Consider the following 57671-nt stretch of genomic DNA (forward strand, 5'->3'; position numbering starts at 1 on the left):
ACGCTCGACGCCTCCCAATCCGCATGACGAGGGCAGTAACGATCGGCACTATAGGAGACGGGTCGAGGCCTAGCCTGCCAGCCCCAAGCGCACACGGAACGGCCCGAGCACACAAGCGGATCCCTCGTGACGCATCAGCGCCGTGCTGATGCGTCACCATGGGATCGGTTTGCGGGCAGGAATCGACGGCTGGATCAGCGACCTGAGCACGCGCGGCCCGAAGCAGGTTCGGTCACGAGGACCCTTCAGCGGTCGGTGGGCCATCCGTCGACGACGAGATGTCGGACCTTGGCCAGGTTGCCGCTGACGATTAGATCGCGAACTGCCGTTGGCCGAAGTGCCTTTGACGGCAGATCGGCGACCGGAAGCCACGCCTGCACCAGGTGGGCTTCTCGAGACTCAACATCCTCTCGATTGATCGTCGCGCTCACGTAGTGCTCGAGTCCATGGATGCGCTTGTCGCCGACTACGAATCGGTTCTCCACGACGAAGAGGTACTCCCACGCGGTCAGGAGCGCATTAGTCTCCTCTTCGACCTCTGCACGCAGCCTGGTCTCGAATGTGTCTCCGATCTCATACTCACCGCCGATGAATGCGTAGTTGCTGCCTTGTGAGTCGGTCGGTCGCTGGACCAGCACGCGCGCCCGGTCGTCCGAAAAGATGATCGCGCGAACGGAAGTCCGCACGACCTCACGGGCAGCGACCGCATCAAAGAACTTCTGCTCTATTGAAGACACGTCGGTAAGTCAATAGCATCGTCCGGCGTCCGGACAGCGCCATGTTCTCGACCGATGACCGCTCCTCCAGTGAGACGGTCAACGCCGGCGTTCACGCCCGGATCCATTAGCGCATCGAAGCGGGTGGCGTCAGCCGATGGAGATTCGGTCGCGCTGCTGGTGGGCGATGTGTTACTGGGTATTGATCAATGTGTCTTCTGGTCGCGTTGTGCGGGACGCGTTTCGTCGCGCTCGGATAACGACGGCAGCTCCGGCTGTCGCGTAGCCGAGTACGAGGACGACTAGGTAGATAGGGTCGCGTCCGAACCAGCCGTGAACGGCCGACAGCGTGGCGAACGGAATGCTGACCAGCACGATGACTGCTGCAACCTCCGCGCGCCGGATGAGTGTGAGCACTGCTGCGACAAGCTGGGCGGTCAGGCATCCGAAGTACGCCAAAGCTGGCTGTATGACCGTGTCGAAGAAGGTCGACGTGCCGTAGGGGTAGCCGGAGACCACATGAGCGAGAGGCAAGGGGCCGAACACTGCCGGTGAGATGAAGAAGGCCAGCAGCCAGCCTCCAGCGCTGATCAACACCACACGTCGTCGGGGGCGCGCGGAGAGTGACGCCATTAACGCGATCACGCAGGCGAAGATCGCGGGCATCGCGCGCAAGAACCCGAAATGGCCAACCCCCCAGTGCGCCAGTGCGATCACCGCAACGGAAGCCATGACCGTCGCGCCAAGAAGGCAGCGATACAGCCAGTCGGGCGCGGTGACAGATGCGAGCATCGCGGTGACGGCCAGCCCGGCAACGATGACGAATGGGGTGAGGAAGGGACCGAATGTCTGGGTGAACTGTTCGATGACAACGCGATTCGCGCCACCCCAGGGTGCCCATTCGAAGACGACTCCCGCGAACAACGCAAACGCGCCGAGCAAGCCGACCAGGATTGACGACTCAAGACGCTGTACCTTGCGCGGAACGACGGCCTCGCCCCTGGCGACGAGCCCTCCCGTGACGATCCCCACCTTCTCGAGGCCGGTCAGCCGATCCCGGCCCTCCGCCTCTGCGAGATCCAGGAATGTACCCAGCATCGCCGCACCGTTCTCCTCGCACCAACGCTTCGGATACCAGACGGACCAGCGGTGGAAGTCCCGACTCAACCGCACACTCATGCCACACCGCCGGCAAACCTCGCCGCGCTGCGAGCGTCCAGACGCTCGTTCGCCAAACGCGATTGCCTCGCCATCCGATCCGCTTCGGCACGTAACATCTGCGCGCCGGCATCACTCAACGCGAAGTAACGACGCAGCCGACCATCCACAGCCTCGTCGCCTGCACGAGCAATCAGCCCGTCCGAGGCCAACCGATCCAAGGCCGCGTAAAGCGAACTGACTTTCAACCGCACCCGACCCCCGCTGAGTTCTTCGGCTTCCCGGATGATTGCGTACCCGTGACGCCGCCCGCCAGCTAGGACCGTCAAGATCGACAGCGCTGGATCCTGTAGAGATTTCAGCTCCATGCCGTCAACTATGCTCCATCAGCCGGAATATGCCAAGGGAAGAGGTATCGGCTGGCGAGTCATGGCTGAATCCGACCCCTCAGCCACGCTGGAGAATGAAGTATGGAGAGGTCCGTTACTGACGTATCCCGCGCCTCGCGCGGACGATCTTCACCTGCCAGGCGCGGATACGGATCCCGCTGCGGGCACAGCTCGACGAGTTCCTGTGCGACTGCGCGGTGGCGCATCGCTGATTGATGCGCCCGGCGTACTCGGGAGTGCGTCGGGGTGCTGCCGTGTTTAGAGGTCGACGACTTCGCCCGCATGATGTCGATGCCCTTAATGGTGCCCGCCGCCGCGATGCGGCCGGCGTGGGCGCTGAATGCTTGGTGGTAGACGGCTTCCGCGTTGGCGCGCGCGTCCTCGAGCTCGCGGCCGAGACGAGTGATCTCCGTCCGCATCCGCTCCATCTCGCCGCTCAGGTCGGCGATCACCTCGAGGTAGCCGGAGGCGAACACATCGAGCTCGTGCGCGTTCATCTGCCCGTAGTTGGTGCTCATCATGGCCCCCCTCCCCCGCTCCCCTATCTCGTACCTACTGGCAGCTGTCGCACTGCAGCAGGTCTATCGGATCCACCGGCACCGCGTATTGCGCATCCGACGTCCGATAGTGGCGGTCCCCCGGCTCGGCATTGCGCGCGTGGGCTGCCATCCACATGTCGGCGGCCGCCAGCTCCCCCATCGCGTACAGCAGCCCGTACAGTGCATCAATCTCCTCGCAGCTCATCGCCGACGCGATGTAGTCCGCCATTTCCTGCCTGGCCCACTGCCCGGTGAAGGTGAGGACTGCGTTGGTGTCGGTGATCAAAGTGCTCATGATGATTTCCCTCTTGTTGTGTGTCCTGGTGAATGTCAGTAGTTCGGCGCTTGCGTCGAGCTGCGTGCATTCACTGGACCCCTGCCGAATGCTCTGGTGTGGACGGGGCTGGCGGGGGTTCCCGTGGGTTTAGTCGGTGCGTTCCGGGCGTGGCGCGAAGCGACGCGGCAGTGGTTGCACCGACCGTGGGAATCGCTTGTCGATTCCCAGCCCTCGGGGTTCATCGGCTGCCACGGCCACACCAGGGCACTCCCCCGCCCGCAGGGTTGATCGTTCGTGGGCGACGGCGTCGCCAGACCAATTGCCCGTCGTTCCGGGTGCGGCAGGCGCCGGCCTGCCCCACCCCGGCGGGTCACACCGCGTCGGCCATCTCGCCAGTGTTGGACACTGCACCGGATGCGAGTTGTTCGACACCGGAGAGGGCGTAGCCCATGCTTCGAGTTGGCTGAGGTAGGCGCGGGATTCATCGTTGGGCCGGCGCCACCAGTCACGGTCTGCCGCCGCCTCGTATGCAGAGAACGCCACCGCGAGCGTCACCCGGTGGGCTTTGGTGGGGTTATCCAACGCCCAGGCGGCCAAGCGGGCACGAGATTCGAATTCCGCTTTGATGTGCAGCGCAGCCCGTGCGAACTCTTTGCCGTGATCCGCTGCGATCGTCATGTGGAACTCGGTCAGGGTGCGGCCGATAAACCCGCTGACGTCGGCGGGCAGCTTCGCACGCCCGAGGAACTCGGTGAGCCAGGCACGGCGGACCGGTTCGGCGGCGTCCTATGCCTTGTTCCGCTCGATCAGTACCTTGCGGCGGCCTTCTGCTCGGCCGTCTATTCCCCGGTCGTCGGCACCGCGTATTCGTCAGTGCCGTGACCGTATGAGGACAGTGGCTGGTGTGCGTTTTGGGTGGTGCACACGGGCGTGATGGTCGCTTCGTCCGCCCACGGAAACACCTTCACGTAGACCGCGTGCCCCGGGCATGCCGCGGCGTGCGCTTCCGGGTCGAGTTCGGGTCGCACCCCAGCGGCAGCGGCCGCGTCGATGAGCCGGTGCAGGCTGACGAAGTCACCGTCGGAAGCCACGACGCGGATGCCATCCGCCTCGAGCTGCGCAGTGACTTCAGCACACTTTGCAGCATTGGCACGGTCCATACGCAGCCGGGGCACGCGGTGGATCAGTTGGTCATGCGGGTACTCCGCGGTCCACCTCATCTCGGACAGGGCACCGTCATCACCTTCGAACTCGGCGAACAGGATCGCCTGGTCGAAGCTGAGAGGCTGGCCGACCGCTGCCGTCGTCGCAGCCTCAGATCCCGCCACTGCCAAGGTCATCTTCACGCGTGCCCTACCGGTCCCGGTCAGCTTGGCGATCGCCTCACAGACCGGCAAGCTCCAGCTGGCGGAACTCGGCCAGCCGCTGCCGATCGGTGAGCGAATCTCTGCGCCCGTTCACGACCTCTTGTTCCGCAATCCGGTTTGCTTCGGTGACTGATATGGGCAATGAGCAACACAGCAACACCACCGACCAGATCCTCGCCGCGACGCCCACAGAGATCGGAAGCACTTTGCCGTCCGGCCTCGTCGAGCGTTCCACCGGAAGATCTACGACGTCGAGGACGTTATGCTCCAGCCACGACTTCGCCATCGATTTGCCGCTTCAAGATCAGCGCTGCGGGCAGCGCCAGTCCCGATCAGGAGGACGGGATAGAGCAAGGCATAAGTCTTACCACCTGCCACAGCCGTAACTGCCTGCTTTGCCGCCGAACTCAAAACGTCCAGTAAGACGTCGAACTGATGGACGGACTCACACTTCAATATGGCCGAAGGCTCCTGGAGAATAAACAACACGGGGCGGAAATCCGAACGCCAGCTGGAATCCCTGAGCACTTCATCAAGGGCGTCCCAATTTCTTCCAAAATAGCTCGGAAATCCAAACGCTTGAGATATCTCTTCCATCAGCTGGACCTTGGTCTGCATTTTGCGTCCATCAGCCCAGATAACCTGATACTCGTCCTGACGATCCTCAATGATCTCCGCTAATTCAGTAGCTTCGACTTCCATTGCAACTGGATCACTACTCATCATGAAAAGGTCCACCTCCTCCACCACCACCGACGACCCAAGATTCCCCAGGTAGAGACTGAATTTCTCCTTGGCCAGCCGATTCTGACTCGATAATTGACCACACACCATCCGGAGAAACATTGTATGCCGATACCCCCGCTCCTGCGCGGATGTTTATAAACGATCGGTAGTGCTTAATGGTGACCCAAGCTGATCCATCAGAACCGGTGACGAGCCGAATGTTCCCGCGGAAGTCATTAAATTGGACGTCCCATTCCTGATAACTAAGAGGATCACCATTTGCATCAACCTTCGGCAATAGGCCTTCTCTATTTTCAAAAGGATCACCACCTGGTATTTCATCCCCGTCCCCTCCAGCCTTCCCAGCGTCGATGGCGGCTAGGCGAGATTTTGCGGCCTGCAAGACTGGATCACCACTGGGCATTGTGGCAACACTCACCGAGCGAACCACCTCAGGAAGTCCGATGGCTCCTTCGATATATGGCCGAACACCCATCTCTCCCGTGAAGTCATTGGTATTGATGGGATCACTTGGATAGCTGTACGGATTGGCATTACCACCCTCGACGGGATCTATCTGAAGGAAGCGCCCAAGGTCGGGCACGTATTGCCGTGCGCCCAATCGAGATTCACTGATATCACCGATGACGTCAGTAAACTTCCCAGCGCCGCCGCCGAAACCCTGGATGCTGCTGGGCATTGATGTAGTCGACGTAAGGCCGGTGTTCGCTGCGATAGTTTCCAGCTGATCGCTGCCTGTGAGCGGATCTCCGTAGGGGTCGTATAGCTGGGTGGCTCCTTGTTGCTGGCCGGCCCCGTCGGTTACGAGCATCGTGTTGCCCTGGACGTTTGAGAACGACCACAGTGAACCCGACGATTCGATGCTTTCGGAAACGCCACCAGGATACGTGAGCGTGACATCGGTCGTCTTTCCGTTCACCAGAATGCCGCCATCGGCGTAATCGTATGTATTGGTGCCGCCACCCGCGGTGATGGTTTCTTGTACGACTCGGCCGGTTGCATCGCGTATGTACTTGATGGATGCGGCGTTCGCGGATACCCCCGCACCGGTCGACGTGACAGCGAGCAGCTGGTTATCGCCGTTGTAAGAGAGGGTTTGGTCGGCGAGGGTGGTCGTGTTTCCGTCGATGTCGTATGCGAGCGTGGGTGAGGCACCGGTTTCGGTGAGGTCGTCGGCGATGACAGGGCCCGCCCCTAAAGGGGCTCCAGCGATGGTAGTTCCGGTCAGTTGGTCCGCGTTGTCGTAGCAGTACGCGGTCGATGTGGTCGTGTCCGTGCCTCCCCCCGTGTGGAGGTCGGTGAAGCTCGTCCGATTCGAGTCTGCACCGGCATTGATATTGGCACCGCACGCGGCGGCGCCGAATCCGTATGTGAGTGTGTTGCCCGGTATCGCAGCTTGGGTCAGTCGACCGGCCGTGTCGTAGGTGTAGGTCGAGTACGACGAGGTTGAGGACGAGTCGCCCTGGATTATTGCTACGCCGTCCACTAGAACGCGACCTGACTGCGACGGCAGCTGAGCAGAGACGATCGTTGTTTGCCCGTTTGGCAGAATCCACCCGACGAGGTCGAGTCGCCCTGTGGGTGCGTACTGGAATTCTCCTGACACCGGAGAGCTTGTACCATCCGCGGGGTAGGAGACGCTTGTCATGACGCCATCTGTGTAGGTTGCTTGCGCCGAGTCTGTGCCGTTGACGGTTTCGTCGGTAACCTGCCCGTCGACGTTGTATGTGTAGGCGACGGTGGTTGCGGTGTTGTCGGGCTCCGTAGTGGTTTCAGTGGTCACTTGGCCGAGTTGGTTGTATGCGTGTGTGGTGACCGCGCCCCAGACGTCGGTGCTACTCGTCGTCTGCCCGTCTAGGTTCACCACGGTGGTAATGGTTCCGGAATTCGGGGAGCCCGATACTGGCGATTCCAGTGTGGTGACCAGCGGACTTGGGGTGCTGCCGTCTGAGTAATGGCCGCTGCTCACTGCGTATGCGGGGTTACCATCCAATACAGGGTAGGACTGGGTGGTGACCTGTCCGCGCGCATCGTAGGTGGTGCATGACCATCCGCCCGCGCTGTTGCGGGATCCAGCGAGGCGCCCCCAGGTGTCGTAAACGTATTGGGTGATGGTTGCTGACCCAGCCGCAGGTGCTGGGCCGGCAGAGGCCTCGAGCATTCCGTATTGCGGTGTCGCTAACGGCACTCCGCATACTGGATTGGTCATGTTGAGCACGGTGCCGTATCCAGTGGTCGCCGGATAATACGTGTTCGTCGTGGTCGTCCCTGAACCGGCAGGTCTTGTAGAGGTGAGTTGCCGGTTGTATCCGGTGGTGCCGGTTTCGTAGGTGGCCGTGCTGGTCAGGTTCAACCCACCGGGATCAACGGTTGAGCTGGTGACCTGCCCCATCCACGGAGTCGACCCGTACGAAGTGGACGTACTCGTGGACGGCACCTGACTGCTCGAGACTTCCGAATAGCTCGATGGTGCTGAATCGTCCGAGGTCGTATTTGTCACGAGTGAGTAGTCGGGCGATAGGTCGACGGCCGGAATCGGCACGTTGTTCGCGGGCGTGGTCGGTACCGCGTGTCCGGGAGTGGCCCAGTCGAGTTGTAGTTGTGCACCGCCGGGGTCTTGCACGTAGACGAGGCGGATGCGCATCGTCTGTCCCGCGGTTACCGTCACGGGGTAGGCGGGTGAGTAGTGCGGTGCCCCACCAGGCAGGTTGTTGATGACGAGCATGTCGTTCAGCCACAACTCGGTGCCGTCGTCTTCATACGTGTAGATGTTGAATGTGCCGGCGGTGGGAAACGTGATCAGGCCGGTGAACATCGCCGACCAGTTCGTGCCGGCACTGCCACCAACTACAGTTCCGGTGGGTCCGGTGATAGGGGACACCGCAGCCGTGCCGCCTGAGGTAGTCCAGGTGTAGTTGATAGCACCATCGGTGCTCCCACCGATGGCGCCGGGCGCAGCGGGGATGGATACGGACTCGGCTGCCGGAACCCCGGACAGAGTGGTGTTGTTGTACCACTTAGCGTTCAATCCTCCCGCCATGCCCTTGAGGGCGCCGGCGCCATCGTAGGTGGTGGCGGTGTGCGCGACGGGCATGCTCAGCTCGGAACATGCGCCGGTCACTCCGGCCGCTGGAGTCTGGTTGTCGGTAATCTGACCGAGCGCTGCTGAGCTCATCGAGGGAAAGCAGGAATCCGGTGCCGGTCCGAACGTGTCCGTTGGACGATGTTGCGAGTCGTAGCTGGTGGTGGACTCGTGGCCTTGCGGGTCGATCTGTGCCATCAGATCGTCCGAGGTGTTCCAGTACGACTGCGTCGTCAAACCTGACGCACCAGTCGTGGTGACCTGCTGCAGGGACTGGTTGAAGGTCACGGTTTCCGCGTGACCGTCGGCACCATCTGAGGTTGGCATGGTGGGCTCGCCCGCGGCGTCCACGTACGTGGTTCCGAGGCTCGCGGTGGCGGGCTGGGAATCGTACGTGTAAATCTTCTGCGGCTGCGCTGACGTTGTCGTACCGTCAGGGGATGGCAGTGTCACCGTGGTGACGTACCCGGCCGTTGCGTCGTTGGTCTCGTCGTACCCGATGACCGTATCGACGGTGGCCGGCGGTGTGCCGGTCAGCCCCTGGGAAGCAAGCCAGTCTGTCGCGGTCGCCGATTGAATGCGAGACAACAGATACTCGCCAGCCATGGGGCCGGTGCCTTGTTGGGTGTATCCGAAGTCGGTGATCGCGTTGCCCGGGTTCACCACCTGCGCCAGTTGTCCGTTGCTGTCGTAATACAACTGGGTGGTCGACCCGTCCGGGTATGCGATCTGGCACAACATACCCGCATCCATCCCGGTCGTGAAGCTCGACCCGGACGATGGCGCACAGGCACCCACTCCTGTCCCAGTCGCTGCGGCACTAGTCGCGTTCAGATACGTGAACTGCACCTGACGGCCGTAAACGGCAGGACTTGCCCCGTTGGACGACAACCGGTCGGACAGACTCGTCAACTGACCGGAGGAGTTGTACACCGGCACCGGAGCTGCAGGATGGCTAAGGTCTTCCGGCGTTGTGGCGCTGACCACATTGCCTGCCGCATTGAACTGATACACAGTACCGGAGGCGTCGGTGAAGGACAGGTTCCCGTTCTGATCCGTCGTGAGGACACCGCTGTCTCCCGGTGGCGGGGTGTAACCGCCACTCGAGGTCTTCGTGTACGTGTACGTCTGCCCGTCCGTGCCCTGCAGCGTGACGTAACCCTCGTGGATCTGCGCACCCGAATACGCGTCAGCATCACCGGCGATTGCCCCCGATCCAGACCATCCTGAAGGCAGGATCTGCGCCGATTTCGTGAACCACGACGCCGGGACGACCTGTGCCGTCGACGTCTGCCCGACCACCTGCGCCTCGAGGGAAATGAAGGACCACACGTTGATCTGCGAGTACTGCACGGTGATAGGAATCGGCAGGCTAATTGTCTGCCCATTCAAACTCGCCGTGAGACCGTTCGCGGCCACGATCAGTTGTTGCGATGCGGAGGTTCCCCACTGCGGGGTGTACCCGGTCAACGGGGTGTTCCAGTAGTTGAGGACGGTCTGCTGTGAGCTGCCAGTTCCGAGCATGAGCTTGGCGCCATCGTCGTGCACAAGACCGAACTCGTACGTCCCTGGGGGTGGGGTGATGTACCCGGTCCATTGGGCGAGAAAGTAGTTCGCCGGGACACCGGGGCCGGGCGAGGCACCATTCGACCAGTCGAAAGAGATATCCGGATCTGTACGCACCAACGCTGGGGCTGGCAGCGACGAATCGAACTGCAGATCCGCAGACGAACCGCTGGCCGGCGTCCGATCGAAGTAGGACCCGACCAAGCCCGCATTGCCCTGCAATTCCGAGTTGTAATTGAACGACATCCCCATCGGACCACCAACCGTCTGCACGGTTGGCGAGGTGAACGATGCCGAAGCGTTTCCATTCGCGAGGTTCACCGTGACGGGCCCGGCGGTGTCAGTCGGTGACGGGCCCGGCGTGGAAACCCTCAGATTCACTGTCAGACGCTGCACAGTCGGTGTCCAGTCGTCATACGAGTCGTTGATGACCTCGTCCCACGTATAAGAGCTCGAGTCGTTCAACAATCCAGCCGGAACTGTCCAAGTCACGGTCCCTGCCGCAGCGTCGATCACGCATGCGGATCCGGTAGCGGCACAGACTGGCGACAGGGCGACCTGTCCAGAGACACCATCAGCGCCGGTGGTGATCCGGATCGCGTAGGACAGAGCCTGCCCGTTCGTCGATGTCGCTGTCGGTGCAATCAGCGTTGGGGTGAGATCGGCGACGATCGAGTGGTCGGATGGGGCCGGTGGTGTCGCTGACACGATGGGATTTGAGGACGTGGTCCACCCATACACCGGCGACGCACCGACGACGCCGTACGTGTCCTCCGCTTGCACCTGCCAGTAGTACTTCGTGCCAGCAGCCAGAGTTCCGGCAGGCACCCTCACCTGTGTCGACGACGTCCATCCGGTCGACCACAAAGGGTTCGACATGTTCGAGTTCGGTGACACCGTGAAGTCATAACCGGCATAACTGCCGTTGCCACCGCCACCAGCCGCAGACAAGGTCGGGGTCGCGGACCCGGTCCCGCTCGTCGGTGAAGACGTACCAGCGGCGAACCCGTCCCCATCAGGTACCGAGACATGCGTGGCCGACGCTGACACGTTCGGCTCGTAGGAGATGTACATCTCCAGGCCGAGGTCCTTATAGGTGTACGAACCCGAGGCTTCCTGACCGGTCAGCATCAAGTAGTTCCCGCTCGAGCCGGCATTCACCCACGAACTAATCTGGTTCGTCAACCCGGCATCCGTCGCGTACCCGTAGCCAGACCCTCCAGCCGAGATAGTGATCCCCGAAAGCCAATTCCCCACGCCCCCGTAGTTGAAGGCGCTCGCCCAGTAGACGTTTCCCGTCGTTTGGTTCGTGGTTCCATTGTTCAAGTACCACTCTTCGATCTCAGCCCCAAGAACGTGATAGCCGAAGAGTTGCTCGTAGTTGAACGTTGTGACGGTCCGCCAATATGTGTCGCCGCTTGCCCGGGAGTTGCCCACATACGCGACCCCGCCCAACACCGTCCCGTTCGACTCAAAGGACTGCGCATTCTGCGCACTCGAGGACGCCGTCGAAGGATCGACGTAGACGGGATAGATGCGCGACGAATCGTGCAGCCAGGATGCGTCGGCTGTCAGGGTCAGACGCCAGTCGCTGCCAGCTAGCTTCGTGAGAGTGGTCGGCACATCCGTAACGACCGGGCCACGCTTGCCGTCCACGCCCGACGAGTCCTGCATTGCCGGAGTCGGCGTGACAAAGACCTGCGCCCCCTCCGCATCCGTGTAGATGATGTCGCCAATCTGATCCTTCGACAACGTCAAACCCGGAGCGTGGATGGTCCATGACCAGCTCGGGTTAGCTGAAGTTGGTGGTGCCTCGAGCACCACGGTTTCCTTCACCGCGCCCGGCTTCACCTGATACGACAAGTCGGTGTTCGGCAGAACGCTCTGATAGTCGACTGACGACTCGGCGCCGCCACCACTGGCAACGCGATCCACCAACGGGGCCTGACCCGCGGCCACCTTCCGAGCACCCGACAAGGAGAACGACACAGTGTGCTTCCCCGAGGACACCGAGTACTCCGCCCCGGTCGCCGAATGAGAGAACTTCGGGCTCAACGGGTTGTTATCAACCTTCAACCCACCCGTCGCCGAATCAGCGACGACCTTCGTCGACACCGGCACCCAAGACCCCGACGAGTTCTTCACGTTAAGCGGCTGGACCGATTCCTCCAGAGTCCGCGTCCCGTTCGGGTTCTCGTACAACTGCGTGAACTCGCCCCGCTTCACCACCTTCGACTTCGCCCGGTCGAACCCTCCCTTCTTCGTCGCATCCGTCGACGACTTCGCCTTCGGCAATGACACCTCGCCCACACCGGCCGAAGGCCGGAAACCCGAGTTCGCCTTCAACGAAGCCCCATGGTGCAGGGTCCCTTTCTTCACCGGAAGCGCTCCCACATCCGACGCCGAATGCCGCTGACTCGCTGAAGCAGGGGAAGCCGGAATGACGGCCCCCGCGAGACCGATGAGCACGATCGAAGCAATCGCCAATACCGCCACAGGAGTCGACCACTTCCTCCTCGGAAGCGAGCGCAGAAGACCACGGCGAACGGGCATAGTGACTCCCTCGAACTGGAGCCGGAAACCGGCTGTCAGCCCGACCGTAGAGCCCAAGTGAGAGGACCTCATATAGCACCCCGGTGCCATTTTTCCGAGCGCCTGGGCGCCTCTAGTCGCTCAGCGAAAGCTCAAGGTTCCCGATTTGAAGTCGACGGCCGACCGTGCTGTACACTCTCCTCACTTTCCATCCAAGAGAACCCTGGTTGCAGTGTGGCAATAGCAGCTCCCCGTCCGCATGGCGCAACGACGCGACGCGACGTTGTTGAAGCAATCGTTGGCAGCTACCTGATCGCCCTCCACGATTCAGCGCGGCCAATCGTTCAAACCCCGGCCAACGTTGCAGCAAGACGCAAACACGCTCGCGAAGTCGTCATCGACGTGCTCATGGTTCTTGAAGGTCAGCAAAGCGTGCGAACCGAGGCGCACACAAGTCCGCGGCTCATCGGAGGAGACTTCCTCGCCTCCGGCCTTGACGCACGCGAGGCCATGCGGGCAGCGCACACGCTCTTCGGCATCGCCCTGACCGAGCTCAACAAGCACGCTAAATGGGCCCCTACCGAGATCGCCATGGCACTGAACGCACACATTCTCAACGACGTCAGCGAGATCATCCTCGAGACCATCTCTGAGGCGAGGACTTCAAGGCAGGAAGTGGTCGACGCCGCGCGCATAGCGGGCCTTCTGAGCCATCGAGAAGTCGAAGTGTTCGAGTACATCACACGACAGGCCTCCACGAAGGAAATCGCCCAACAGATGGGCATCGCCGAGCACACCGTCAAGCACCACATCACAAACATCGGCCGCAAATTGCAGGCCAGCGGACGCCGTGGACTGCTCACACGCGCGCGCGAACTCGGTCTTCTTATTGCCACGCCAGTAGCGGTCACTGGGACGATAACAGCGATCAGTACGCTCACCTGAATCAGCCAACAAGAACTACGACTAGTGTCCTGGCTTCCGATGCCCGTGATTAGCAGGGATGACCGGGCCGAGCAGAACAACGAGGTGAGGAAGCGGCGCCCGGCTTGCAGGTGTCCGCGCCAGGAACACAGCCCTGGCCATGACCCGCCGATAGCCGTCTCTTCGTGCTACTCTCAAGGCACTACATCCCCCACGCCTCTCGACGATGCGCACTTGGGGGATTTTCTCTGCCCAGCGAGAAGGGACCGCTGGATGCCTCGACCGCCGCGACCACGCGGATCGCTGCCGTACGAGAAACCACCGCTGAGCGTCGACCAACTCGTCGACCGTCTCGCCGGCCGCGGCCTGCAGATCCCAGACAGGGATCGCGCGATCAGATACCTGCGCCACATTGGCTACTACCGGCTTTCGCCATACACGATCCCGTTTCGGCAGAACGGATCCGACCATCTCGTCCGCGAAGGTACATCCTTCGATGATGTCTTGGACCTCTATGTGTTCGACCGCGCGCTACGGCTCATAGTCATGGACGCGCTCGAACGCGTCGAGGTAGCAGTACGAGCTGCGCTCACCGATCACATGTCGACGACATACGACAACTCGCACTGGTACACGGACCCAACGCATTTCCGCGACCAGCACAGGCACGCCGGCCTGCTCAGGATCGTGCGCGAGACATGCGAAGACCGCCTCAACGGGACACCGGACTCCGGCGAAGACGCGCTCGTACACCGCTCCGCACTCGAGCACTACCTCACAACGTACGGTTCCCCGGAACTCCCGCCCTCATGGCTCATGGTCGAGACACTGACCATCGGCCAACTCACCAGCGCATACCGCAACCTACGGAACCGGTCCGACCGAACAGCAATCGCCGCGAGCATCGGACTGGCCGCGCCCGTCCTCGAGTCTTGGTTGCAAACCTATGTCCGCGTGCGGAATGTCTGCGCACACCACGGACGACTATGGAACGTCGGCCTCGGCGTCTACCCCGCGATCCCGAACTCACCATCGATCTCCTGGCTGCAAGCCCCCGACGCACTCCCCGAGAGGTCGCGGAGACGGCTTTACCCCGTGCTGATCTCGCTACAGTCAGTGCTCGACACAGTCTCACCGCGAAGCAGCTGGGCACAGCGACTCTACACACTCCTCAAATCTCGCTCCCCAATGAATCGCGCCGGAATGGGCATACCCGAACATTGGACAGAAGACCCCTTCTGGAGTCTCCACATCGAGTAACGCTACGCACGCAGGCGGATCCGCAACAGTGCCTCGCGTTGGGCGATGACGGACTCGCGGCCGGCTGCCGCCCGCAGCAGGATCCGGTTGCGTGCCCCGATCTGTATCGGTCGGTGCTAATCGGCGGGAATTCAGGATGGCGAAATCGGCACGATCCGGTGCGAAATCAGTTCAGGTTTGCTCGCGCCCATACCAGCGCTCCTTCTTCATCTGCAAAAGCACCCTCATCCTGTGCTTGCAGGGCCTTGTGCAGGATGCCGGCAAACTCCGGTCCGGGTTCCAATCCGAGCGAGATCAAGTGCCGGCCTTTGAGGATGGGCGCTGTGCCGATGGGGTCGGCCGCTGCGACGCTCAACCACGTCGCTGCTGGTGAGGCCTTCGCGCCGCTGCCCCTGCCTGCACTGTCCGCATCGACCACCCGTGCCCAGTCCGTGAGGCTTGCTGGGGCCAGTCGGCGAGCGAGCCGCCGCAGTGTGGGCCGTGATGGTGTTCCGTGTACCGATACGTGACTCATGTGCTCGGCAACGACCGGAACCACCCGGCGAATGATGTGTGACGGAGCACCAATCCGGTGCAGGAAAGCCCGGGCTTGTCCTACCCCGGCTTGGGCATGCCCGTACGACGTGATGCGACCAGTCACCGAACCAATCTGTGTGTGGGTGACCTTGCCGAGATCGTGCAGTAATGCGCCCAGAACTGCGACCTCGCGGTCGTCACCGGTGATGCCGCCGTGAGTGCAGCTGTCCGCTGCCGCTTGGGCTGAGAGCGTCAAGTGGGTAAAGACGTTCCCTTCCGGGTGCCATGTCGGGTCTTGGGGAACTGTGAGCGTGGCTGCGAGTTCGGGCAAGAGCATGATCGCGCCGGTCGCAACGAGTGCTGCCGCGGCGGCCTGCCAGTGTTTGCCGACGCGGAGCAGTTTGGACCACTCCATCCAAATCCGCTCCTGAGCAACGGCTTCCGGCTGGTTCTGCATCTGGAGAGCGATTCTTCTGCAGGTAGCAGCGGTGTTGTCCTCTACCTGGAATCCGAAGCGCCCCGCAAACTGCACGACACGCCACACCCGCAGCGGATCTTTCCCGAATGCGTTGCTTGTCGCACGCAAAACCCCTGCATTGAGGTCACGGAGTCCGCCGAATGGATCGATGAGCTTGCCGGACGCGGGGTCCCATCCGATCGCATTGATCGTGAGGTCTCGTTGCGCGAACGCATCGCTGATGTTGGTGTGTTCACCCTCGGCGAGCCGGGTCGCTATGCGCTCACTCGCGTTCTCCTCGCCGTGCCGCGCAAGCGAAACGTCGAAGTCCTCGCCGTTGACTTGGGCGGCGAGAATGGCGAAGGATCGTCCGCGTTCCCTAACGGTGCCGACCTTCGCGATCTCGGTAAGGAGTACAGCGGTGTCGGTGTCGCCGTGCACCTCAACGTCGATGTCCTTGGGGGCCACACCGAGGAGCGCGTCGCGGACTGCTCCGCCAACGATCAGCGGGTGGCCGCCTGCGCGGCGGATCGAATCCAGGAGCATGCTCGCCGCGGCGCTCAGCCGGATCAATTCGGTGTCCGTCGTCAACTCCTCATTAGTCGGTGGGCGGGGTCCCCGACCGTGCCCGCAGCAACTGTGAGACCCCCCGGGCCCGGCCTGGCTCGAACGGGCAGCCATCCTCGCCAACTGCGGGCTGGACGCACCCTTACCGGGTAGGTACGCCTTGGGCGGGTTCAAAAGGAGAGTCAGCTTAGCCATCGCCGTCGCGACAAGCAATGCCAACGAGAGGCCAGGTCGCAAGCCAACCCATCAGCGCGCACTACTCACCGCAGTTGTGGGTCGAGCCTCTGCGGCGCCTCAGGGCGCCATCGACCGACCTTCGAATCGCGGGGGCAGGCGATACTCGCATGGCTCGACGCGAGACGACCTGCTGTCCTCGATCGTGTGGTAAGTGCCGTGCATTGCTTCTGCGCCTTTGCGGACGACGGGTGCCAGCGGCGAGTCGGTCGTGGTCATGACAGTCCAACCTTCGTCGACCAGCCAGATGGCGAGCTCGAGTGCACGGATGCGTTCGGTGGGCGTGGGTTCATCAAGTTCGGTGGACAGCAGGACGACTGTTTCGGTGCCGTCCGTGGTGACCAGGTTCACCAGTTCTGTCTTCATTGGTCCCTCTCCTTGTTCGTTGGTTGGCCAACTGCGTTCTTCTGGCCGTTCCGGCGAGAGAGATCAAGAGCCGGGCGGAGTTGGCGGAGTGAGTGGAGGGAGCGGTTGCTAAGCGGAGGTCGCTGTGCGGCCGGAGTCCGCAAATAGTGAGTGGAGGGATCGCAGCCGACGTAGCTGGCTATGATCGACCGCCGGAGCGGCAAGAAGACCCGAGAATCAGCACGCCTCAGCGTTCCGCACGACGACCGGCAGGGCCGCGTTCGCCGCACCGCAGTGGTACCTCCCCGTTCCACAGGCCTGTCCACATGCGCGCCGAAGACCGACACCAATCGGGGGCGCATCATGAAGTACTGACGGGGACTCGCAACGGCGAGCGACCGGAAGGACTTAACCATGGGCAGCATCACTGGCTATGAGACTGCGGCGGGGAAACGGTACCGGGTGAGGTATCGCAAACCCGATCATTCACAGACCGACAAGCGCGGGTTCCGCACCAAGCGGGATGCCGAATTGTTCTTGGCGTCGGTGGAGATGAAAAAGGCGACCGGCGAGTACGTCGACCCGGCCGCGGCACGCGCCACCGTCGGCCGTCTCGGCACTCCATGGTTGGCATCCCGGTCGCACGTGAAGCCCTCGACCGCGTACGTGTACGAGTCAGCGTGGCGGCTTCACGTCGAGCCGACGTGGGGTGCCACGATGATCGGCACGATCCGGCATAGCGAAGTGCAGGCGTGGATCACCCAGCTCAGTGCAGGAGGTGAGGGAAGGAAGCCGAAGTCGCCGACGATCGTGCGTCGCGCCCACGACATCCTTGCCGGCATCCTGGACGCCGCGGTCAAGGATCACTTGATCCCCTCCAACCCAGCTCGCGGCGTGAAACTCCCCCGCCGCATCTCCCGTGCCCACACGTACCTGACGAACGACCAGGTTGCCGAGTTGGTGGCAGCCAGCGGCGAGCACGCCACGATCATCGCCCTGCTCGCCTACACCGGGCTGCGGTGGGGTGAAGCATCCGCACTCCGGGTCAAGGACATCGACACGCTCAGACGACGGCTGATGGTCGTGGAGAACGCCGTCTACGTCAACGGACAGATCCTGGTCGGAACACCCAAAACACATGAACGACGCAGCGTTCCGTACCCGAAGTTCCTCACCGCCCCGCTCACCGCCGAGTGCGACGGGAAGTGCCGGGACGACATCGTCTTCGACGACGGATACGGCGGCTACCAACGCACCCCGACCATGACCACCAACTCCTGGTGGGATGCAGCGCTGGTCGAGGCCGGGCTTACACCGATGACAATCCACGACCTTCGGCACACGGCAGCATCGCTCGCGGTCAGCGCGGGAGCGAATGTGAAGGCCGTGCAGCGCATGCTTGGCCACGCCTCCGCAGCGATGACTCTTGACACCTACAGCGACCTCTTCGACGACGACCTCGATGCCGTCGCCGACCGGCTCAACGAGGTGGCCGAATCAAGTGTGGGCAAAATGTGGGCAAAACGATCCTAAAACGCAAGAACGGCAGTCCCTCGAGGACTGCCGTTCCCAGTGCTTTCTAGGTGAGTAGCGGGAGCGGGACTTGAACCCGCGACACCACGATTATGAGCCGTGTGCTCTAACCACCTGAGCTATCCCGCCGCAGCATTCGTGCCGACTGGAACAGCCGCTGCACCATGCTGGAGCCCCGAGTCAGGATTGAACTGACGACCCCTTCCTTACCATGGAAGTGCTCTACCACTGAGCTATCGGGGCGACGCCGAACGACCGAGGTCCGTTTCGGCAACCGTACGAGAATACCATCATCCAGTCGGCCGTTAAGCCACGTGACGGTCCTGGGTGGCGGCGTCGATCACCGTGTGGAGCACGGTTCGGAGCTTCTCCAGTTCGGACAATTCGAGCCCCAGCTTGTCGATGATCTGGGGCGGCACACCGAGCGCCTCTTGACGCAGTCGGCGGCCGGTGTCCGTCAAGGCGACGCGGAGCATCCGCTCGTCACGGGGGTCGCGTTCGCGGGTGATGAGGCCGGATGCCTCCAACCGCTTGAGCAACGGCGACAGCGTCGCGGGCTCCAGCTGCAGCGCTCTGCCGATCGCCGCGACGGTTCGCGGGCTCTCCTCCCACAGCGACAGCATGACGAGGTACTGCGGATGCGTCAGCCCCAGTGGCTCCAGTACCGGACGGTACAGAGCGATGACGCTGCGGGATGCGACGGCAAGCGCGAAGCACACCTGATTCTGCAGCTTCAGCAGGTCGTCTGGCGCCGTCTCCACTTCGTCGAACGTCGCCGACCGCGCGGCGGCAGGGGCCTTCTGCACCATGTGCACCTCCGTTGTCCGTTCGGGTGGCATTCGTCGTGGGCACGGATCGGCTCGCGGCCCGTCAGACATGTTACGCTGACACTAATAGTTAGTGCACTAATGATTGCACGACCGATCGAGTGCGACAAGGAGCCCCACGTGTCCCGCGGCAACTGGAACTGGTACGAGAAGTTCAACAACGTCGTGCGCACGTTCACGGGTCCCGCACAGCTCGGGGCCGGGCATCCCGAGGGCCCCGACGTGCGCCGAACGGATGCCGCGTGCCCGCTCTGCCACGCGCCCATGAACGCCCACAGCGTGGAGCGGCCAGCGGACCAGCGCACGGCCAGTCGCCTCGTCTGCCCGTGACGACGTCCGACTGAGGCCGGCCGACCGCCCGACTGAAACCGGCCGGCCGGCCGTCAGGGCGGATTCAGCGGGCATCGACGTGGTTCGCGGATGACGGAGACGCTAGTCTTTCTGGGCCATGATCACGGAATCGGCCGGCCGCCCCGCGTGGGTCGCGGCCTATCTGACCAAGCTCGGCGTCGACGACCCGCAATCCCTCGGCGCGCCGTCGCTCGAGACACTGCGCCGGCTGCACCGCGCCCACGTCGAGCGCATCGCCTTCGAGAACATCGACATCCAGCTCGAACGTCCTCAGGGCATCGGCCCGGAGGAGTCCATCACCCGCATCCTCGCGGGCCGAGGCGGCTACTGCTTCAACCTGAACAACGCGTTCGCCACGCTGCTGACCACCCTCGGGTACGACGTCACGCTGCACCGCGGACAGATCAACGGCAGCGTCGAGGGGGCGAAGGCGACCCCCGACGAGTACGGCACGCATATGGCGCTCACCGTGGTGATCGAGGGCGAGCGATGGTCCGTCGACGTCGGCCTTGCCAACTCGCACCACGAGCCCATTCCGTTGCGGGAGGGCGTGCACGTACAGGGCCCGTTCACCTTCCGGTTGCAGCCGCTGCCGGAGATCGGCCCGGATGCCTGGCGGTTCTTCACGGATCCCGTTCAGACGACCTTCCACAGCATGGACTTCACGCTTGCGCCGGCAGATTGGGAGGACTTCAGCGAAATCCACGCCGACCTCTCGACGTCGCCGCAGTCCGGCTTCGTGCAGACCTGCGAGCTCTTCCGTCGCGACGCGCTCGGGACCGACTTCATCCTCAACGACACGTTGACCCGTGACGACACCGACGGACGCTCGGAACGCATCTTGACGTCCGCGGAGGAGTGGTTCGCCGTGGCGGAGGACGTGTTCCGACTGGACCTGTCGGACATCGGCGACGACGATCGTGCCGCGTTGTTCGATCGCATGCAACGTGCGGAAGAGGCCTGGCGGGAGTCGCAGCGGGCGCGGGCGGCACAGCAGGCGGCCGCGGACGTCTGAGCTCCACCACCACCACTGGTCGAGCCTGTCGAAATCCGTTCGCCGACTGCGGGTTGATCTCGTAGAAGCCCGCGGTCACCTGGTTTCGACAAGCTCAACCGGCGATGGCCATCGCGCAGGCACGACCGGCGAGGTCAGCCAGCGACGCTCAGGCCCGGCAGCACGATCGCGGCGAACTGCGGACCGGACGTGACGAGCCGCACTCCGCCCTCATCCTCGTCTCCGGGTGCGTCGACGGCGAGCGCGACTTCGCCCGCGACCACGCGTGCCTGATCCCATCCGGATGCCGCCTCGTACGGCAGCCGCACGTCGGCGGCGCCGCGCGACGCGATGACCAGCACGGACTCGTCCGCGTGCTCCCGCACGAACACGAGCACGTCGTCACCCACGTGGAGCCAGCGGAATCCGCCGTCGTTCAGCGCGACGTGGTTTCGTCGCAAGGCGATCAGTTCCGTGTAGAGCTCGAGCGTGGCACGGGCATCCGTCGCCGTCGCTCCGGTCGCCGGGTCGACGTCGTCACCGTCGGCATTCGCACCGTGGTCGAGCAGGTGCCACGGCATCGGCATCCGCGCGCCTTCGCCGTCGTCGGCTTTCAGGCCGAGCTCGTCGCCCGCCCACACCACCGGGATGCCCGGCATCGTCACCGACAACCCGAACGCCACAGGGACTGTCCCCGGCCGTGCGTGCGTGCGGAATCGCGGCACGTCGTGCGTGTCGAGTGCGTTCATGGTGCCCAGCCGCACCCGCCACGGGAAGGCTGCGGCGAACCGCGTGTGCGCATCCGCCAGCTCGCGCCCTGTATAAGAAGGGATGACGCCCACCGGCTGCCCGAAGTACGTCGACGGGCTGCCTGGCTCGGAGAGCCAGCCCCAGACCGGCCGCGTGAAGTTGGCGTACGTCATCGCGCCGTGCCAGGCGTCCCCCTGGAAGTCGGGTGCCGCGTCGTTGGTGGACTCGCCGAGCAGGATGGTGTCCGGGTTCACGTCGAGCATCGTGCGGCGGATGATCCGCCGCACCTCGGCGTTGAAGTCATCGTCACGGTAGCGTCCGGTCATGTTGGCAACGTCGATGCGCCATCCGTCGAGCGAGTACGGCGGCCTGAGCCACTGCGCGACCACGGATTCCGGTCCCTCGATGAACCGGCGCCGCAGCTCCGGCGAGCCCCAGTTCAGCTTCGGCAGGCTCAGCACGCCGAGCCACGCGACGTACTGCGTGTGCTCGTCGTCGAGCCAGTAGAAGAAGTCGCTCTCCGGCGCATCCGGATGCCCGTACGCCGCCTGGAACCACTCGTGCCCGTCTCCGCAGTGGTTGGTGGTCAGGTCGCCGATGACCTTCAGCCCGCGCTGGTGCGCCTCGGCCACGAATCGGGCGAGCGCCTCGTCTCCGCCGAGAAGGGGATCCACCCGGGTGAAGGATGTCGCGTCGTAGCGGTGATTCGAGCGGGCGGGGAAGACCGGGGTGAGGTAGACGAGGGTGACGCCGAGTGCGGCCAGATAGTCGAGGCGCTGGGCGGCGCCGTCGAGGTCGCCGCCGTAGAACTGCTGCGATCGTCCGGGTGGAACGTCGTCGACCGGATCACCCCAGGCCGCGGGGATCGCCCAGTCCGGCGTCTGACGCGCGTCGGCTGCTGCGGATCGCGCGAAGCGGTCCGGGAACAGCTGGTAGAGCACCGTCGAGCGCACCCACTCCGGTGGCGCGTCGTAGGCGACGAGCCTGAAGTCGTCGGCGTCGAGCGTCTCGGTCGTCCACACGCCCGTCGCGTTCAGCCACACGCTCGATCCGTCGGTTCGTGTGATGAGGAAGCGGTAGCCGTGCACCGGGTTCTCCACCTCCACCGGTGCCTCCCACCAGTCCCATCCGGTGTCGGAGGCGATCCGCTCGGCGTCGGAGAACCGGGGCTCGTGATCCGGATTGGAACGGGTCCGCACCTCAGCGACCGGGCCGAACGCATGCGGGATGCGCACGCGCACGCGGACGACCTCGCCGAGCTTCGGTGCGGAGTCGGAGACGTGCAGCGGCGATCCGTCGTGGTGGGGTTGCAGCATGGATCGAGGCTACTGGGACTCAGGCCGGAGCCGGCCCCGTCGATCCACGCACGATGAGGCGGGTCGCGAGCTCCTCGCGCGGTGCGTGGCCGTCGGCAGCCGGCCGTTCGCCGATCCGCAGCAGCATTCGCAGCGCGGCCGCGCCCATCTCGGCGACGGGCTGCTGCACGGTGGTCATCGGGGGGCTGGCCCATCCCGCCTCTGGAAGGTCGTCGAACCCGACGACGCTGAGGTCGGCCGGAATCGACAGCCCGAGCTCTGCCGCCGCCTCGTAGACGCCGAGTGCAAGAGGCTCTGTGCACGCGAAGACCGCGGTCGGACGGTCGGGGCGGGCGAGCATCCGCAGCGCGGCCTCTCTGGCAGCTACGCGCTTCCAGCCGGCGTGCGCGCGGTCGGCTTCGGCGACGTCGAGTCCGGCTGCGGAGAGCACGGATCGGAAGCCGTCGAGCCGCGCGCGGCTGTACTCGTACGAGTCGGAGACGTCGATCACGGCGATTCTGCGGTGACCCAACTCGATCAGGTGTTCCGCGGCAGAGCGTCCGCCCTGCCAGTTCATGGCGCCAACGCTCGCGACGCCCCGCGGCGGTGAAGCCATCGGGTCGAGCAGCACGACGGGCCGCCCGGCCTCGGCGAGCCGTCGCCATTGCTCGGGTGTCGGAGCGATCACGGCGAGGACCGCACCGCAGGATGCGCGCCGCAGCACGCGGTCGACCCAATCCGTTCCCTCGCGCGCGAGAGTGATCACCACATCGAGGTCGGCCGCGCTGGCCGCGGCCTCGACGCCGCCGAGCGCGCTGTTCGCCCACGATCCCTCAACGGACGCCAGCACGAAGTCGACGAGACCGGCCGACTGTTCGTCATGCCCCTGCAGCCCGCCGGCGACGGGTTGTTCGTAACCGAGCTCGGCGGCCACCCGCAGGATGCGCTCGCGGGTCGCGGGAGCGACGTCCGTTCCGCCGCGCAATGCCTTCGACACCGTCGGCACGCTCGTGCCTGCCCGCTGCGCGACGACCGCGAGCGTGGGACGGGTGCCGCCCTCTGCGGGCGCACGTGGGGTGGAAGGCACGAGGTCATCTTATGGTCGACGCCGTTTTGCGCAAATACTGCTCGCCGCACTTCCTTGATATTCCGGTCGTGTGCAGGCATAGTTTCGAACCACATCCGAAAATCGCGCAATACTTTGCGCAATGCTGCGGCCCACCGATACGAGGACCGCACTCGACGACGAGCAGAGCGGCGAGCGCCGCCAGGAGGAACCATGTCAAAGACGACGACACCGAGCGCCTTCAGCAGGCGTGCCTTCCTCGGCATGGCAGGGGCGGGCATCACGACGATCGCGCTGGCCGCGTGCAGTTCGAGTGGCACCGGTGGCAGCGCCGGCACGATGAAGTTCTGGAACATGCCGTGGGGCGGCACGAAGTTCAATCCCCTGGACAAGAAGATCACCCTGGCCTACAAGCCGGCGGGCGGACTCCCCTCTGCCACGTATCAGGAGATCCAGTGGTCGAACTTCACCCAGACGTTCGCCTCGGCGATCGCCTCGAACACGGGCCCGGCGGTCAGCTCCGGCGGCGGAACGCAGGCGTTCCAGTACGCGGCGGAGGGCAAGATCGCCTACGCAGACGACCTCTTCTCCGAGTGGAAGAGCAACGGGCTCTACGACGACTTCCTGCCCGGCCTTTTGGATGCGATGAAGACCGACAAGGGCTACGTCGCCATTCCCTACAACCTCGACATGCGCATCCTCTGGTACAACAAGACCCTCCTCGACAAGGCGGGCACCGAGGCGCCGACGGACTGGCAGAGCTACCTCGACGCCGCCGCAGCGCTGAAGAAGATCGGCGTCTACGGATTCAGCCTCAGCAGCAACACGAGCGGCGGCAACAGCTTCCAGACGCTCACCGGCGCGATGATCAACAACGGCGGCGGGTTGTTCGACGAGGAGCAGAAGCCGAACTGCGTGACTCAGACCAACATCGAGGCACTCGACTGGGTCGTCGAGATGATCCAGAAGGGATACGTGGATCCCGGCAACCTCGGCTACTCGAGCACCAACACGAACCAGCAGTGGAGCGCGCGCACGTGCGCCATGGGCATCGACGTGCCCGGCCTGCCGCAGAACGTGACGGGTGCTGTGCAGAACGAGCTGGTGCTCGGGGATCCGCTCGTCAGCGCTTCGGGCAAGAAGGGCGCGCTCTACTTTCCGAACAACATCATGATGTACAAGAACACCCCGAGCCAGAAGGGCTCCGAGGCGTTCCTCACCTATTACTACAAGCACATGTCGCAGCTCTGGACCGAGAACACCGGCATCGGACTGCCGCCGCTCAAGTCGATCGCCGAGACGAGCGAGTTCAAGGCGAATGCGAACGCCGTGAAGCTCGTCGACGTGTGGCAGCCGATCTGCAAGACGTGGGCAGCGCCGGGCGGAACGGCGCTCTTCGCGAACGTGTCCCTCGTGGACAGCACGGCGGCCATGACAACGTTCGCGCAGCAGATCATCTCGCAGAAGGCGACGCCGAAGGAAGCGCTGACCACGCTTCAGACGACGCTCATGTCGCAGCTGAAGAAGTGACGGCCGGCGACTCCGCCACGAGGGCGGGCACGGCGCCCGCGCCCGTCAACCCGGTACTGCCGGGCTTCCATCCGGATCCGACCTTGTGCCGCGTCGGCGATCGCTACTACCTCGCGAACTCGACGTTCGAATACGTGCCTGGCATCCCGATCCACGAGAGCACGGACCTGCGCACGTGGCGGCCGATCGGTTCGGCAATCCTGCGGCCGGAGGAGTTCGACCTCGCGGATGCACGTGACTCGGGCGGCATCTACGCGCCGACCCTGCGATTCCACGACGGACGCTTCTATCTCGTTGCGGCGCAGGTGGACCGCGCTGGCGACACGCAGTTCGTCATGTCGGCCAGGCATCCGGCCGGACCGTGGTCGGCACCGGTCTGGGTGGCGGATGCCGACGGCTTCGACCCATCCCTGTTCTTCCACGCAGGGCGGGCGTACTGGTGCGCCGCGCGCATCCTCGATGCCGAGGCAGGCCGAACGGCCATCTGGGTGCGGGAGTTCGACCTGGAGACCGGTCGTCTCGTCGGCCACGAGAGCGTCATCTGGACGGGCGCCCTCCGCAATGCGGTCTGGAGCGAGGGCCCGCACCTGTACGAACACGACGGATGGTTCTACCTCCTGACCGCGGAAGGCGGCACCTACCGCGACCACTCCGTCGTCGTCGCGCGGTCACGTTCCATCACCGGTCCGTACGAGCAGCATCTGCGCAATCCGCTCTTCACCCATCGGCACCTCGGCAGGGGCTACCCGGTGCAGAACGTGGGACACGCCGACCTCGTCGAGAGACCGGACGGAACCTGGGTCGCCGTGCTCCTCGCGGTGCGCTCGGACGACGGACGGCACATCCTGGGACGCGAGACCTTCGTGGCGGAGGTCACGTGGGAGGACGGCTGGCCCGTCATCAACGGCGAGACGGGCGTGCTCACCGATGTCGGCGACCGGCCCGTCGAGTGGAATCAGAATCCGGCCCGTATCGGGTCGGCGCTCACCGTGCGCCGCGCCGCCGATTTCGCGGAGGAGACGGCCGAGGGCGTCGTGCTCACGGATCCAGCGCGGGCGACCGACCGGCATGACACTGCGCCTGCTGCCCTGTTCCACCGGCTGCAGCATCGGGCCGCGCGGATGTCCGTCTCGTTCGACGACATCGCCGCGGGAGCGGCGGTCGGCCTGATGCTGCGCCAGAGCGATGCGCACTCCATTCGGATCGAGGTGCACGGCGACGTCGTGCGCATCATCGAACGACGAGGGGGCGTCGACACGGTGCGGGATCGCTGGGCGCGCGAGGCGCGGCATCCGCTCGCCATCGACGCTGAGCTCCGCGACTCTGCTGTGCGATTCCATGTGGACGGTCGCACCTCGGCCGGCCTTGACACCGCGGCGCTGAGCTCGGAAGTGGCAGGCGGATTCGTGGGAACGATGTGGGGACCGTTCGTGGTGCGCGGCACGGCGCTGCGGGCCCAGGCCCGCGTGAGGAGCCTCGGCTACCGGTCCCTCCTCGACGGGGAAGGCCAGATCGAGGCGGACCTCGGCGCGGACCTCGACCTCGGACTCGACCTCGAGAGCACGAGCACGGTCGCGGGCTCGCGGGCACCATCGACCGACTGACGGCCCAGCCCCGGAATCCGATGCCTTCAGGGGCCGGGCCGTCGGTCTCGTTACTTCACCGATCCGGCCGTCAGCCCGCCCACGATGTACTTCTGCAGCAGCAGGAACACGACCATCACCGGCAGCGCCGCGAGCACCGCTCCGGCCGAGAAGATGGACCAGTTGTTGGAGAACTGCTGAGACACGAACAGGTAGAGGCCCACCGCGAGGGTCTGCGTGTTGGGATCCGTCAGCACGATCGACGCGATCACGTACTCCCCCGTCGTCGCGATGAACGACAGCAGTCCGACCACGGCGAGGATCGGAGCGACAAGCCGGAGGATGATCCCGAAGAAGATCTGCGCGTGGCTCGCGCCGTCGATCTTCGCGGCCTCGTCGATCGACATCGGCACCGTGTTGAAGAACCCGTACATGAGGTAGGTGTTCACGCCGAGCGCGCCGCCCAGATAGACCATGATCAGGCCGAGCTGGCTGCCGAGGCCCAGCACCGGGAACACATCCCCGAGCGCCGACAGCAGCAGGAAGATCGCCACCACCGCGAGGAACTGCGGGAACATCTGGATCAGCATCAGCGAGAGCAGGCCGATCCGTCGCCCGCTGAAGCGCATACGCGAGAAGGCATATGCGGCGAGCGCGCCGAGGAACACCGTCGCCACTGCGGTGACCGTTCCGATCACGAGCGTGTTCACGAACCACAGGCCGAACGGCTGATCCGGATTCTGGAACAGCGCGATGTAGTTCTGCACGTTGACGGTCTGGAAGAGGTCGTTGGAACCCACCAGCGACCCAGCCGGATTGAGGGATGCCGAGAGCACATAGAGAAGGGGGAAGACGGCGAAGACGACCATCACGATGGCGACGAGGTGCCGCCATCCGGTCTCGCCGAACCAGCGTCCGAAGCGGAATCCCGCGCGTCGCGGTGAGCGGGACGACGACGCGGATGCCGGCGCCCGGCCACCCGAGGGCCCGCTCGGTGCCTGCGTCGCGGCATCCGCCCCCACGGTCGTTCCTTCTGTGACCGAGCCTGCAGCGCTCATCAGTTGATCTCCTCGAGGGCCTTGGTGCGACGGAAGGCGATGATCGAGATCACCGCGACCAGGATGAAGATGAGGATGGACAGCGCGCTCGCCAAGCCGTAGTCGCGCACGCCGCCCTGACCGAACGCGATCTTGTAGACCATGGTGATGAGCAGGTCGGTAGACCCGATGTCGAGGGTGGTGTCGGTGAACCGCGGCCAGCCGCGCGTCAGCATGTAGATGACGTTGAAGTTGTTGAAGTTGAACGCGAACGACGCGATCAGCAGCGGTGCCACCGAGACGAGCAGCAGCGGCAGCTTGATGGAGCGGAAGACTCGCCATGGGCTGGCGCCGTCGACGCGCGCAGCCTCGTCCACCTCTTCCGGCAGCGACTGCAGGGCACCCGTGCAGACCAGGAACATGTAGGGGTAGCCGAGCCAGAGGTTCACGAAGGTGACGCTGAACCTCGCGAGCCATGGATCCGTGAGCCACGGTATCTGCGCCCCGCCGAACAGCACCTGGTTGATGAACCCGAACTCCGGGTTCATCAGGCCGGCCCAGACGAGCCCGGAGAGGAAGGCGGGGAACGCGTACGGCAGGATGACCAGCACGCGGTAGACCTTCTTTCCGCGCAGCTTCGGATGGTTCAGCACCATCGCCAGGAAGAGTCCGAGACCGAACGTGGTGAGCACGGACAGGATGGCGAACGCGAAGGTCCACAGAATCACCCGCCATAGCGGTCCCGCCAGCTGCGGGTCGGTGAACGCCCGTGCGAAGTTGGCGAAGCCGACGTCGATCTTCCAGCCTGGGCTGAGGGCTTTGGACCCGTCCTTCGTAGCGAACTCGCCGTGTCCGTTGTCGACGAACACGGTCCCGGACGCGTTGGTGAAGGTGTCGTCCTTCTGGCTGTAGATCAGGTCGGACTTGAAGACGTAGGCCGTGCTCGCGTCGTCGGTGCGCAGCGCCCCCTTGTTGGGGTCGGAGCTGACGGGCACCGAGAGCGACGTGACCTCGTCCTGACGGGTGAGCACCTCTGAGAGGTTCAGGGTGCGGTATCCGGGAGCCTTCACCGCCTTGTCGCCGTCGAACGTGGCGTTCTTGACGACCTCGAGCGGATGCCCCGTCGTGCCCAGGAGCGCAGCGCCGTCCTTCGGATCCGTCGTCAGCAGGTAGAGCTGGCTGCCCCGCTCCACGATGTTCACCGGATACGCGGGCGAGTTCGGGATGCGCTTCAGCCCGTTCGCGCTGATGGAGGCGATGGCATCCGCCTTGCTGCCGTTGTGCCCGTCGCTGTAGTTCGTGAAGGCGATGTAGCCGCTGTACAGCACGACGAACACCTGGAACACCAGCAGGAAGATCACGCCGGGTGTGAGGTATTTCGCCGGCAGTCGCTTGCCGCGGCCGAGGTAGATCCAGTTGATGGCGCCGGTGATGACCACGACGATCGAGATCGGGATCCACATCGACAAGCCGGCCATCACGAAGACGGCCCAGACCGCGATCGCGTCGAGGAGTCCGAGCAGCACGATCTTGGCGATCAGGCCGCCGATGCCGCTCCCGCCTGCGATCACCCGGGACTGGGTCCGTCGTGTGTCCCTGTTCCGATTGCCTCTGGGGCGCCTCTGCGGAACGGATGCCACGGCATCCTCTTCTGGACGTGCCGCTTCCAGCGTGCTCACGTCGTCGTCAGCCATATCAGTCCTCTGCCGTGCGAACCGCCGGTCGAGCAGCGCGTACGCGGACACGTGTGTGACCGACCGCCGAGACGGCGGTCGGCGCTGGCGTCGCGGCGGAGGCCAGAAATGGCCTCCGCTTTCAGCTCCAGCGCGCTGCTCAACCGGCGAGATGGATTACTTGATCTTGGATTCGATGTTGCTGACGGCCGTGTTCCACACCGTCGTCGGATCGCCCTGACCCTTGATGAGCTGCAGCTCCGCCGAGCCCCAGTCCGCCCACACGGACGCCATCTGCGGGATCGCCGGCATCGGAACGCCGTTCAGGCCGATGTCGCCGAAGGACTTGATGTCCGGGTCGCTCTTCGCGACCGTCGCGTAAGCGGTCTTCAGCGCCGGCGGACGACCGCCGACCTTGTACAGCGCCTCCTGAGCGGAGTCCGTGCCGAGGTATTCGACGAGGAACTTCGTCGCGGCGACCTTGTTCTTGCTCTTCGCGCTGATGAAGAACGCGTTCACGCCGAGGAACGGCTTGGCCTGCTCGCCGCCGGCGGAGGGCAGCGGGTCGATCGCGTACTTGATACCGGCCTTCTTGATGGCGGGCACGTTCCACGGTCCGGTCAGGTAGTAGGCGGACTGACCCTTGTCGAAGGCGTCGAGCGCGATGTCACCGGTGATGTTCGCGTTGAGGATGCCCTGCTGGCCCCAGTCCTTGATGGCGGCGGCGAACTTCAGGCCCGCCTCGTCGCCGAGGGTGAGCTTGGTCGCGTCGTAGGTGCCGTCGGACTTCTGCGCGAAGACCGAGGATCCGAACGAGGTCTGCAGCGGGTACATGTGGTACGGGTCGCCCTGCTTGGGGTCGAGGCCGAGCAGGAACGGGTACTTCACCGTGCCCGCGTTGGCCGCCTGAGCCGCCTTGCCCTTGGAGACCACCTCGTCGAAGGTGCTGGAGACATCGGGAACGAGGGCCGTGTTGCGCAGCAGCGCCACGTTCTCGATCGAGTACGGGAGGCCGTAGACCTGGCCGTCGTAGGTGACCGCCTGGATCGCGACGTCGGCGTAGTCGCCGGACTTGTCGCCGAGCTGCAGCGGCGACACGACGCCGTTCTGCACGTACGAGCCGAGCTTGTCGTGCGGGCTCACGATCATGTCGGGACCCTTGCCGGTGGGAACCTGGCTGATGAAGTCCTTGTCGACGTTCGCGAAGTCCTTCACCACGAGCTTCACCGTGATGCCGGTGTCCTTCTTGAACTTCTCGGCGATCGGCTTGATCGCCGGGGCGCGCTGGGTGTCGAGCCAGATGGTGATCGTCTGGTTCGACGACGCCGCACCTGAACCGCTCCCGCTCGGGGAGGAACAAGCCGCGAGAGCCACGGTCGTCAACCCGGCTCCGGCCAGCCCGAAGAAGGTGCGCCGCGTGAACGCACTGCTGGGGGTCACCGTCATTGGTGTGCCTTTCTGTTGTGAGGCAGGAGTCGGCCGTCGCAGAACAGAATTGCGGGAGGCCGTTCTCCCGGGGGGATGCAAGCGCTTCCATTCATAGCAAACGCTTGCAGCTCCACCAAACCGCGTTATCAAATCGTGGCCGAAATCGTGGAAGTGGATTCCGCAGCCTCCGCAGAGGCGTATTCTCGGCGACCGTGCCGTCGTGTCGGCTCGCATCCCTGTCCTCCAGCGGGATGCAGTGGGAGCGCATTCGTCGACCGGTGTGAGCCGACGGATCGGATGCTGGACGGCCCAAAGCAGTGCTGCCACGTTGCAAGCGCTTGCAGAATTGCCCTACAGTGGCACCCGATTTCGTGCAGTATGCGAGAGCATTGAGCTGCACGTGCATGTAACGATTCGAACAAGGACTGTGAACGTGGACACGATTCCCTCGACAGGCACGGCCGCGGAGCCGAATCCTTCCGGCCAGGCGACCGCCGCGGGCACGACGTTGCAGTCGTCGTCCGAATCCTCCACGGCGGCTGCACCGTCGCACGCCGGCTCCGGTGGTGAGTGGTGGCGGACGGCCGTCATCTACCAGGTGTATCCGCGCTCGTTCGCGGACTCGAACGGCGACGGCGTCGGAGATCTGCCCGGCATCACGGCCCACCTGCCCGAGCTGCAGGATCTCGGTGTCGACGCCATCTGGCTGTCACCGTTCATGACCTCGCCGCAACGCGACGCCGGATACGACGTGGCCGACTACCGCGACGTGGATCCGCTTTTCGGCACGCTCGGCGACTTCGACCGCATGCTGGCGACGGCGCATTCGCTCGGCATGAGGGTCATCGTCGACCTGGTTCCGAACCACACGTCGTCGGATCACGCGTGGTTCACGGAGGCACTGGCATCCGCGGAGGGCAGCGAAGCCCGTAACCACTACTGGTTCCGCGACGGCAAGGGCGAGAACGGCGAACTGCCCCCGAACAACTGGGAGTCCGTGTTCGGCGGTCCGGCCTGGACTCGCACCACGAATCCCGACGGCACACCGGGGCAGTGGTACCTGCACCTCTTCGACACCTCGCAGCCCGACCTCAACTGGGACAACCAGTGGGTGTGGGAGCAGTTCCGCGGCATCCTGCGGTTCTGGCTCGACCGCGGTGTCGACGGATTCCGCATCGACGTCGCCCACGGCATGGTGAAGGCAGCTGGCCTTCCGGATGCCACGCCCGACGAGGCGGCAGGATCGATGGGCGGCGCCGGCGGATCCCTCGCCCTCGAGCCGGAGATCAGCGACGAGCCGCCGAGCCTGCCGTACTGGGCGCAGGAGGGCGGACACGACATCTTCCGCGACTGGCATAAGGTGCTCGCCGAGTACGACGGCGACCGCGCGCTGTGCGGCGAGGCCTGGGTCGACCCGCCGTCGAAGCTCGCACGCTACGTGCGGCCGGACGAGATGCAGCAGACGTTCAACTTCTCGTACCTCGAAACGCCCTGGAGCGCTGATGCGCTGCGCACGGTGATCACCGAGTCGCTCGCAGCGTTCAACGGTGTCGGCGCGCCGAGCACCTGGGTGCTGTCCAACCACGATGTGGTGCGGCACGCGACCCGACTCGGCGTCTCGGGTGACAACCCTCAGGGACACGGCCTCGGGCCGAAGTCGCCCGTGAGCGTCGACGCCGCGGCAGGGCTGCGGCGTGCTCGTGCCGCGACGACGCTCATGCTGGCGCTGCCCGGCTCGGCGTATCTGTACCAGGGCGAGGAGCTCGGTCTGCCGGAGGTCGTCGACCTTCCGGACTCCGCGCGGCAGGATCCGACGTGGTTCCGCACGAACGGCGAGCGTTACGGACGGGACGGATGCCGCGTCCCGATCCCGTGGACGGCGGCCGGCGCGTCCCACGGCTTCAGCGATTCGGGTGCGAGCTGGCTGCCTCAGCCGTCCGAATGGGCGACACTCGCGCGCGATGTCGAGGACGCGGATCCGGACTCCACGCTCTCGCTCTACAAGCTCCTCCTGGCCGAGCGCGAGGGACGCGGCCTCGGCTGGGGCACGCTCGAATGGTCGAAGGAGTACGGAGCGGATGTCGTGGCCTTCCGCAACGGCAAGGTCACCGTCGTCGCGAACCTGGGCCGGGCATCGGTCCCGCTCCCGGCGGGCGAGGTCATCGTCAGCAGCGCGCCGGTCGACGGGCTGCTCCCTGCCGACACGGCCGTCTGGGTGCTGTCCTGAGAATCGCTCGGGTCGCCGGTACCATGACGGCAGGGACGCGGCGGTCGCACCGGCGCGGGTGCAGGTGAGGCGATGGCAGGCATCGAAGAGGTCGCGCGTCTGGCGGGGGTGTCGACGGCGACGGTATCCCGCGCGCTGAGCGGCAACGGGCCGGTCTCCCCCACGACGCGCGAGCGCGTGCGGTCGGCGGCGGCACAGCTCGGATACGTCGTGTCGTCGAATGCGTCGAGCCTGGCATCCGGGCGCACCCGCAACGTGGGCGTCGTGGTGCCGTTCCTCTCCCGATGGTTCTTCTCGTCGGTGGTGGAGGGCGCTGAAGCCGCGCTGTTGCGCAAGGGATACGACCTCACGCTCTACAACCTCAGCGGTGGGGACGTGCTGCGGCGCAGCGTGTTCGAGCACTTCCTGCTGCGCAAGCGAGTCGACGCCGTCATCGCCGTCGCGCTCGAGCTCACCGACGAGGAGGTGAGCCGTATGCTCGCCATCTCCAAGCCGATAGTCGGTATCGGCGGCCCGATCCCCGGCGTGCGCACCCTCACCCTCGACGACCTCGCCGTCGCCCAGCTGGCCACCGAGCACCTCATCTCACTGGGGCACACGCAGATCGCACACGTCGGAGGCGGTGTCGAGTTCGACCTCGATTTCCACCTCGGCTCCACCCGTCGCCGAGGATTCGAGCGTGCGATGCACGAGGCGGGGCTGCCGATCCGCGACGATCTTTACCAGCCTGCAGACTTCACCATCAACGGTGGTTACGAAGCGGGCAAGCAGCTTGTGGGGCGGCCGTACGACAGGCCGACCGCGATCTTCGCGGCATCCGACGAGATGGCGATCGGATGCCTGCTCGCCGCACGCGACCTCGGGCTCGCCGTTCCCCGGGACATCTCCGTCGTCGGCATCGACGACCACGAGCTCTCCGACTTCTTCGGGCTGACCACCGTAGCGCAGTTCCCGCGGCAGCAGGGCGAGATGGCCGTCGACGTGCTGATGGGCGAGCTCAACCCGGATCCCGATGCCACGGACGCCTTCACCACCGAGCTCCCGTACCAGCTCGTGGTGCGCTCGAGCACGGCGCGCCCCACCGAGTAGCACCCCGCCCCACCCCTCCTCCCGAGGGTGCCCGTTTCACCTCCCGAGAGTGCCCGTTCCACCTCCCGAGAGTGCCCGTTTCACCTCCCGAGGGTGCCCGTTTCACCCCCCGAAGGTGCCCGTTCCACCTCCCGAGGGTGCCCGTCGCACCTCCCGAAGGTGCCCATTTCACCTGCCGAGGGTGCCCACTTCACCTCCCGAGAGTGCCCGTTCTGCCACCGACCGTGCGCTCCCGCACTTCGGGGCACGAAGGCGCACTCTCGGACGGAAGGACCAGCACGCTCGCGGAGAGGAACGAGCACCCTCGGTGGGAAAACGGGCACCCTCGGGGGTGGAACGGGCACCTTCGGGAGGAGAAGTGGGCACCTTCGGGAGGTGAAACGGGCACCCTCGGTGGGAGGAACGGGCACCCTCGGGGGTGGGGGATGGTCGTCAGCGGTCGGCGACGCCGATCTCGTCGAGGATCGGCTCAAGCTGGGCGAACAGGCCCGGCTCCGCCGCGATGGTCAGGGCGCGGCTTGCCGCGGCCCCGTGCAGTCCCGCGACCGTCGCACCGGCCTCGGATGCCACAAGGGCACCGCCCGCGTGGTCCCACGGCTTCAGGCCCTTCTCGTAGTACGCGTCGAGCCGACCGGACGCCACGCTGCACAGGTCGAGCGCTGCGGATCCGATGCGGCGGATGTCGCGAACCCGCGGAATCAGCATGCTCACCGCCTCGGCCTGCAGTCCGCGCCGCCGCGAGTCGTACGAGAATCCGGTGCCGACGAGTGCCAGCGACAGCTGCTTGCCCGTCGCGACCTGAAGACGCGAGGTGCCGAGGAACGCTCCGCCGCCGACGCTGGCCGTGTAGACCTCGCCGCTGGCCGGGTTGACGACCGCCGAGGCGAGGGCGCGCCACGTGTTCGGATCCGGATCCCCCTCGACCGCCGCGATCGAGACCGCGTACGCGGGGATTCCGTAGAGGTAGTTCACGGTGCCGTCGATCGGATCCACGATCCATGTGAGCCCCGTGCTGCTGACGCTCGCGTCGCTCTCCTCGCCGAAGAAGCCGTCACCTGGGCGCGCATCAGCCAGCCGTCCGCGGATGAGGTCCTCTGACTCGCGATCCGCCGCCGTGACGATGTCTTCGGGCGCGGTCTTCGTCGCCGCCACCTCGACGCCCTGCTCACGTCGGGAGCGCACGAGTTCACCGGCCTCCAAGGCGATCGTTCGGGCAAGGTCGAGCAGCTCAGCGGTCGCGACGGTCATGCCTTCGATGCTACGGGGCGAGCGGTGTTTGGCGTGTCGTCCGACGCCGACCTATCCTCGCTGTATCGAATCTTTGTTCGATTATCTCGCAAGGAGGTCTGCCGTGAGTATCACTCATACCGCCGACGTCGTGACCGTCTGGGTCGGTGCCGATGGAACCCCGAAGCGGATGTTCTGGGCCGGCCACCGCTATCGCGTCACCGACACCCCGACCCGCCTCGGCCCCGAGCCAGGGCTCCTGCTGAGCCCCGCCATCACGCATCCGCCGTCGCCCCTGAACGGATGGCGATTCCAGGGCACGAGCGACGACGGGGACACACGCGTCTTCGACGTGCGGTTCGCGGATGACGACGGGTGGGAACTGATCCGAGTGATCGACTGAACCGTCGATCGATGCGACCATTGCATTCGTGAGCACGGGAGCCGACGACTTCGCCCAGGACGCGGTGGATGCCGCCGAGATCGCGGCATCGCGTCGCCCATCGGACAAGCCGATCTATCGGGCCACCCCGCAGGAGGGAATCCGGCGGTTCTTCACGAAGTACGCCGTGTTCCATGGACGGGCGAGCCGCAGCGAGTTCTGGTGGGCGTACGCGTTGAACATCGTCGTGTTCTTCGTGGCCGGAATCGGCGTCGAGATGACCAACTCGCTCGCCGGCCCATCGGTCGAGCGCCCGACCACCGGAAGCCTGGTGATCGGTGTCGTCTACCTGCTGTATGTGCTGGCAACGATCGTCCCGAGCATCTCGGTGTTCGTGCGACGGCTGCACGACGCGAACTTCTCGGGCTGGTGGATCCTGCTCGGCATCATCCCGTTCGCGGGACCGGTGATCGCCGTCATCTTCGCGATCCTGCCCAGGCAGTCCTACGGCAGGCGATTCGATCGAGTGTGATCAGGCGTCACGACCGTGACGCCGGCATCCGCTCTCCGACGCGAGCTCCGCGACACCCCACGATGCGCGGATGCCACGCCTACTGCGGCGAGCGCCGCCCGGTCTGCTGCTCCCACAGCTCGAGCTCTCGCGTGAGCGCCTTGGCCAGCTCGAACACCTGCTCCGGAGGGATGCGGATGCGCGTCACCACCCTGGCGTTCACCGACCGTTGAGCGTTCCCCTGGTCGTCCCTGGTCTCTGTAGCCGGACCGCGCAGCGATGCGAAGTCGAGCACGAACACATTGTCGGTGTGCCAGATGCTCGCGAAGTCCGCGAATCCTCCGGCTTCCACCTCCGGTGGGATGTCGAAGTTGATCTGCGTCGGAACGTTCTCCTGCTCGTCGGCCACGGCGTCCCCTCACCTCGTCAAGTCTGCGCGCTGAGCCTATCGGGTCGGTCGCGAACGTCGTGGCCGGCGACGTGCGCCCCGTCGGATCACTGAGAGTCCTCGACGTTTCGGCGGATTCCTCCCAGTTCTGAGGGAGTCCTGTACGCGCGAGCGGGAACGTGCGAACAATGAGCACCACGATCGAACTGCCTGGGCTCCGCGCCTTGCGCGGTATCCCGACGGCCCTGTCCGTGCGGATGCCCGTGGCCGCGCCGCACGTCCGCGTCTTGTCTGCGATCGGGCTCGGCTGGCTCGGCATGACGATCGCGTGGCTGCGTCTGCCTGCAGCAGCCAGGGACACGTTCTGGGCGGAAGACGGCAGGACGTTCGTCGAGGGCGCGCTCACGCATCCGCTTGCCGCGGCGCTGGTCACCCCGTACGACGGCTACCTGCACACACTTCCCCGGCTCATGGCGGCCGCCGTGGTGGCACTGCTTCCGGCCGGGGCGTACGCGATCGGCATCACGTTGGCCAGCTGCGCCGTGGCGGGTGCCGTCGTCGCGCTCATCTTCCTGTTCACGGCGAACATCGTGCCGTCGCCGTGGTGGCGAGCGGCGCTCGCGCTCGTCACCGTCGCCGCGCCAACGCTGCCGCGCGAGGTGCTGGGGAATGCGGCGAATGTCCACACCCTGTGCCTGTGGCTCGCGATGTGGCTGCTTGTGGGTCGCACCGACGACGTGCGGTTGCGCTGGATCGGCGCCGGCGCCGCGTTACTCGCGGCGACGACCGAGGTGCAGACGCTGCTGCTCCTCCCGCTCGCACTGCTCGCGGCCAGAAGCACCGCGAGGAGGCCGATCGTGCTGGGGATCGTCGCAGGTGCCACGGTGCAGTCGTTCGCGATGCTTGTGGATCCGCGTCGCTTCAACGGCAATGCGCCCGTCTCCGTGGCCTCGATGCTCGACGGCTATCTGATGAACGGGTCTACGACGATCTGGGTGCCGCAGTCCGCGCTCGGCCACGCGCTCGAGGCAGGCTGGCCGTTGATCGGGATCGCGAGCATTCTCCCTGCCGTCGCGGCGATCGCCTTCGTGTGGCACCGCGGCACCGGCATCCAGCGGGCAGCTGTCGCGGCCGTTCCGCTGGCCGGAATCGCCGTGTGGACGGCGTCGCTCATCGCCAACCCGCAGTCGTTCTACGACTACGCGAGTCTGTCGGGCGCATCCCTCGAACGGATCTGGCTCACTCGGTACGGAATCGTGCCGCAGCTGACGCTCATCTCGGTGATGATCATCGGGCTGTCTCTAGCGGCGCGGATACCGGTGGTTGACGGACGAGGCATCCTCCGTTCCCGGCGGCCGGCCCTGATCCGGGTCGCCACCGTCCTCGTCGCCGGAGTCGTACTCGTCGCGGGCAACCTCACGCCAACGGTGAGCCGGCGCGCGTACGGGCCGCAGTGGGAGCCGCAGACGGTGACGGCCTCGAGGAGCTGCGCCGCGGCACCCGACGACGCGGTGCGCGACCTCGGCGAGACGCTGGGATGGACGGTTCAGCTCACCTGCGATCAGCTCGAGGACGATCCGGGATCGTCGTGAAACACGATGCGACGGATCGGGTCGGCCGCGCCACGGGCGCGAACGGTTCGGACCGCAGACGGTGCGAGTGTTTCAGCCCGGATAAACGGTCGGGAACCCGGCGTCGTCGCCGGTGTGCTCAACGCGGTTCTGATCGTCGACCATGATCACCTTCGGCTGGAACTCGGATGCCTTGGCGAGCTTCATCGAGGCGTACGCCATGATGATGACGCGATCGCCGACGTTGACCAGACGCGCCGCCGCCCCGTTCACGCCGATCACGCCGGAGCCGCGCTCGCCCTCGATCACGTACGTCTCGAAACGCTGGCCGTTGTCGATGTTGACGACGCTGATCTTCTCGCCGACGAGGATCCCGGATGCGTCCAGCAGTGCACGGTCTACGGTGAGCGAACCGACGTAGTGCAGGTCCGCCCTCGTCACCGTCGCACGGTGGATCTTCGAGCGGAGCATGGTGACGCGCATGATCGGGGTCCTTCGAGGCGGTGGGGGTCGGTCGGCAAGTGTAGCCGTACGACCTGGAGAAGGCTGCGGCCGGCGAGGCGCCGGCCGCAGCCCATCCGCGGATCCCTGGTTACGAGGCCAGCGCCGCGGCCACCAACGTGAGGGTGTCGACGGCGTACTGGCTGATGTGCTTCTGCGCCTGGGCACGAAGCTCGTTGGCGAAGGCGGTCAGCTCGTGATCCTGGAGCTTGTCAACGAGGCTGGCGGCGATGCCCTGATTGTCGATGTCGCCCGACTGCGCATACACGCCGACGAGCTTCTGCAGCGTCGAGAACTCATCGCCCTTATCGGCCTGGTATCCGAGTCCGGACGACTGGAGCGTCGAGCCGTCCACCGGCTTCAGGAAGGACACGTCTGGGAGACTTCCGTCCGCCTTCCTTGGTGCCGTCAGCTGGCTCATGTCGAGACTCTGGAAGTCGGCGGCCGTGAGGTTCAGACCGCCGTTCAGCGTCCACGAGTTGTTGGTCTCGTTCGCGGCTGGAGTGTTGTCGTTCAGGGTCAATGGCCCGGTGAACGCGACGTTGTTGTGCAGCACCTCGCGGAATCCGGAGATGTTGTCTGCGCTCGTCGGGCTCACTCGCTCCAGCATGTTGAAGTCCGCTCCATAGCCCGGCTGGTATCCGGTGTTGTTGACCCAGTATGCGGACTGGCCAGGCTGATGGTTCGCGTAGAAGTTGTTCGCACCGTTGTCGGCGGCGAGCGAGTCGATCACGGTGTGCAGCGGGATCGGATCCGGCAGCCCGGTCGTGTTGTAGGCGAATCCACCCACCTTGAACCCGTTCTGGTCGCCGATCCCGTTCTGGTTGCCGTGCTGACCGAAGGACCAGTCGTCGACGTACGAGACGCGGCCGCTCGAGCTGATGCTGTCGTATCCGTCATCGCTGTTGTGCCACGAACGATCGCCGATGAACCACACGTTCTTCGCGTGCGCGCCGAAGCCGTCCGTATTGCCGGCGGCCGTCGAGGTGGGCCCGATGTTGTCGTGGGAGTCGCTGTCGATGACGGCACCCGTGCCATCGATCGTGTAGTAGAAGCCGTTCGCCTCGTTGTCGTGCACGTCCATGTCGACGAAGTTGGCGCCACCGGCGATGCGGAAGGCCTCGGACTGCTTCTGCGCTCCGACCTTCACGCCGGTCACGTCGAATCCGACGAAGTTGACGTCGGTGACGTTCGTCTGGATGTAGAACCCGGCCACGCGCTGGTCCGTCGGCACGTTGCTGAAGTCGAACACCGGACGCGGGTCGCCCGGATACGCCTCGTACGTGATCCCGCTCTTCGAAATCGGATTCACGTAGTGGTAGACGTCCTCGAACGGGTTGTCGGTCTCCGGAACGACGAAGTCGTTGTAGAGCCCGCCGCGGATGTAGACGATGTCGCCGGCCGATGCCGCATCCTGCGCTTTCAGCAGCGTCTTGAACGGCGCATCCTTCGTGCCGGGGTTGCTGTCGCTCCCGTTCGGTGAGATGTAGAAGGCGTGCGACGACGCAGGCCGGGTGTTGTTCAGCACGCTCAGCACCGAAAGAGCGGATTCCGGCGTGTCATCCGCCGGGCTCGTCGTTGCCGCGTGGGCTGCAAGAGGGGTGAGCAGAAGTCCGGCGATACAGGTACCGGCAACTGCAAGACGCTTCGCGCGTTTCACGACCACGTTCTCCTTTGTCTGTGGATTCGTTCGACCTTCGGCGTGCTCGGCATCCGCGGGGCCGGCTGTGGTGCGGTCGGCGCAGCGCATCTGTATCGACCCCGGTTCATCCGGGCACGCCCTCTGCGTCCGGCCACGAGGCGGCCGCACAGGGTCATTCGTTGCTTGATGATTCGTTTCAATCAAGAGCTCTGCGCTCGGACGATCACCTGGGGCGCGCGGCTCGGCGTTGAGTGTTCATGGATTACATGCACTTCGTCGCCTCCTCGCTGAGGTCGATCGCCGATGACAGGAGCGGGTGCGGGGCATCCGAACCCTTGAAAGTGGAACGATTCAAGCAGACGGGAAAGCGCCTTCACAAGGGTTGTCGCAGGATTGCCGCGACGTTGCCTCCGTGACCCGGCATCGGCCGACGTGGGAGCGCGTGCACCAGGAACGCCAAGCGGATCACCATGCGCGCAACGTGGCGCACAACACGAAAGCCCGGTCAGAACATGGTTCTGACCGGGCTTGTCGCAAACGTGGCAGGTGAGGGATTCGAACCCCCGAAGGCTATGCCGGCTGATTTACAGTCAGATCCCTTTGGCCGCTTGGGTAACCTGCCTTGGCGCTCCCGACCACATGTGATCACCTGACCGAAGGCGCTCACTAAGGATACCTACGCACCGGCATCCGGTGAAATCGAGGCATCCGTCAAGCATCCACGCCGTGCCGGCGACGTTGATCACACGGCGGAAAGGTCTCAGACCCTTGGCGGTTCCCCATCGGACGGCGGCTGCGAAGCCGGTGGTTCCGAGGTCGGCGGCTCACCGGCCGGCGGCTCGGTCGAGGACGCTGCCGCGTCTCCGGAAGCTGCGGCAGCCGCATCCGCTGCGTTCAGGTCTGCTGCCTCGTCGAGCACTGTCTCGTCGGATGCGGACGCGTTCGGGTCCGGCTCCGGCAGCGTGCCGCCCGCGTCGGCAACTGCCTCAGCGGCGTTCTCGACCTGACGCTCAGCGCGACGCGAGCGCACGATGCCCGCAACGACAAGGGCGATCACGCCGAGCAGCACGATGATGCCGGCGACGATGAGCCAGGGGGTCACATCCGAGCCGGTGGCGGCGAGTGCGCCGAAGTCGTGAGTCACGCGGCCAGCATAGGGGCAACGGATGCCACCGGGCGCGCGGCGCCCCGGCTGCGACTCTGCGGCCGCCACGAGGCGACGCCATAAACTCGCTTGCAGACAAACCCACTACTCGAGGGAGCGCAGGTCATGGCAGATTCGTCGTTCGACGTCGTCAGCAAGGTCGACAAGATGGAGGCCGACAACGCCGTCAACCAGGCCCGCAAAGAGGTCGACCAGCGGTACGACTTCAAGAACATCGGGGCTTCGGTCGAGTGGAGCGGCGAGAAGATCCTGCTGAAGGCGAACAGCGAGGAGCGGGTGAAGGCCATCCTCGACGTGCTGGAATCGAAGTTCATCAAGCGCGGCATCTCGCTGAAGAGCCTGGATGCCGGCGAGGCGTACGCCAGCGGCAAGGAGTTCCGCCTGGAGGTCGCCCTCAAGCAGGGCATCGACCAGGAAGCGGGCAAGAAGATCAACAAGCTGATCCGCGACGAGGCGCCCAAGTCGGTGAAGAGCCAGATCCAGGGCGACGAGGTGCGCGTCTCCTCGAAGAGCCGCGACGACCTGCAGTCCACGATCGCGCTGCTCAAGAAGGCCGACGTCGACGTCGACCTGCAGTTCGTGAACTTCCGCTGAGCTGATGCCTCTCCCCTCGACCGACACGGTCGTCTTGTATCCCGCAGCGGACGCGGAGTCGTTGCGCGCCGGCGCCGTCGTGCTGCACGTGCAGCCGTACGGCGACGGACGTGAAGTGGTGCTGCTGGATCGCACGCCGGCGCATCCGGTCGACCGGGCATGGCCTGATCAGGGCCCGGATCGCGGCAGCATCCTCGTCGACGAGCGGGAACTGCCCCTGGCCGACGTCATCGTCGCCGCGACGGATGGAACGGGGCTGTTCATCGGCGACGATGTCCCCGTGCGCCGCGGCACCGATGGCTGGGCGTTCGTGGTCGCTCACGTGCTCGAGACGCCCAGCCGCATCGCCGTCGGCGACGAGGTGGTGGTCAGCATCGACGCCCGGCACCGTCGCGCGTTGTCCGTCGGGCACACGCTGTGCCACCTGGCGTCGCTCGCACTGAATGCGGCACTGGCCGACCGGTGGAGCAAGCCGGTGCGCGAGGATGCGCTCGCCCGTCCCGACTTCGACCACGAGGCCATCCAGTCGTCGACGATCGTGCCGAACGGTTCCGTGGACGTGTTCCGGCTCAACAAGTCGTTGCGGCGGAAGGGCTTCGCCACCGACGGCCTCGAGGAGGCGCTGCCGGCTCTGGCCGACATCACGGCCGCCGCACTGGGCACGTGGGTGGCCACCGATGCCGCGGTGCACATCGAGCGGGACGGCGACCGCCTCGGCGACCCGCGGTACTGGCTATGCGAGCTGCCGGAGACATCGGCCCGCATCGCTTGCGGCGGGACGCACGTCGCGCGGCTGGGGGAGCTCGGATCGGTCTCGGTCCAGCTCGGTCTCGACGACGACGCCGGCACGCCGATGCTCACGATGCGCTGCGCGGCGGATCCGGCCTGACAGGGTCGAGCTCTTCGACTCGCTGCGCACCCTTTGAGAGCCGGGGGTAGCTTCGCCGCTCGAGGAGCCGGGTGGTCGTTGCGCTAGGTCGAGGATCTCCTGATCGTGCGCCTCAGCGCAGTGCGTAGCCGAGCCAGTGCGCGAGTGCGGTGTAGGCGTCCTCCCGGACCGATTTCTGCGAGAGCACTACGTCGTGCAACGCTCCGTCGAAGCGGCGAACGGTGACCGCGGACCCGAGTCTCGTCGCCCGCTCCGCAATCTCGTTCACATCGAGCACGACGTCACTGCGCAGCATGCCGTCACTCCACGTCGGCGAGATGGTGGAGCGGGCGGACAGCATCGTGATGACGGGCAGTTCGAGCTGGAGTCCATTCGCGACACGTCCGTGTCCGGCGAGCACCGCCCTCAACCAGGCGGGATGCAGGGCGAAGCCCCGCTCCGGCCGCCAGTCCAGGTTGTAGGTCCACTCTCCCTGTTCCGCGGCGGAGACGGATCGAGCGTAGAAACCGAGGTCGACGACGGGCATGCGCCCCCGTGGCGACACCTTGGCGTGCAGTTCGATGAGCGGCTGGATCATGTCGCGTCCCCATGATCCGGTCTGGAACTCGAGCCATGGGCTGTTGAGCACGAGAGCGGATGCCGCGCCCCGGTGGCGGGCGGCCCAGAGGCTGAGCGTGAGTCCGCCCGTCGAGTGCCCCATGAGCACGAGCTGCCGACGCGAGCGGTCGGAGGGATCCAGTGTGTGGCCCATCACCGCGAGCGCGGCCGCGATGTCCTGGTCGTAGGTCTCGAGGTCGGTGATGTATCCGGGGGTCTGTCCCTCGCGCAGACTGCGGCCGTACCGTCGTAGATCGAGCGCGAAAAATCGGGCGCCTTGTCGCCACCAGAACTCGGCGAGCTCGGTCTGGAAGAAGTAGTCCGACCATCCGTGCACGTAGAGCACGTCCACGCCACGCGCCGGTGCTGCCGGCGCGATCCGTGGTGGTCGGCGATAGCGCACGACGGTGGCGACGAGCTCGCGATGGCTCACACCGCCGGCCTCTGCTCCGAGCGGCAGCGTGCGCTGCTCGAACGGGCGGCCGAGCACATCCGGCACCCACTCCCCCATGGGCTCAGCCTATGCGGCGGCCCGGAACTGCTCCTCGCGGACCACGGTGCTGCCGGGCGGGCAGGCCGTTGCTAGTCCTGCGGGGTGTTGGACGCGCGCACCATCTCGTCGCGCGGCACCACCTTGATACGCGCGCGGCCTTGCTCTGCTCCGAGTGCCTGCTCGAACGTGTCCAGGTTGTGCCATCCGTCGAGGTTGGTGTACTCGACGCCGCGCGACTTCAGGAGGTCGATGACCGACTGCTCCGACGGGTCGGCGGGCGTCCACCAGTTGCCCAGATCGTTGATGAGATGGGAGACGGTCTCCATCGCATCCGACTTGGTGTGGCCGATGAGACCGACAGGGCCGCGCTTGATCCATCCGGTCGCGTAGACGCCGTAGAACTGCGTGTTGTCCTTGGCGTGCAGCACCTGGCCTTCGTGGTTCGGGATGACGCCGTGGCGTTTGTCGAAGGGGACGCCATCCAGCGGCGATCCGAAGTAGCCGACCGCGCGGTACGCGGCTTGCACCGGGACCTCCCGGATCTCGCCCGTGCCGACCACACCGCCCTGACCGTCCGGCGCCGTGCGCTCGTACCGGATCGCGGACACCCGGCCCTCGTCGTCGCCCACGAACTCAACCGGGCGGGCGTAGAAGTGCAGGTGGAGGCGACGGGATGCCTGCCCCACCTCGCGCTGCCGCCACTGCTGCAGCACACGGTCGATGACCAGCACCTGCTTGTTGCCCGCGATCACCTCGCGCGCGTGGTCGTCGTAGTGGAAGTCCTCGTCGTACAGGATCATGTCCACATCGCGCAGCTCGCCCAGCTCCCGCAGCTCCAGCGGCGTGAACTTCACCGAGGTCGGTCCGCGGCGGCCGAAGACGTGCACATCCGTGACAGGCGACTCCTTGAGCCCGTCGTAGACGTTGGCAGGGATCTCGGTGGGGAGCAGGTCGTCCGCGTGCTTCGCGAGAACGCGCGCGACATCCAGCGCCACGTTGCCATTGCCGATGACCGCCACGGATTCCGCGTCCAGCGGCCACGTGCGCGGGAAGTCTGGGTGACCGTCGTACCAGCTGACGAAATCGGCGGCGCCGTACGACGAGTCGAGGTCGATGCCGGGAACGTCGAGGTCGGCGTCACGGATGGCTCCGGTGGCGAAGATGACGGCGTTGTAGTGGTGCTTGAGGTCGTCGAGCGTGATGTCGGTGCCGAAGCGCACGTTGCCGAAGATGCGGATGTCGCCCCGGTCGAGCACCTCGCGCAGCGCGGTGATGATGCCCTTGATGCGCGGGTGGTCGGGTGCGACGCCGTAGCGCACGAGGCCGTAGGGCGCGGGCAACTGGTCGAACAGGTCGATCGACACGTCGAACTCGCGCTCCGCCTTGAGCAGGATGTCGGCCGCGTAGATGCCGGCTGGGCCGGCTCCCACGATGGCCAGGCGGAGTTTGGTCATGACGGTATCCCCTTCGTCGTACTCGTGGTCGCTGTGCTGAGGCGATGCATCGTCCCGGCGCACCGAGCGCCCGTGCAGTGCGCTGCTGTAGTGCATGACGGCATCCGTTCAGCTCTGGGCGCGGGTCAGCTGGATCGCTCCACGATGGTATCCGCGAATCTGGTCAACGCACTTTTGACCGACCCTTGAGGTAACGGAGCGATCGCCTCGACCGCCTCGCGGGCCCAGCGGTGCGCCTCCTCGAGGGTCTCCTGCGTCACCGGATGCTCCCGGAGAGCGGCGACGGCAGCGCTGACATCCTTGTCATCCGGCGCTCCGAGCACCTCGGTCTCGAGCCTGTCGAGCAACGCGGTCGCGTCGGCGTCTCCCTCGGATGCCCGCTTCCGCAGCTTGAGCAGTGGAAGGGTGGCCACGCCGGCGCGCAGATCCGTTCCCGCTGTCTTGCCGGTCTCGGCATCCTTGCCGGAGAGGTCGATCACATCGTCGACGAGCTGGAATCCGACGCCCACCTTCTCGCCGAACGCCATGACGGGGGCGATGTACTCCGCAGGGGCGCCCGAGAACATCACGCCCATCTGGGCGGCAGCCGCGATGAGCGATCCGGTCTTGTCGGCGAGCACACCGATGTAGTGCGCGATCGGATCGTCGTCGTCGTTCGGACCGATCGTCTCGTGCAGCTGGCCGAGGCAGAGGCGTTCGAAGGTGTCGGCCTGAATGCGGATGGCGCCCTCGCCGAGGCTCGCGACGAGCTGGCTGGCGCGGGCGAAGAGCAGGTCTCCGGTGAGCACAGCGACGGAGTTGCCCCACACGTGCTGCGCGCTCGGCACCCCGCGTCTGGTCTGCGCGTCGTCCATCACGTCGTCGTGGTACAGCGACGCGAGGTGCGTGATCTCCACGGCCTGCGCAGCGGTGATCACCTCGGGCGTCGCCCCTTCGCCGAGCTGGGCGGTGAGCAGCGTGAGCATGGGTCGCACGCGCTTGCCGCCTGCGTTCAGGAGGTAGCGGGCCGTGACATCCGCGAGCTGGTCGGCGTACTTCACCTGCTCACGCAGGCCGTCTTCGACGAGTTCCAGGCCGGCGTCGATGCGGGTGGCCATCCGCCTGTCCTTGGTGGACGCGAAGAGTCGTTCCGTGAAGCCCACCTGGCTCGACAGCGTGGTACCGCGTCGCACGAGAGGCAGCGATGGCACTACTGGTCACCCTTCGGTTCGGCTTCCGACGTGCGCACGCTCGACGGCTCGGCGCCCGCGGCGACGCGGGTCGGCTCCGGCACGAAGCCGCGGTGCAACGCCACGATCCCTGCCGTGAGGTTGCGGTACGCGACGCGTTCGAATCCGGCGTGCCTGATCATGTGCGCCAGGGTCTGCTGGTCCGGCCAGTCGCGGATCGACTCCATCAGGTAGGCGTAGGCGACCGGGTTCGACGAGGCGAGCCGGGCGAACACCGGCATTCCGTAACGCAGGTAGGCGTAGTAGGCGGAGCGGATGACGGATGCCGGCGGCCGCGAGAACTCGCAGACCACGACCCTGCCGCCCGGCTTGGTGACACGGAAGAACTCGGCGAGCGCGGCATCCGGATCGACGATGTTGCGCAGCCCGAACGAGATGGTCACGGCGTCGAAGCTGTCGTCGTCGAAAGGCAGCTCCATGGCATCGGCCTGCACGAACTCGATGTTCGGGTTGCCTGCCTGCCGATGCTTGCCGACGGCGATCATGCCCGGAGAGAAGTCGGCGGCGACCACTCGCGCGCCGGAACGAGCGAGTGAGGCACTCGATGTTCCCGTCCCAGCGGCGACATCGAGGATGAGTTGCCCTGGCCGCGGGTCGACAGCACGTGTCGTCGCGATGCGCCACAGCGTCGCATTGCCGGCGGACAGCACCGTGTTGGTCCGGTCGTAGGCGACCGAGACCTCATCGAACATCGCGGCGACGTCCGACGGCTCCTTGCTCAGGTCGGCCCTTCTCACTCGCTCAAGCTTACGGGCGATTGAGGGGAGCGACGCGCGAGCTCGCTCGCGGGGCCGACCCGATCGAGCCGGTGAGCGGCGGAGCCGCGATACGTGGCGCGCTGGAGCCGCGATACGGAGTCTCACCAACGGTTGTGCACGTCCTCCGCCCAGCCGAGGAGGCCGTCGATGGACTGCTTGCCGCCGTCGTCCCTGGCGATCCAGCCGGTGTAGTGGCCGAAGCACTGGTGCGTGTTCGAGGCGATGAGACCGAGCTGCGTCGCCGATTGCTTGAGATGGAACGGGGTGAATGCAGCATCCACCCGTTCCCCACGGATGCGCCACGGCCGCATCCAGTCGTCCGTCGAGTACTCCCAGACCAGTTCCTCACTGAGCTTGTGCACGCGCCCGTCGACGGTGATCGCGTTCTCGGTCGATCCCGTGCCGTCCGTCCACTTCGCGCCGAGCTGCACGCCGATCCGTCGGCGTTCGGATCCCCCTCCCACGTACCCTGATGCCGCGCCCCAGTTCCATGCGACGCTGTACGGCCAGCGTCCGCGACCGTGATCCAGCACTGCCCAGGACTCGCCTGCCGGCACCGCATGGTCGACGCCGTCGACGGTGATCGTGCCGATCGCGGGACGGTCGACGTCCTTCACGGTGTACTGGAACAGTCGCTTGCTCCACGGCACGACGACGGCCATGGCCTCGTGATCCGCCAGCGTGCGGCCGTCCGGTCGAGTGGCGACCACATCGATGGACACCCGAGGAGCGGATGCCGTCAGTCGCGTTCCGCCTTCCACTTCGCGGATGTCGATCACCAGGTCGCCGCCGCGCACCTTCGCCACGGCACGGGCGGGGCCGAGGCCGAGGGTTCCGGGAAGCTCGGCTCGCCGTGCGAACGGCACGACGGCGTTGATCGGGATCGACTCTCCGGTCGTGCGATCGAAGACCCACAATTCGTGCACACCTGCGTAGTCGATGGCCGACACGGTGAGGGCGACCAGGTGCGTCGGCGTCGTGATCCCCCAATACTCCCAGCGCTTGTTGCGGCCCCAAGCGTAAGCGCCGCGTCCGATGCGATCGGTGTTCAGGAGGGGAATGCGGGACCAGCCGACGGCATCCGGATTCAGGCGACCGTTCGCGAGACAGAGGTCGGTCGCTGCAGTCAGCTCCCGCTCCGGCACGGACGTCGAGCGAACGGATTCGGGTGGCACAGGACTCTCCTTCGAGTCGCGGTTCGGGTGTGCACACCTTACCCGTGGCGCCGCGCACGGCCCGGGGACCTCCTGTGCGGTGAGCCGACGCCCAGTGTGCGGTAAGGCCGTGCCCAGGGCACGGTCGTACGCTTGAGACGTGACCGTAACCGCGACCCGAGTACAGGCGTTGACGGTCGAGACCACCCCCCTCGACGACGTCCGACACATCCTCCCCTTCACCGATGCGCACACCCCTCTTGTGTGGCTGCGCAAGGGAGAAGGCATCGCAGGCGTCGGTGAGGCGCTGCGGCTCGAGTTCCGCGGGCCGGGACGCATCGCGCAGGCATCCGCAGCATGGAAGCAGCTCGCAGCCGCGTCGACCGTCTCCGATCCGGTACGGATGCCGGGCACCGGCCTCGTCGCATTCGGCACGTTCGCGTTCGACGACGAGAGCGCAGCCACCAGCGTGCTGATCGTGCCGGATGTCGTGATCGGACGCCGGGCCGGACGTTCCTGGATCACCCGCATTAGACCCTCTGACTCGCACGTGCTGCCCGGCGTGCCGCATCCGGAGCCGTTCGGCGCCGAATACCGGCTCACGATGCTGCCGGGTGCGTTGACCCGCGAGGCGTACAAGCGTGCGGTCGCCGTGGCCGTCGAGCGCATTCGGAGCGACGACCTCGAGAAGGTCGTTCTGGCGCGCGACCTGCGTGCTCACCTGCCCGTCGAATCCGACGTGCGTCGCGCGCTCGTCGAACTCGCTCTCGGATATCCGGAGTGCTGGACCTATGCCGTCGACGGCATGCTCGGATCGAGCCCCGAGACGCTTGTACGCGTGCACAACGGAACCCTGGATGCTCGCGTGCTTGCCGGCACCAGCGAACGTGGAAGGGACGCGGCATCCGATCGCGAATCCGCGGACGGACTGCTCGCCAGCAGCAAGGATCTGGAAGAGCACGCCGTCGCCGTGCGCAGCGTGCTTTCCGCGCTGACGCCGCACACCTCGGCCCTCGAGTCGAGCCAGAGCCCCTTCACGCTCAAGCTCCCGAACCTCTGGCACCTCGCAACGGATGTGTCTGGCACGCTCGGCGACGGATCCGGATCCCTCGACCTCGTCGCAGCCCTTCATCCGACGGCCGCCGTTGCCGGAACACCGACGGATGCCGCCCTGCAGCTCATCCGCGAGCTCGAGCCCTTCGACCGCGAGCGCTACGCCGGCCCTGTCGGCTGGATCGGAGCTGACGGCGACGGCGAGTGGGCGATCGCGCTTCGAGGTGCCCAGGTGAAGGCATCCGGAGACATCACCGCGTACGCCGGATGCGGAATCATGGGCGACTCCGTTCCCGAGCGGGAGCTGGCGGAGACGAAGATGAAGTTCCGGCCTATCACCGAAGCGTTCGGATAGGCGACGGTTCGACGCCCGCCGACTCGATCGGTTTGACGAGTCCCGGGCTTCTAGGGGACGACGATGTTGAACGCCGGATCGCCCTGCGTGAGCACGGACGTGAGCGCGGTGAGCACACGGGCATCGCCTGAGATCGTGACCCCGGGGCTCTGCTGGTCGCCACCGACGAGCGCGAGCAGCCTCGGCTTGGTCAGTTCGAGTGTGACTCCCGCCGTCGATGGATCTGCCGCTGTCTCGAGGTAGACGAGGACGCCGTTGTGCAGGGTCACCCGGAAGTTTCGCGACTCGTCGGTGAGTGTGATGTCGAGGACGAGATCGAGATCCCATGCCGTCGGGCCGTGCACCGAGATGGCGATCGAGTCGAGCAGCTGCTCCGGAGTGAGCTGCGCCAGGATCTCCGGCGGGTTCGTCCGGGTCGGCGTGCCGAAGTTCCCTTCACGCAGTTCAGTCGCGCCCGACAGGAAGAAGTTGCGCCACGTGCCGTTCTCCGCGCCGTAGGCAAGCTGTTCCAGGGTGTCCGCGTACAGCGTCCGTGCAGCAGAGTTCTCCGTGTCGGCGAACACGGCGTGGTCGAGCAGCGTCGCCGCCCAGCGGAAGTCGCCTGAGTCGTACGCCGCCTGCGCGAGCTCGACGACGCGATCCACGCCGCCGATCGCAGCAACGTACCGTTCCGCCAGCGCCTTCGGCGGGTGCGGCCAGAGCCTGGCGGGGTTGCCGTCGAACCATCCCATGTATCGCTGGTAGATGGCCTTCACGTTGTGGCTCACACTGCCGTAGTATCCACGCGCGTGCCAGGCGTTCTCGAGTGCGGGCGGCAGCGTGATCTCCTCGGCGATCTCGGCTCCGGTCATGCCCTGGTTGAGCATCCGCAGCGTCTGGTCGTGCAGGTAGGCGTAGAGATCGCGCTGCAGCCCGAGGAACTCACGGATCTCCGCGTTGCCCCAGGTCGGCCAGTGGTGCGAAGTGAACACCACGTCGGTGCTGTCTCCAAACCGTGCGATGGCTTCCGTGAGGTACCTCGACCACACGCGCGGGTCGCGCACGAGTGCACCACGGAGGGTGAGCAGGTTGTGCAGCGTGTGCGTGGCGTTCTCCGCCATGCACAGTGCCCGGTACTTCGGGAACAGGAAATGCATCTCCGCCGGCGCCTCGGTACCTGGCGCCATCTGGAACTCGATCTCGAGCCCGTCGACGGTGTGCTTCTCACCGGTCTTCGAGACCTCGATGGTCGGTGGCACGATGCCGGCGTGACCGGTCGAGGTCGTCTGCCCGAGTCCCGCGCCGACGGCTCCCCTCGGACCACGATCCAGCGCTGCACCGTACATGTAGCCGGCGCGACGTCCCATCGCCGTGCCCGCGTAGACGTTCTCTGCCACGGCCTCGGCGACCGTGTGCTCCGGCGCGATCACCTGAACGGAGCCGGACGCGAGCTCGTCCTTGGTGATGATTCCGAGCACACCGCCAAAATGGTCGATGTGGCTGTGCGTGAAGATGACGGCCCTCACAGGGCGGTCTCCGCGGTGCTCTCGATAGAGAGCCAGCGCAGCGGCCGCCGTCTCCTTCGAGATCAGTGGATCGATGACGATCACCCCGTTGTCCGTCTCGACGAAGCTCACGTTCGAGAGGTCCAGTCCACGCACCTGATAGATGCCAGGGACAACCTCGAACAGGCCGTGCTTCGCGACCAGCGACGACTGCCGCCACAGACTCGGATTCACCGTCTCGGGACCGTCACCCTGCAGGAAGTCGTAGCTGTCGGCATCCCACACGACCGTGCCGTCGTCGTCCTTCACAACAGCCGGGCTCAGCGTGCCGAGGAAGCCACGGTTGACGGCCTCGAAATCCCTGGTGTCCGCGAAGGGCAGCGCGTCGCGCAAAGATGCCTGCTGCCTGCGGATCGCTTCTGTCGTGTCGTTCTGTTGCATGGTTCCTGCCTCCTATGGCGCCGCCGATGATCGCGTGATCCAGCCGAGCGGGTAGCCGGACCGCACGCGAGAGCGTTCATCCAGCTTCACGCTCAACGCCATGGCTCGCCGGGCCGCGGCGAGCCTTTCACCCTGCGCGGAGGATGTGGCGCACGGGTGACGGGCGAGATCCGCCATTGCTCGAGCTGGTATCGACAACCCGAACAGGCGGCCGGGTTCGATGACGCTAAGCGGCGGCTGGTTTCGACGAGCTCGAGCAGCGGTTGGGTCAGCGGACGGTGAGACTCCGCAGCCGCTCCCGCTGCGCGTCCACATCGAAGCGCGGGGGTGGCCAGCCCAGCTCCATGTCCTGCAGCGCCTCGATGAGCAGCTGCTGAACGGCCAGCCGTGCGTACCACTTGTGGTCCGCTGGAACCACGTGCCAGGGGGCGTAGTCGGTCGACGTTCGGGTGATCGCGATCTGATACGCCTGCCGGTACTCCGGCCAGAGCTCCCGCTCGTCGAGGTCGGCGGGATTGAACTTCCAGTACTTGTCCGGCCGGTCCAGCCGGTGCAGCAACCGGCGCTCCTGCTCATCGAATCCGACGTGCAGCATCACCTTGACGATCCGTGTGCCGCCATCGACGAGCTCACGTTCGAACTCGTCGATGGCGGCGTAGCGACGTTCGATCTCTTCGGGCGATGCGAGGGCGCGCACGCGTCCGATGAGCACGTCCTCATAGTGCGAACGATCGAAGACGCCGATGATCCCGGGGCGGGGAACGTGCGGACGCACTCGCCACAGGAAGTCGTGCGCCAGCTCCTCACGCGTGGGCTTCTTGAACGCGGTGTAGTGCACGCCTTGCGGATTCACGGCGCCGACCACGTGTCCGACGATGCCGCCCTTGCCCGCCGTGTCCATGCCCTGCAGCACCAACAGCACGGCACGGTCGTCGCCATCGATGCCCGCCGCGTACAGCCGCTCCTGAAGTTCGGCGAGCTCCGCGGAAGCCCCGCGCAGCGCCCGCTTGCCCGACTTGCGGGATCCGTCGAAGCCGGGGCGCGCATCCGACGGCAAGGCCGACAGGTCGAAACGGGGTCGGGCGACGAGCCGGACACCTGGATCCACGATCCAGTGACGGGAGTTCAAGTCTTCGTTCGCCACGATCCTCCTCTGCGCGCCCTAGCACTCCACCCTTGTCACCTGGGCAGCGGCACTTCGAGGATGCTCGTTCCCGCCGGCGGTGCAGACAGCGCCTGGTCCAGTTCGCCGCGCGTCCCCGCCCGGCGGTAGCTCCAACCATAGGCCTCGGCGAGCGCCTCGAGCTCGACGTGCTGCGGTGTCGTGAGCACACGGCGGAGAGCCGAGGGCGGCGCTGTCCTCGCGACCTCAAGCGAGTCGAAAATGGTTCCGCCGCCGTCGTTGCCGACCACGACTTGCACGGTCGGTCGCCGCTCGCCCTCGCCGAAGAGCAGCGAGCCCACGTCGTGCAGCAGAGCAAGGTCGCCGAGTAGCACACGCATCGTTCCCGACGGCGCCTCCGACTCGGCGGGCTGGGCGGCCAGCGCGATCCCGATCGCTGTGCCGATCGTGCCGTCGATGCCCGCGAGCCCGCGGTTGGAGTGCACGCGGATCTTCTTGCCGGGCACGACGGAGTCGAGGTCGCGGATCAGGCGGGACGCGCCCAGCACGAGCCGGTCGTGCGGCCAGGTGAAGCGCCAGAGCGCCTCGGCGAGCATGCGCCGCGTGATGGGAGCGCGCACGGCGGCGAACTCCGTCTTCGCGAACGCGAGTCGCTGCTCGGGCGAGTGCGACCGACCAGCCTCGACATCGGGCGCGACGTGGTCAGCGGATGCCCGCGCATCCTCATCGAGGAGTGCTCGGCTCCCGAAGACCCAGCGTCCGACCCACGCCCTGGCGTCTCTGTCGAGCGGGTCGACATGCGCCGCATCGACGGATCCCACGATCCGAGCGGATCGCGCAGGGTCGTATACGTCGTCACCGATCGGCGCGACGACGACGACCTCGACATCCGGCCGTTTCAGCAGCGCCGGGACCTCGCGGCTGAGCGTCGGATGCCCGAACACGACGGCGCGCTGGATTGCATCGCCGAAGTCTTCCTCGTGCAGGAGGTCGCGGTAGCGCACGACGAGATTGGGCCCGAATCGGGCGCCGCTCGACGCCTCGGCCAGCAGCGGCCAACCGCCGTCGCGCGCAAGCTGCTCCGCCTCGGGTCCTGCCGCATTACCAGCGATCACGACGGTGCGAACGCCGGGTGACAGCGAGAGATGCCGGCGGTCCAATGGGACGGACGACGCCCCGTCCGACCGCGTCTCAGCAACGCCGGCGAGCCCGGGCTGCGCCGTGCCCGGCTCCGTGGGGCCGGGTCGCCCTTCGACGTGCCTCGCCGGCTCTGGCGGCTCGGTGGATGCATGGCCGAACACGCCGGAGAGGTCGGGCACCGCGACGGACAGGGGTTCACGGAAGGCGAGGTTGAGGTGCACAGGGCCGGACTCGTCGACGGCAGCGGACCACGCCTGCGCGGCGAGGCCGGCGTAGGCATCCGCTTCGCCCTCGGCACCGGTCGGTGCGTCGACGTCGAGCGCTCTGCGCACCGCACCTCCGTACATGCCGGCCTGGACGGTGGTCTGGTTGGAGCGGATGCCGCGCAGCTCGCTCGGCCGGTCCGCCGTGAGCACGAGCATGGGCAGGTTGGAATGGTGTGCTTCGAGCACGGCGGGGAGCAGGTTCGCCGTCGCCGTGCCGCTCGTCGTCACGATGGCCGCTGGGCGACCGGATTCCGCCGCGAGCCCGAGCGCGAGGAAGCCGGCGACGCGCTCATCCAGGCGCACGTGGAGTTCGATCGCGCCGATCCGTTCGAGTTCGGCGGCGACGAGAGCCAGAGCCTGGGATCGGGATCCGGGAGCCAGCACGACGTGTCGAAGACCGGCATCGACGAGACGAGTGAGCAGAGAGACGGCGGCGTCGGTCGCGGGATTGCCGGTCTGGATGGGTACCGCGCGCTGCTGGGCGGGCTCAGGCATCCCGGCGGCCGTCGGAGTCGCCTGGGCGCTTCTTCGTGTCGTCGAGGTCGGCGAGCTCCTGCTCGAGCCGACGGATGCGCTCCTGGTCGCGCCTGTCGCGTTCCAGGTTGCGCAGGAAGTCGGGATCGTCGTCGGGGGCGACGATCCGGCGACCGGATGCGGTGCCCCTGCGAGGCCGTCCGATGGCGAACCACAGGATGCCGCCGATCAACGGGAACACGATGACGATCGGGATCCACGCCGCCTTCGGCAGTCCGCGCACGCGCTCGCGCTCCGCCAGCGCGCAATCCACGATCGAGAAGATGTAGAAGAGCGCGGCGATGACTCCGACGATGAGCCACACGCGAATCATGTGGCCATATTAACCCGGCTGCACCGGGTGGGTTCCTGTGAGGTGCCGCCGAGACCTCCGTGCAAAGGGTGTCGGCGCCCGCCCGCCCGCGTCGCACGGGCACTTTCTCGCTCGCGAGATCGACGAGACTGCGTGATCCTCACAGCGCCCTCACCGCGTCAGCGTCCCTACACTTGAACGGTGAAACGCATTCCGGCTTGGCTCACCTACACCGTGTTGCGGCTGCTCTTCATCGCCGTTCCGCTGGTGGTGCTGCTGATCGTGCTGCCGTCGGATCTGTGGATCGTCTCGGCCGTGGCATCCGTCGTCATCGGGTTCTGCCTGTCGTACCTGTTCCTGCGCGGACCGCGCCAGGGCGTCGCCGATCAGCTGGCCGCAGCGCGCAGGCGGGAGCGCACCGAGGCGAAGCCGACTGTCGACGACGAGGTCGAGGACGCGGCTGTCGACGCCGCCGACCACACCCGCAAGACGAACTAGCCTGCCGCTTCCGTCGCCCCGTTGGCGCGACGAGGCACCACGTCGCCAACGCTCCACGCTCTACGAGGCGGCGGGTGCGCCACCGAAGGCGACCGCCTTACCGGCTGACCGCGGCGCGCCGGGCGGGCGCGCTGGAGCTGGGCATGGAGGCCATTTCCGGACTCCATCGCGACGCTGGCGCTGGCGGCCGTCTCGGCCGTCAGGTGCGCGCAATCATCACAGCGGGGAGAGAGCCAGGGCCATCCCGAAGAACGCGGCGTAGAGAAGTGCGCTGATCGAGGTGAGCTGCAGCGCGATGATCAGCTCCCGAGGCGTGCGAGCGAAGATCGTGATGATGATCGCCGGCAGGGCGGCGATGAGCGTGAAGAATCCGAGCCAGCCGAGCGTGTAGAGCAGGCTGACGAGGGCGAGGATCAGGAACGGCACGAGCACGAAGATCGTGTAGAGCACTCGCGCCCACGTGCGTCCCACGAGAACAGCGAGCGTGCGCTTGCCGGCCTGCCGGTCCGCGTCGATGTCGCGGATGTTGTTGACCATCAGCACGGCGCAGGCGAACAGGCCGACGCCGACAGCCCCGAACCAGGCCACCTGCGACACGTCCAGAACCTGCACGAACATGGTGCCGGCCGTCGCGACCAGACCGAAGAACACGAAGACGAACACTTCGCCGAGTCCGTAGTACCCGTACGGATGCTTGCCTCCGGTGTAGAACCACGCCGCGGCGATCGCGACGGCGCCCACGATGAGCAGCCACCACTGCTGCGAGGCGACGACGAGCAGGATCCCCGCCACCGCGCCGAGGCCGAAGAAGATGAGTGCCATCGCCAGCACACGGTGCGGTTTCGCCTTGCCGGATCCGGTGAGGCGGCTCGGGCCGACACGGTAGGCATCCGTTCCCCGGATCCCGTCCGAGTAGTCGTTCGCGTAGTTCACGCCGATCTGCAGGCACAGCGCGACGACGAGGCAGAGCAGTGCGCGGATCCAGTGGAACACCTCGGGACTGGTCGCGGTGACCGCGGCTCCTGTCCCCGCCAGGACCGGCGCGATCGCGAGCGGAAGCGTCCGCAGACGCGCGCCGCCCACCCAATCGCGGAAGGTCGCGGGGGCGACTGCCCCGCGTCGACCAGCCGGATGCCCGCCCTTGCGCTTGGACTTGGGCGTCTGTCGATTGCGCGCGCTGCTACTCACAAGGCGGAATGATATCGATCACGGTTATGGCCGTCACGCCCGTGGCCCGTCTCGCACGGGACGCACGCGTCTTCGACTGCGTGACGCACGCACGGTCAGCCTCCGGAGAGTGCCGTGAGCGCGACGCGATCGGGCTTGCCGGAGGCGAGCAGGGGCATCCGCTCGATCGTGACCACCCTCTCCGGTGCCGCCGCATGCCCGAGCTCCGCCTGCACCGATGAGCGCAAGTCCGGAAGCGGAAGCGCAGGCTCGCCGGCGACCACGACGACGGGCACCTGTCCCCATTCCGCGCTCGTCGCGGCGACGACGACGGCTTCCGCGAATCCCGGATGCGCACGAACGACGCGTTCGACGGCATCGAGCGACACCTTCTCCCCGCCGGAGATGATCACGTTGTCGGCGCGACCCGTCACGGACAGACGTCCGCCGGGGTCGACGGATCCGAGGTCGCCGGTGCGGTACCAGCGCACGCCGTCCGCGGTGTGGAAGGCGGCATCCGTGCGCTCGCGATCGAGGGTGCCGTCGACATCCAGGTAGCCCTCGGCGAGCACGGGTCCGGAGAGCTCGATGCGGCCGTCGACCTCACGCGCGGCCACCGTGCCGATCGGGACGCCGTCGTATACGCATCCGCCGCCGGTCTCGCTGGAGCCGTAGGTGCGCACGATCCGCAGACCGGATTCCAG

At 65.9% G+C, this 57671-nt stretch carries 48 protein-coding genes and 3 tRNA genes (1 of these 51 running past the window's edge); 16 read left to right on the top strand and 35 right to left on the bottom strand.

All coding sequences use genetic code 11. The annotated features are described in order from the left end of the window. Positions 1-245: 245 nt before the first annotated feature. The 8 genes from HII28_RS16115 to HII28_RS16155 form a co-directional block, all read right to left on the bottom strand. A complete protein-coding gene (locus HII28_RS16115) occupies positions 246-737 on the bottom strand; it encodes an NUDIX domain-containing protein (RefSeq protein ID WP_170026895.1) in 492 nt (163 codons plus the stop codon). 171 nt (positions 738-908) lie between these two features. Beyond that, positions 909-1748, bottom strand: coding sequence for a hypothetical protein (locus tag HII28_RS16120; RefSeq protein ID WP_170026896.1), 840 nt, complete (start codon positions 1746-1748; stop codon positions 909-911). A 143-nt stretch (positions 1749-1891) separates the two neighbouring features. Continuing rightward, positions 1892-2242, bottom strand: a complete 351-nt coding sequence (locus HII28_RS16125) for a PadR family transcriptional regulator (RefSeq protein WP_170026897.1) — start codon at positions 2240-2242, stop codon at positions 1892-1894. A gap of 59 nt (positions 2243-2301) precedes the next feature. Further along, positions 2302-2784, bottom strand: a complete 483-nt coding sequence (locus HII28_RS16130) for a hypothetical protein (protein WP_170026898.1) — start codon at positions 2782-2784, stop codon at positions 2302-2304. A gap of 31 nt (positions 2785-2815) precedes the next feature. After that, on the bottom strand, positions 2816-3097 hold the full coding sequence (locus HII28_RS16135) for a hypothetical protein (protein WP_170026893.1): 282 nt from the start codon (positions 3095-3097) through the stop codon (positions 2816-2818). 821 nt (positions 3098-3918) lie between these two features. Next, positions 3919-4419, bottom strand: a complete 501-nt coding sequence (locus HII28_RS16140; protein WP_170026899.1) for a hypothetical protein — start codon at positions 4417-4419, stop codon at positions 3919-3921. Positions 4420-4689: 270 nt separating this feature from the next. Beyond that, positions 4690-5172 carry a barstar family protein gene (locus tag HII28_RS16150; protein ID WP_170026901.1) on the bottom strand — a complete coding sequence of 161 codons (483 nt, stop codon included), beginning with the start codon at positions 5170-5172 and terminating at the stop codon, positions 4690-4692. Further along, positions 5162-12220: a PA14 domain-containing protein gene (locus tag HII28_RS16155; RefSeq protein ID WP_170026902.1), complete on the bottom strand. Its 7059-nt coding sequence runs from the start codon at positions 12218-12220 to the stop codon at positions 5162-5164. Before HII28_RS16155 ends, HII28_RS16150 begins: the two co-directional genes overlap by 11 nt. A 387-nt stretch (positions 12221-12607) precedes the next feature. Here HII28_RS16155 and HII28_RS20750 point away from each other — a divergent pair, with 387 nt between their 5' ends. Next, a complete protein-coding gene (locus HII28_RS20750; RefSeq protein WP_170026903.1) occupies positions 12608-13318 on the top strand; it encodes a LuxR C-terminal-related transcriptional regulator in 711 nt (236 codons plus the stop codon). Between the two features lie 213 nt (positions 13319-13531). After that, positions 13532-14557, top strand: coding sequence for an Abi family protein (locus HII28_RS16165; RefSeq protein ID WP_240978325.1), 1026 nt, complete (start codon positions 13532-13534; stop codon positions 14555-14557). A 166-nt stretch (positions 14558-14723) separates the two neighbouring features. Here the strand turns inward: HII28_RS16165 and HII28_RS16170 are convergent, their stop codons facing one another. Further along, on the bottom strand, positions 14724-16121 hold the full coding sequence (locus HII28_RS16170) for an HD domain-containing protein (protein WP_170026904.1): 1398 nt from the start codon (positions 16119-16121) through the stop codon (positions 14724-14726). Positions 16122-16391: 270 nt separating this feature from the next. Further along, positions 16392-16697, bottom strand: coding sequence for a hypothetical protein (locus HII28_RS16175; protein WP_170026905.1), 306 nt, complete (start codon positions 16695-16697; stop codon positions 16392-16394). Positions 16698-17090: 393 nt separating this feature from the next. Here HII28_RS16175 and HII28_RS16180 point away from each other — a divergent pair, with 393 nt between their 5' ends. Continuing rightward, complete coding sequence (locus HII28_RS16180; protein ID WP_170026906.1) at positions 17091-18209, top strand: tyrosine-type recombinase/integrase; 1119 nt, start codon at positions 17091-17093, stop codon at positions 18207-18209. Between the two features lie 55 nt (positions 18210-18264). On the opposite strand, the gene HII28_RS16185 is transcribed toward HII28_RS16180, so the two are convergent. The 3 genes from HII28_RS16185 to HII28_RS16195 all read right to left on the bottom strand — a co-directional run bounded on the left by HII28_RS16185 (position 18265) and on the right by HII28_RS16195 (position 19018). Continuing rightward, positions 18265-18338: transfer RNA gene (locus HII28_RS16185), tRNA-Met, on the bottom strand. Positions 18339-18377: 39 nt separating this feature from the next. Continuing rightward, positions 18378-18452, bottom strand: a tRNA-Thr gene (locus tag HII28_RS16190). Positions 18453-18514: 62 nt separating this feature from the next. Further along, entirely contained in the window at positions 18515-19018 is a 504-nt protein-coding gene (locus HII28_RS16195; protein ID WP_170026907.1) for a MarR family transcriptional regulator, read from the bottom strand. Positions 19019-19156: 138 nt separating this feature from the next. Here HII28_RS16195 and HII28_RS16200 point away from each other — a divergent pair, with 138 nt between their 5' ends. Beyond that, positions 19157-19366, top strand: a complete 210-nt coding sequence (locus tag HII28_RS16200) for a hypothetical protein (protein ID WP_240978326.1) — start codon at positions 19157-19159, stop codon at positions 19364-19366. 118 nt (positions 19367-19484) lie between these two features. Beyond that, positions 19485-20402, top strand: coding sequence for an arylamine N-acetyltransferase (locus tag HII28_RS16205; protein ID WP_170026909.1), 918 nt, complete (start codon positions 19485-19487; stop codon positions 20400-20402). 134 nt (positions 20403-20536) lie between these two features. Here the strand turns inward: HII28_RS16205 and HII28_RS16210 are convergent, their stop codons facing one another. Both HII28_RS16210 and HII28_RS16215 read right to left on the bottom strand, forming a co-directional pair. Then, entirely contained in the window at positions 20537-22447 is a 1911-nt protein-coding gene (locus HII28_RS16210; protein WP_170026910.1) for a glycoside hydrolase family 13 protein, read from the bottom strand. A 19-nt stretch (positions 22448-22466) separates the two neighbouring features. Beyond that, entirely contained in the window at positions 22467-23513 is a 1047-nt protein-coding gene (locus HII28_RS16215) for a LacI family DNA-binding transcriptional regulator (protein ID WP_170026911.1), read from the bottom strand. A gap of 192 nt (positions 23514-23705) precedes the next feature. On the opposite strand from HII28_RS16215, the gene HII28_RS16220 reads away from it, so the two are divergent. Beyond that, positions 23706-25022 (top strand): extracellular solute-binding protein, encoded by a 1317-nt coding sequence (locus tag HII28_RS16220; protein WP_170026912.1) that lies wholly within the window; start codon positions 23706-23708, stop codon positions 25020-25022. Next, positions 25019-26626 (top strand): glycoside hydrolase family 43 protein, encoded by a 1608-nt coding sequence (locus HII28_RS16225; RefSeq protein ID WP_170026913.1) that lies wholly within the window; start codon positions 25019-25021, stop codon positions 26624-26626. The genes HII28_RS16220 and HII28_RS16225 overlap by 4 nt, the downstream gene beginning before the upstream one ends. 50 nt (positions 26627-26676) lie before the next feature. On the opposite strand, the gene HII28_RS16230 is transcribed toward HII28_RS16225, so the two are convergent. From HII28_RS16230 to HII28_RS16240, 3 genes are all read right to left on the bottom strand, one after another. Continuing rightward, complete coding sequence (locus tag HII28_RS16230) at positions 26677-27663, bottom strand: sugar ABC transporter permease (protein WP_170026914.1); 987 nt, start codon at positions 27661-27663, stop codon at positions 26677-26679. Further along, positions 27663-29336, bottom strand: coding sequence for an ABC transporter permease subunit (locus HII28_RS16235; protein WP_170026915.1), 1674 nt, complete (start codon positions 29334-29336; stop codon positions 27663-27665). The genes HII28_RS16230 and HII28_RS16235 overlap by 1 nt, the downstream gene beginning before the upstream one ends. 156 nt (positions 29337-29492) lie before the next feature. Beyond that, entirely contained in the window at positions 29493-30761 is a 1269-nt protein-coding gene (locus HII28_RS16240) for a maltose ABC transporter substrate-binding protein (protein ID WP_170026916.1), read from the bottom strand. Positions 30762-31251: 490 nt separating this feature from the next. On the opposite strand from HII28_RS16240, the gene HII28_RS16245 reads away from it, so the two are divergent. Together HII28_RS16245 and HII28_RS16250 are read left to right on the top strand one after the other, a co-directional pair. Beyond that, positions 31252-32970 carry a glycoside hydrolase family 13 protein gene (locus tag HII28_RS16245; protein WP_170027215.1) on the top strand — a complete coding sequence of 573 codons (1719 nt, stop codon included), beginning with the start codon at positions 31252-31254 and terminating at the stop codon, positions 32968-32970. Between the two features lie 72 nt (positions 32971-33042). Further along, entirely contained in the window at positions 33043-34059 is a 1017-nt protein-coding gene (locus tag HII28_RS16250; RefSeq protein WP_170026917.1) for a LacI family DNA-binding transcriptional regulator, read from the top strand. Between the two features lie 432 nt (positions 34060-34491). Here the strand turns inward: HII28_RS16250 and HII28_RS16255 are convergent, their stop codons facing one another. Next, positions 34492-35307 (bottom strand): inositol monophosphatase family protein, encoded by an 816-nt coding sequence (locus tag HII28_RS16255; protein WP_170026918.1) that lies wholly within the window; start codon positions 35305-35307, stop codon positions 34492-34494. Between the two features lie 103 nt (positions 35308-35410). On the opposite strand from HII28_RS16255, the gene HII28_RS16260 reads away from it, so the two are divergent. Together HII28_RS16260 and HII28_RS20350 are read left to right on the top strand one after the other, a co-directional pair. Next, positions 35411-35689, top strand: coding sequence for a hypothetical protein (locus tag HII28_RS16260; RefSeq protein ID WP_346769365.1), 279 nt, complete (start codon positions 35411-35413; stop codon positions 35687-35689). A 28-nt stretch (positions 35690-35717) separates the two neighbouring features. Continuing rightward, complete coding sequence (locus HII28_RS20350; RefSeq protein WP_170026919.1) at positions 35718-36200, top strand: DUF805 domain-containing protein; 483 nt, start codon at positions 35718-35720, stop codon at positions 36198-36200. Between the two features lie 79 nt (positions 36201-36279). Here HII28_RS20350 and HII28_RS16270 read toward each other — a convergent pair whose 3' ends face one another. Further along, positions 36280-36588 (bottom strand): DUF3467 domain-containing protein, encoded by a 309-nt coding sequence (locus tag HII28_RS16270; RefSeq protein ID WP_170026920.1) that lies wholly within the window; start codon positions 36586-36588, stop codon positions 36280-36282. Positions 36589-36755: 167 nt separating this feature from the next. Here HII28_RS16270 and HII28_RS16275 point away from each other — a divergent pair, with 167 nt between their 5' ends. After that, positions 36756-38159: a hypothetical protein gene (locus tag HII28_RS16275; RefSeq protein WP_170026921.1), complete on the top strand. Its 1404-nt coding sequence runs from the start codon at positions 36756-36758 to the stop codon at positions 38157-38159. A gap of 72 nt (positions 38160-38231) precedes the next feature. Here HII28_RS16275 and panD read toward each other — a convergent pair whose 3' ends face one another. The 4 genes from panD to HII28_RS16295 all read right to left on the bottom strand — a co-directional run bounded on the left by panD (position 38232) and on the right by HII28_RS16295 (position 41425). Next, complete coding sequence (gene panD, locus HII28_RS16280) at positions 38232-38621, bottom strand: aspartate 1-decarboxylase (RefSeq protein WP_170026922.1); 390 nt, start codon at positions 38619-38621, stop codon at positions 38232-38234. A 109-nt stretch (positions 38622-38730) separates the two neighbouring features. Continuing rightward, positions 38731-40299, bottom strand: a complete 1569-nt coding sequence (locus HII28_RS16285) for a DUF1565 domain-containing protein (protein WP_205865020.1) — start codon at positions 40297-40299, stop codon at positions 38731-38733. Positions 40300-40821: 522 nt separating this feature from the next. Next, positions 40822-40903, bottom strand: a tRNA-Tyr gene (locus HII28_RS16290). A gap of 138 nt (positions 40904-41041) precedes the next feature. Continuing rightward, positions 41042-41425: an LPXTG cell wall anchor domain-containing protein gene (locus HII28_RS16295; RefSeq protein WP_170026924.1), complete on the bottom strand. Its 384-nt coding sequence runs from the start codon at positions 41423-41425 to the stop codon at positions 41042-41044. Positions 41426-41551: 126 nt separating this feature from the next. Between HII28_RS16295 and HII28_RS16300 the strand changes: the two genes are divergently transcribed. Together HII28_RS16300 and HII28_RS16305 are read left to right on the top strand one after the other, a co-directional pair. Further along, entirely contained in the window at positions 41552-42040 is a 489-nt protein-coding gene (locus tag HII28_RS16300; protein ID WP_170026925.1) for a YajQ family cyclic di-GMP-binding protein, read from the top strand. A 4-nt stretch (positions 42041-42044) separates the two neighbouring features. After that, positions 42045-42929, top strand: coding sequence for a metal-dependent hydrolase (locus HII28_RS16305; RefSeq protein WP_205865021.1), 885 nt, complete (start codon positions 42045-42047; stop codon positions 42927-42929). Between the two features lie 112 nt (positions 42930-43041). Here the strand turns inward: HII28_RS16305 and HII28_RS16310 are convergent, their stop codons facing one another. The 5 genes from HII28_RS16310 to HII28_RS16330 all read right to left on the bottom strand — a co-directional run bounded on the left by HII28_RS16310 (position 43042) and on the right by HII28_RS16330 (position 48635). After that, positions 43042-44037 carry an alpha/beta hydrolase gene (locus HII28_RS16310; RefSeq protein ID WP_170026926.1) on the bottom strand — a complete coding sequence of 332 codons (996 nt, stop codon included), beginning with the start codon at positions 44035-44037 and terminating at the stop codon, positions 43042-43044. A gap of 71 nt (positions 44038-44108) precedes the next feature. Further along, positions 44109-45473, bottom strand: a complete 1365-nt coding sequence (locus HII28_RS16315; protein ID WP_170026927.1) for an FAD-dependent oxidoreductase — start codon at positions 45471-45473, stop codon at positions 44109-44111. 125 nt (positions 45474-45598) lie between these two features. Then, positions 45599-46663: a polyprenyl synthetase family protein gene (locus tag HII28_RS16320; protein WP_346769366.1), complete on the bottom strand. Its 1065-nt coding sequence runs from the start codon at positions 46661-46663 to the stop codon at positions 45599-45601. Then, on the bottom strand, positions 46663-47439 hold the full coding sequence (locus HII28_RS16325; RefSeq protein ID WP_346769367.1) for a demethylmenaquinone methyltransferase: 777 nt from the start codon (positions 47437-47439) through the stop codon (positions 46663-46665). The genes HII28_RS16320 and HII28_RS16325 overlap by 1 nt, the downstream gene beginning before the upstream one ends. A 122-nt stretch (positions 47440-47561) precedes the next feature. After that, positions 47562-48635 (bottom strand): DUF2804 domain-containing protein, encoded by a 1074-nt coding sequence (locus HII28_RS16330; RefSeq protein WP_346769368.1) that lies wholly within the window; start codon positions 48633-48635, stop codon positions 47562-47564. 139 nt (positions 48636-48774) lie between these two features. On the opposite strand from HII28_RS16330, the gene HII28_RS16335 reads away from it, so the two are divergent. After that, positions 48775-50022, top strand: coding sequence for a chorismate-binding protein (locus HII28_RS16335; protein WP_170026929.1), 1248 nt, complete (start codon positions 48775-48777; stop codon positions 50020-50022). 50 nt (positions 50023-50072) lie between these two features. Here the strand turns inward: HII28_RS16335 and HII28_RS16340 are convergent, their stop codons facing one another. The 4 genes from HII28_RS16340 to HII28_RS16355 form a co-directional block, all read right to left on the bottom strand. Then, the gene (locus HII28_RS16340; protein WP_170026930.1) at positions 50073-51947 is read right to left on the bottom strand and encodes an alkyl sulfatase dimerization domain-containing protein; all 1875 of its coding nucleotides are present in this window, start codon (positions 51945-51947) and stop codon (positions 50073-50075) included. 268 nt (positions 51948-52215) lie between these two features. Further along, complete coding sequence (locus HII28_RS16345) at positions 52216-53055, bottom strand: PPK2 family polyphosphate kinase (RefSeq protein WP_346769402.1); 840 nt, start codon at positions 53053-53055, stop codon at positions 52216-52218. A 71-nt stretch (positions 53056-53126) separates the two neighbouring features. Beyond that, complete coding sequence (gene menD, locus HII28_RS16350) at positions 53127-54971, bottom strand: 2-succinyl-5-enolpyruvyl-6-hydroxy-3-cyclohexene-1-carboxylic-acid synthase (protein ID WP_170026931.1); 1845 nt, start codon at positions 54969-54971, stop codon at positions 53127-53129. Further along, complete coding sequence (locus HII28_RS16355) at positions 54964-55323, bottom strand: PLD nuclease N-terminal domain-containing protein (RefSeq protein ID WP_170026932.1); 360 nt, start codon at positions 55321-55323, stop codon at positions 54964-54966. The genes menD and HII28_RS16355 overlap by 8 nt, the downstream gene beginning before the upstream one ends. 180 nt (positions 55324-55503) lie before the next feature. On the opposite strand from HII28_RS16355, the gene HII28_RS16360 reads away from it, so the two are divergent. After that, entirely contained in the window at positions 55504-55800 is a 297-nt protein-coding gene (locus HII28_RS16360) for a DUF4229 domain-containing protein (RefSeq protein ID WP_170026933.1), read from the top strand. A gap of 216 nt (positions 55801-56016) precedes the next feature. On the opposite strand, the gene HII28_RS16365 is transcribed toward HII28_RS16360, so the two are convergent. Next, a complete protein-coding gene (locus HII28_RS16365) occupies positions 56017-56988 on the bottom strand; it encodes a 1,4-dihydroxy-2-naphthoate polyprenyltransferase (RefSeq protein ID WP_346769369.1) in 972 nt (323 codons plus the stop codon). Between the two features lie 95 nt (positions 56989-57083). Further along, positions 57084-57671, bottom strand: the final stretch of a protein-coding gene (locus HII28_RS16370; RefSeq protein WP_170026934.1) for an AMP-binding protein. 636 nt of this gene lie beyond the right edge of the window; only the last 588 of its 1224 coding nucleotides appear in the window; its start codon lies off the right edge, out of view — the gene reads right to left on this strand; its stop codon occupies positions 57084-57086.

Origin of the sequence: Planctomonas sp. JC2975 (genome assembly GCF_012985205.1) — a bacterium.
Lineage (GTDB): Bacteria > Actinomycetota > Actinomycetes > Actinomycetales > Microbacteriaceae > Humibacter.

Excerpts from the sequence above, each read along its gene's own strand:
- HII28_RS16310 (WP_170026926.1), bottom strand. The coding sequence starts at position 44,037 with ATGGGGGAGTGGGTGCCGGATGTGCTCGGCCGCCCGTTCGAGCAGCGC.
- HII28_RS16250 (WP_170026917.1), top strand. The coding sequence starts at position 33,043 with ATGGCAGGCATCGAAGAGGTCGCGCGTCTGGCGGGGGTGTCGACGGCG.
- HII28_RS16210 (WP_170026910.1), bottom strand. The coding sequence starts at position 22,447 with ATGCTGCAACCCCACCACGACGGATCGCCGCTGCACGTCTCCGACTCC.
- HII28_RS16180 (WP_170026906.1), top strand. The coding sequence starts at position 17,091 with ATGGGCAGCATCACTGGCTATGAGACTGCGGCGGGGAAACGGTACCGG.
- HII28_RS16240 (WP_170026916.1), bottom strand. The coding sequence starts at position 30,761 with ATGACGGTGACCCCCAGCAGTGCGTTCACGCGGCGCACCTTCTTCGGG.
- HII28_RS16315 (WP_170026927.1), bottom strand. The coding sequence starts at position 45,473 with ATGACCAAACTCCGCCTGGCCATCGTGGGAGCCGGCCCAGCCGGCATC.
- HII28_RS16305 (WP_205865021.1), top strand. The coding sequence starts at position 42,045 with ATGCCTCTCCCCTCGACCGACACGGTCGTCTTGTATCCCGCAGCGGAC.
- HII28_RS16230 (WP_170026914.1), bottom strand. The coding sequence starts at position 27,663 with ATGAGCGCTGCAGGCTCGGTCACAGAAGGAACGACCGTGGGGGCGGAT.
- HII28_RS16205 (WP_170026909.1), top strand. The coding sequence starts at position 19,485 with ATGATCACGGAATCGGCCGGCCGCCCCGCGTGGGTCGCGGCCTATCTG.
- HII28_RS16140 (WP_170026899.1), bottom strand. The coding sequence starts at position 4,419 with ATGACCTTGGCAGTGGCGGGATCTGAGGCTGCGACGACGGCAGCGGTC.
- HII28_RS16125 (WP_170026897.1), bottom strand. The coding sequence starts at position 2,242 with ATGGAGCTGAAATCTCTACAGGATCCAGCGCTGTCGATCTTGACGGTC.
- HII28_RS16135 (WP_170026893.1), bottom strand. The coding sequence starts at position 3,097 with ATGAGCACTTTGATCACCGACACCAACGCAGTCCTCACCTTCACCGGG.
- panD (WP_170026922.1), bottom strand. The coding sequence starts at position 38,621 with ATGCGCGTCACCATGCTCCGCTCGAAGATCCACCGTGCGACGGTGACG.
- HII28_RS16275 (WP_170026921.1), top strand. The coding sequence starts at position 36,756 with ATGAGCACCACGATCGAACTGCCTGGGCTCCGCGCCTTGCGCGGTATC.
- HII28_RS16355 (WP_170026932.1), bottom strand. The coding sequence starts at position 55,323 with ATGATTCGCGTGTGGCTCATCGTCGGAGTCATCGCCGCGCTCTTCTAC.
- HII28_RS16300 (WP_170026925.1), top strand. The coding sequence starts at position 41,552 with ATGGCAGATTCGTCGTTCGACGTCGTCAGCAAGGTCGACAAGATGGAG.
- HII28_RS16150 (WP_170026901.1), bottom strand. The coding sequence starts at position 5,172 with ATGATGAGTAGTGATCCAGTTGCAATGGAAGTCGAAGCTACTGAATTA.
- menD (WP_170026931.1), bottom strand. The coding sequence starts at position 54,971 with ATGCCTGAGCCCGCCCAGCAGCGCGCGGTACCCATCCAGACCGGCAAT.
- HII28_RS16235 (WP_170026915.1), bottom strand. The coding sequence starts at position 29,336 with ATGGCTGACGACGACGTGAGCACGCTGGAAGCGGCACGTCCAGAAGAG.
- HII28_RS16195 (WP_170026907.1), bottom strand. The coding sequence starts at position 19,018 with ATGGTGCAGAAGGCCCCTGCCGCCGCGCGGTCGGCGACGTTCGACGAA.
- HII28_RS16130 (WP_170026898.1), bottom strand. The coding sequence starts at position 2,784 with ATGATGAGCACCAACTACGGGCAGATGAACGCGCACGAGCTCGATGTG.
- HII28_RS16255 (WP_170026918.1), bottom strand. The coding sequence starts at position 35,307 with ATGACCGTCGCGACCGCTGAGCTGCTCGACCTTGCCCGAACGATCGCC.
- HII28_RS16220 (WP_170026912.1), top strand. The coding sequence starts at position 23,706 with ATGTCAAAGACGACGACACCGAGCGCCTTCAGCAGGCGTGCCTTCCTC.
- HII28_RS16340 (WP_170026930.1), bottom strand. The coding sequence starts at position 51,947 with ATGCAACAGAACGACACGACAGAAGCGATCCGCAGGCAGCAGGCATCT.
- HII28_RS16175 (WP_170026905.1), bottom strand. The coding sequence starts at position 16,697 with ATGAAGACAGAACTGGTGAACCTGGTCACCACGGACGGCACCGAAACA.